Source organism: Hydrogenophaga sp., assembly GCF_041913525.1.
Classification (GTDB): domain Bacteria; phylum Pseudomonadota; class Gammaproteobacteria; order Burkholderiales; family Burkholderiaceae_C; genus Hydrogenophaga.
On the sequence record NZ_JAYSFD010000017.1, the window covers coordinates 1 to 54,087 of the forward strand.

Sequence of the window (54,087 nt, forward strand, 5' to 3'; positions counted from 1 at the left end):
TCCACAACCTTGGACTCGCTAACTCAACACTGGTACGTCTAAAGGGGGCAGGTCAAATCGGCCGTCATGTCACGAACTTCCTGTAGCTTGTCGAAGACGCAACAGCCGAGAACCTCGGTGCGTCAGGTCTTGTTGAATCGTTCGACATCGGCGTTTGGCATGGGCTTGCCTGGTTGGATGTGCTGCAGAGTGATGCCCTTGCTCTGAGCCCACTGGGCCAGCGCGCTGGCGATGAACTCTGGGCCGTTGTCTAGGCGAATCGACAGCGACGCACCGCGCACCTCCACCAGTTCGTTCAATTCCCGGATGACACGCACAGCCGGCAGGCTGGTGTCGACCTCGATGCGCAGGCCATCGCGGTTGAACTCGTCGATGACATTGAAGGTGCGGAACCTGCGCCCTGACCACAGCGCATCAGCCATGAAGTCGCAGCTCCAACCCTGGTTGGGTTGGCCTGCGGGGTGTAGGGGCTGTTTGATGCGCGCAGGCAGGCGCTTCTTGCCGCGCCGGGGTAGGTTCAGCCGCAGCTCGCAATACACGCGCCAGAGCACCGTCTTGCCCCAGGGCTGCCCTGGTGGCGGGCACTGTCGTATAGCAGCCCGAAGCCGTGGCGCGGGTTCAGTGCCATGTGGGCCTGGATGAAGGTGATGACCCCGGAGTCGTCGCGTGCAACGGGTCGGTAGCGCAGCGTGGAGCGGGCAATGCCGCTGGTCTGGCAGGCACGTCGCTCGCTCATGCCTTGCTCGGCCACGAGGGCCTGCACGACCAGCTCACGACGCTCCGGGGTTAGAGCTTTCGGTCGACGACATCCTTGAGTGCGTGATGCATGAGCGCCAGGTCGGCGTACATGCGCTTGAGCTTGGCGTTCTCGTCCTGCAGCTGGCGCAGCTGCGCCAGCTGCGAGACGGTCATGCCCGAGAACTGGCTCTTCCACTTGTAGTACGTCGGCTCGCTCACGCCGTGCCTCCTGCACGTCTCGCCGACCTTCGCACCCAACTCGACCTCCTTAAGGATGCCGACTGATCGCGCAGGCTCAGCGCACGCGCATGCCGGGCTGGGCGCCCGGCCAGGGGTTGAGCACGTAGATGCCGGGTTCGGCCTTCTCGTCGGCGTGGCTGGCGGCCAGCACCATGCCTTCGCTCACGCCGAACTTCATCTTGCGTGGCGCCAGGTTGGCCACCACCACGGTGAGCTTGCCCACCAGGTCGGCCGGCTGGTAGGCGCTGGCGATGCCGCTGAACACGTTGCGCGTGCGGCCTTCGCCCACGTCCAGCGTGAGGCGCAGCAGCTTGGTGGAGCCCTCCACCGGCTCGCAGTTCACGATCTGCGCGATGCGCAGGTCGATCTTGGCGAAGTCGTCGATGGAGATGGTCTCGGCGATGGGCTCGCCGCCGGGCACGGTCTTCTCGGGCTCGGGCGCGGCCGGGGGCTCGAACAGGGCGTCGAGCTGCTTCACGTCCACGCGCTGCATCAGGTGCTGGTAGGGCTGAATGGCGTGGCCCGCGCCCAGCAGGCGCTGCGCATCAGCGAACACCAGCGGGGCCGACTGCAGGAAACCTTCGACGCTGGCGGCCAGCGCCGGCAGCACCGGCTTGAGGTAGAGGGTGAGCAGGCGGAAGGCCTCGATGCAGGTGGTGCACACATCGTGCAGGCGCGCGTCCTGGCCTTCTTGCTTGGCCAGTTCCCAGGGCTTGTTCTGGTCGACGTAGGCATTGACCTGGTCGGCCAGGGCCATCACCTCGCGCAGGGCCTTGCCGTATTCGCGCGATTCGTACAGCGCGGCCACCGCGTCGGCCTTGGCTTGCAGGGCTTGCAGCAGGGCCTGGCCGTCGGCCGAGACGCTGCCGAGTTGGCCACCGAAGCGCTTGGCGATGAAGCCGGCGGCGCGGCTGGCGATGTTCACGAACTTGCCGATCAGGTCGCTGTTGACGCGCAGCATGAAGTCGTCGCGGTTGAAGTCCACGTCTTCGTTGCGCGCCGAGAGCTTGGCGGCCAGGTAGTAGCGCAGCCACTCGGGGTTCATGCCGAGCTGCAGGTACTTCAGCGGGTCAAGGCCGGTGCCGCGGCTCTTGCTCATCTTCTCGCCGTTGTTGATGGTGAGGAAGCCGTGCACGAACACCGCGTTGGGCACCTTGCGGCCGCTGAAGTGCAGCATGGCGGGCCAGAACAGGGTGTGGAAGGTGATGATGTCCTTGCCGATGAAGTGGTACTGCTCGGTGGCCGGGTCTGCCATGAAGGCATTGAAGTCGCGCCCGGTCTTGCCCAGGTAGTTTTTCAGCGAGGCCAGGTAGCCCACCGGAGCGTCCAGCCACACATAGAAGTACTTGCCCGGGGCGTCGGGAATCTCGATGCCGAAGTAAGGCGCGTCGCGGCTGATGTCCCAGTCGCCCATCTTGGGCTTGCCGTCCTCGCCGGGCTCGATCCACTCGGTGATCTTGTTCAGCACCTCGGGCTGCACCGCGCCGCTGTTGGTCCAGGCCTTGAGGAAATCGAGGCAGCGCGGGTCGGACAGCTTGAAGAAGAAGTGGTCGGAACTCTTGAGCACCGGCTTGGCGCCAGAGAGGGCCGAGTAGGGGTTCTTCAGTTCGGTGGGGGCGTACACCGCGCCGCACACCTCGCAGTTGTCGCCATATTGGTCTTTCGCGCCGCACTTGGGGCACTCGCCCTTGATGAAGCGGTCGGGCAGGAACATGCTCTTCTCGGGGTCGAAGAACTGCTCGATGGTGCGGGTCTCGATCAGGCCATTGGCCTTGAGGGCGAGGTAAATCTCTTGCGCCAGTTCGTGGTTCTCGGGCGCGTCGGTGCTGTGCCAGTTGTCGAAGGCGATGTGGAAGCCGTCGAGGTAGGGCTTGCGGCCAGCGGCGATGTCGGCCACGAACTGCTGCGGTGTTTTGCCGGCCTTCTCAGCGGCGATCATGATGGGGGCGCCGTGGGCGTCGTCGGCGCCGACGAAGTTCACCTCGTGGCCCTGCATGCGCTGGAACCGCACCCAGATGTCGGCCTGGATGTATTCCATGATGTGGCCAATGTGGAAATGGCCGTTGGCGTAGGGCAGGGCGGTGGTGACGAAGAGGCGGCGCTGGCTCATGGCATGTGCTTTCTTGGGCGGAACCCGCAATTTTAGGCGGGCGCAAGACCGCACAGGGTCTGCGTGAATCGCCGGGCCCGGGCAGAGTCGGTAGACTTGGCGCCCGCCCCCTGGCACCCACTACAAGCAAGACAACCCACCTCCCGGAGCCATCCCCCATGCCCGTCGATTCCCAGGCGCTGCTCAACGCGCTGCAAACCGTCCAGGACCCCAACACCGGGCGCGACTTCGTCACCACCAAGGCCCTGAAGAACCTGCAGGCGCAAGACGGCGACGTGTCGTTCGACGTGGAACTGGGCTACCCCGCCAAGAGCCAGTTGCCCGGCCTGCGCAAGGCGCTGATCGCCGCGGCCAAGTCGGTGCCGGGCGTGGAGAACGTGTCGGTCAACCTGAGCACCCGCATCATTGCGCACGCCGTGCAGCGCGGCGTGCAGCTCATGCCCAATGTGAAGAACATCATCGCCGTGGCCTCGGGCAAGGGCGGCGTGGGCAAGAGCACCACCGCCGTCAACCTGGCGCTGGCCCTGGCCGCCGAGGGCGCCAAGGTGGGTGTGCTTGACGCCGACATCTACGGCCCCAGCCAGCCCATGATGCTGGGCATCGAAGGCCGCCCCGAGAGCGCCGACGGCAAGACCATGGAGCCGCTGGAGAACTTCGGCATCCAGGTCATCTCGATCGGTTTCCTCATCGACCGCGACGAGGCCATGATCTGGCGCGGCCCCATGGCCACCCAGGCATTGGAGCAACTGCTGCGCCAGACCAACTGGAAAGACCTCGATTACCTGATCGTGGACATGCCGCCCGGCACCGGCGACATCCAGCTCACCCTGAGCCAGCGCGTGCCGCTCACGGGCGCCGTCATCGTCACCACCCCGCAAGACATCGCCCTGCTGGACGCGCGCAAGGGCATCAAGATGTTCGAGAAGGTGGGCGTGCCCATTCTGGGCATCGTGGAAAACATGGCGGTGCACGTGTGCGAGAAGTGCGGCCACGTGGAGCACATCTTCGGCGCCGACGGCGGCAAGAACATGGCCGCCGAGTACGGCATGGACTACCTGGGCGCGCTGCCGCTGAACATGAGCATTCGCGTGCAGGCCGACAGCGGCCGGCCCACCGTGGTGGCCGACCCCGAGGGCGAGATCGCTGGCCTGTACAAGGGCGTGGCCCGCCAGGTGGCCATCAAGATCGCGGCCAAGGCCAAGGATTTCTCGTCCAAGTTCCCGTCCATCAAGATCTCCAAGGACACCTGAGTCGGGGTATTCCCTGGCTTGGCGGGGCGCACCGCGGGGTCAAGGCCCAGCGGTGCTGCACCCCGGGGGGTGATGGCGTACAGTCTCGCCCTCGTATGTCCGACACCCATACCCCCACCCCATCGACACGCCCCGCCCTGGAGGTGGACGTGGTCATGCGCCGCGAGCCGGTGGACGGCCCCATGGCCCGCTGGCAGCCCTGGCGCTGGGTGCTGGCCGACGTGCTGCTGCACGCCACGCCCGACGAAACCAACCTGCTGGACGCCGATACCGAACACGAGCCGCAGGCCGTGGAGCCGGTGAACGCCGCCGGGGCCGACCCGCGCGCCAGCCACTGGCTGTTCCCGCGCCACCGGGTGGAGCTGTTCCGCGATGACGCCGAGGGCTATTACCTCAACCTCAGCAGCCCCAACCCTTGCTTCTGGGTGTTCTGGCGCGCCGACGACGAGCGCCTGCTCGATGGCGAGCCCATGGCCGTGCCCCAGATCGTGACCCTGAGCTACCACGACGCCGGCCGCTGGCTTGACGCGCAAGAGCGCGTGGACCAGGTGCCCGCGCCCGACGAGGTGGTGGACTGGCTGCGCGCCTTCGTGGACACCACCTACGTGCCCGAGCCCAAGAAGCGCAAGCGCCCCGAGAGCTTCAAACCCCTGACCGACCGCTTCGGCAACCCGGTGCGCATCAGCACCGACAAGCGCCGCGGCCCGCCACCCGGAGCCTGACCATGGCCCAGGACAACGAGAGCTTCTTCTCGCGCTGGTCGCGCCGCAAGGCGCAAGACCGGGTGGGCCAGCCGGTGGCGGCTGAGCCGGTGACACCAGCGCCGGTCGAGCCGCCGCCCAAGCCGGTGGCCGCAGCGCCCGTGGCACCGGCCCCCGCGCCAGCGGCCGAGCCTGCCCCGGCCCCCGCGCCCACGCTGGACGACGTGGCCCAGCTCACGCCCCAGGCCGACTTTTCGCCCTTCGTGGCCAAGACCGTGCCCAGCGAGGTGCGCAACGCCGCGGTGAAAAAGCTGTTCGCCGACCCGCACTTCAACGTGATGGACGGCCTGGACATCTACATCGACGACTACACCAAGCCCAGCCCGCTCTCCCAACTGGAGCTGGCCAAGATGGTGGGCGCCCAGTTCCTGAAGCTGGTGGACGAGCCCCAGGAAAAAGCCGCCGCCACCGAAGCGAACCCCGACACCCAGGCACAGACGGCCACCGAAGCCGCCGCCGAACCTGCCCCGGCCAGCGACCCGGTCGCCGCCGACACCGACCTGCCCGCGCAGGCCACCGAACCGCCCCAGCCCCTGCCCCACGATGACCACGCTGATCTGCAACTGCAACCAGACCATGCCCCTGAACGCGAAAGCCCTGGGGGACGCGCTGGATGAAGACCTGACCCTGCACACCACGCTGTGCCGGCGCGACGCACCGGCCTTCCAGCGCGCCACCCGCAGCAGCGACGAGCTGGTGGTGGCCTGCACGCAAGAAAGCCGCTTGTTCACCGAGCTCTCGCAAGAGACCGAAGGCGCCGTGTCGCTGGACGTGCGGCCCATCCGCTTCGTGAACATCCGCGAAACCGGCGGCTGGGGCCGCGAGGCCAAACAGGCCACGCCCAAGATGGCCGCGCTGCTGGCCGCCGCGCGCCTGCCCGACCCCGAGCCGGTGCCCACCGTCACCTACAAGAGCGAAGGCCGCCTGCTTATCATTGGCCCGCTGGAGCGCGCCGAGGCCATGGCCGCCCTGGTGAGCGACGCGCTTGACGTGACATTGCTGGCCACCGGCGGCAGCGGCCAGCAGGCGCGCCAGTACCCGGTGATCGCCGGCGAGCTGCAAAGCCTGCGCGGCTGGCTGGGCGCTTTTGACGTGGTGGTGAGCAGCCGCAACCCGATCGACCTTGACCTGTGCACCCGCTGCAACGCCTGCGTGGCCGCCTGCCCCGAAGGCGCCATCGGCCTGGACTACCAGATCGACCTCTCGCGCTGCCAGTCGCACCGCGCCTGCGTGAAGGCCTGCGAGGCCGTGGGCGCCATCAACTTCCAGCGCGACGCGCAAGAGCGCGAAGAGAAATTCGACCTTGTGCTTGACCTGCGCGCCGCGCCCGGCTTCACCCAGCACGCGCTGCCCCAGGGCTATGTGCACCTGCCGCCCGCGGCCGACGCCTTGGCCCAGGTGCGCGCGGTCACGCAGTTGCGCGACCTGGTGGGCGAGTTCGAGAAGCCCAAGTTCTTCACCTACAAACAAAAGCTCTGCGCTCACGGCCGCAACCAGACCGTGGGTTGCAGCGCGTGCGTGGACGTGTGCTCCGCCTCGGCCATCAGCAGCGACCTCAAGCGCCAGCAGATCGTGGTGAACCCCAACCTCTGCGTGGGTTGCGGCACCTGCACCACCGTGTGCCCCACCGGCGCCATCAGCTACGCCTACCCCCGCGCCAGCGAGCAGGGCGTGAAGCTGCGCACCCTGCTGGCCACCTACGCCAAGGCCGGTGGCAAAGACGCTGCGCTGCTGCTGCACAGCCAGCAGGCCGGCGCCGAGCTGGTGAACGACCTGGGCCGCCTGGCCCAGCTCGACAAGACCGTGCGCGGCGTGCCCGCCCGCGTGATCCCGCTGCCGCTGTGGCACACCGCGTCCACTGGCATCGACCTGTGGCTCACCGCCTTTGCCTACGGCGCCTCGCAGGTGTGGGTGCTCATGACCGGCGAAGAAGCGCCGCAGTACTTTGATGCCCTGCGTGAGCAGATGGCCGTGGCCGAGTCCATCGTGCAGGCCCTGGGCTACAGCGGCCAGCACTTCAAACTCATCGAAGTGCGCGACGCGCGCGACCTGGCCGCGCTCGACGCCGAGCTGGCCGAGGCCCCGGCCCAAGGCGTCACCAAGGCCGCCAGCTTCGCCGTGCAGCCCGAGAAACGCGCCACGCTCGACCTGGCGATTGACCACCTGCTGCACGACAGCGCTACCCGCGCCAACCGCACGAGCGATGCCGCCATTGCGCTGCCCGCGGCCTCGCCCTTCGGCACCCTCAACATCAACCGCGACGCTTGCACCTTGTGCCTGAGTTGCGTCAGCGCCTGCCCGGCCAGCGCCCTGCAAGACAACGCCGAGCGCCCGCAACTGCGCTTCATTGAGAAGAACTGCGTTCAGTGCGGCCTGTGCGCCACCACCTGCCCCGAAAACGCCATTGAGCTGCAGCCGCGCCTGCTGCTCACCGAGCAGCGCCGCCAGCCGCGCGTGATCAACGAGGCCGAGCCCTACCGCTGCATCCGCTGCCAGAAGCCCTTCGGCACGCTCAAGGGCATCGAGGCCATGCTGGGCAAGCTGACGGGCCACAGCATGTTCCAGGGCCAGGCCCTGGAGCGCTTGAAGATGTGCGGCGATTGCCGCGTGGTGGACCTGTACACCAACCCGAACGAAACAAAAATCTCCGACCTCTGAGCCGACCATGCAAGAACGCATCCCCGTCTCCTCCGCCCTCGACGAAGAAACCGCCCGCGCCGAGGTGTATGGGCTGCTGGCCGCCATGTACTACGCGCCGCCCAGCCCTGAGCTGATGGGCCAGCTTCGCGTGGCCGTGACCGAGGCCCCCGCCGCCGGGGGTTTTCTGGAAGAGCCCTGGCGCCTGGTGGTGGGTGCGGCCCGCGACCTGAGCGACGCCGACGTGGCCGACGAGTACGACGCGCTCTTCGGCGGCGTGGGCAAGCCCGAGGTGTTTCTGTTCGGCTCGCACTACCTCAGCGGCTTTCTGAATGAGAAGCCACTGGCCCAGTTGCGCGGCGACCTGGCCGCGCTGGGCCTGGCCCGCGACGAGGCCATGCCCGAGACCGAAGACCACGTGGCCTATGTGTGCGAGGTGATGCGCTACCTGATCGCCGGTGACGACGTGGAAGTGGCCAACCTCACGCAGCAGCAAAAGTTCTTCAGCGCCCACGTGCAGCCCTGGGTGACCCAGATGTGCGACGCCATCGAAGCCCACCCCAAGGCCCGCTTCTACGCCGCCCTGGCCGGCTTCACCCGCGCCTTCGTCAGCGTGGAGGCTCAGGGCTTCGACATGCTGGCCTGAGGGCCAGGGCAGACGGGGCTACGCGAGATCCGAAAGCCCCACCAGCGATCGTCGGCCCCAGGTGTGCAGCGGTTGAGCCCGCGCGGGCTGTATCCGCGCCTCTCGTATGGCTTATTCGGGGAGGTGGCAGACCGCCTCGATGTTGTTGCCCTCAGGGTCAATGACGAACGCCCCGTAATAGTTCGCGTGGTAGTCCGGCCGAAGCCCGGGGGGGCCGTTGTCTTGTCCGCCAGCGGCAATCGCCGCGCGGTAGAAGGCGTCCACTTGTGCACGGGTTTGGGCTTTCCAGGCGAGGTGGCAGCCCGAGGTGGCAGCCGGGCCGCCGTAGGGTGAGGGCCCGTCGATGAACCACACATCCGCCTTCTGGCCGTCGGGTTCGGCGGCGTCTGGGTAGGCCAGCCCCAGGATGTTCGACCCGTACTGGCCTTCGAAACAGATGGAATAGCCCAAGGGAGCGAGGGCGGCAGAGTAAAAGGCCTTGGCGCGAGCGATGTCGGTCACGCGAAACGTCATGTGGTCAAGCATGTGGGGCTCCTGGAGCTGGATGGATGTGCGGGATTGCACATCCAAAATACTGTACATAAATACAGTTATTACTACAAGAGATTTATTCGCTGTGTTCGGCAGCACGACAGACCAACGAGCCAGAAATGCCCGTATACAAGGTCATGCAGAGCTTGCTGCCACCCCTTTTTAAGCCGCGCGCCAAGGGTAGTCGGCTGCCAGTTTGGTGGCCAGCGTCAGCATGGACGCGGCGACGATCAAGTCGAGCAGTTGCCAAGCCCTTCGATGGCGAAAGGCCGGGGCAGCTATGCGCGACCCTATCGCCAGAAACACGAACCACGTGAATGAGGCGGCCATGGCGCCGGCGGCAAAGCCAAATTTGGCTGGGCCGATCTTCAGCGCGCTCAATGAGCCGATCACCAGTACGGTGTCCAGCCAGGCATAGGGCGTGAGCAGGGAGTGGAAAAGGGCGGCTTTGATCACTTGACGATTGGTTCCGGCCGATGGCGCCGACACCTTGTCGAAAGGTGCGCCGTCGGCGCTACCTCGGATGGCCAGAAGCGCTTTGACGCCGAAGTAGGCCAAGTACGCAATGCTGAAGACCATCGTGAGCGTCATCAGCCATTGGTGCGAGGTGAGTGCCGCGCCGAGGCCCAGCACGCCCAAGGAAATCAGCAGAACATCGGCCAGCGAACAGATGGCAATCAGTTCCAAGGCGTTGTGTCCGTGCATGGTGTTGCGGATGACAAAGACGTCCTTAGGGCCAAGGGCAACCAGCAAGCCTGCGCCCAGTAGCATGCCCTCAATGAAGGACCAGACCACCATCTCTCCTCCGGCTTTTTTTGAACTGTGTCCAAGAGCTTGCTAATTGGGTGCGGCAATGGGATCAAACCAACGGTAGATTGCCGAAAGCCACATGGCTCTCATTTGCCTGATCAGCGATAGAGATGCAGTTTTTACCTAGAAGAGTTGTATAGGGTCTACTGAGGTCGGGTATTGCAAAGTACACAATTGAATTTCGGGTAAGTCGAACATTCGGCTTGCGCACCGCGTGATACATGGGTGCAATTTGTCCATCCGACAGGGTGGTCAGCAGGGACCCAGTGATAGCAAGAATCTCATCGTCTTTGAGATAGATCGGCGTCTCTTCATCATCCAAAAATAGAACCAGTCCATCGCGGTTAGGTTTGATTAGCGTTAGCAAATGACCATCCTCGTGTCGGTCTTGAAGGTACTCACGCGCGCTGTCATGGAGTTGACTCTCATACATGCAGAGTTGCAGGTACGAGTTGCTCCTTAGCATTAGTTCCTCCCTGCTATGGAAGAATGTCCAAATCTCTTTGATGAGATTTTGTGCGAGTGACCACATATGGAGCTCGGAAGCGGCGATCTCCCCAAAAAGAGGCTCATTTGCGAACGGATGCGCCTTGTACATCGCTGCGTATTTTTGCCAGTAACAAAAGCGATCGCAGAGATCGGCATTGTTTGTGTACTTGGCGTGTTCGCCGCCTTGAGGGAGAAAGCCGCTTGTGGTCTGGGGAAAGCTGAAGGCCGTGCGCTCTTCCATTGATACGCGATTGATTTTGTCAAGGCATGCCCAAGTCGATGCCAGGGCCGCCTCGTGGAGCTTGAGTATGGCGAACCCTTGGGTAATGAGCGAAATGGCTGGTGTGCGAAGTGGTTGGCCGCTCGATGCTGGTGCCTTGAGATCGTTCGGCTGATTGGCCAATACTTCCTTGTCAACTACTTTCACTTTTACTCCCTGATGTCTATATAGGAAGCATGAAGTTTAACTTAAGTATTAAAAAATAAGGGCATCGCGTTCACCGCTTGCGCGAAGAGGGCGGCAGCAGCCAGCCCGGGTACTTGCCCATCAGTTCGGCGCTCACGCTTCGCACCAGGTCCATGGCGGTCTGGGCCACGGCGCTGGGGTGGCCCAGGCGGCGGGTGACGATGCCCACCGAGCGCAAAGGGCCGTCCACGATTTCGCTGGTTTGAATGCCGGCCATGCCCAGGATGGGCATCACCCCCAGGTAGGGCAGCACCGCCACGCCCACTTCCTTCTTCACCAGGCCAGCCACCGTGGCCACCTGGTCCACCTGCATCTTGGGCCGGTACTCAATGCCGCGCTGCAGGTAGGCCGCGCTCATGTAGCGCATGGCGGTGCTGGCGTCGGTGAGGGTGATGAGGGGCAGGGCCAGCAGCTCGTCCAGCCGCATTTGCGGGCGCACCTGCTTGCGCCACTTGCCGCCGGCCAGCAGCACGAAGCGGTCGCGCAGCAGCTCTTCGTATTGCAGGTCGGGGTGCGAGGGCGCCACCGAGGCCAGCGCGAAATCGGCTTGGTGGTTCAGCAGGCGCTGCAGGCAGGCGCTGTTGGCGCAGTCGTGCAGGGTGATTTGGGGCGTGGGCGTTTGCCGCTCGAGTGCGGCGCACACGGCGGGCAGCACCACGTGCGCCAGCGAGGGCCAGGCGGCGATGGACAGTTGTGCGGCCTCGCGCTCGGCCGATGACTGAAACCGCTTCAGCCCCGCCTCGAACTCGCCCAGCACCGAGCGCGCCACCACCGCCATGCGCGCCCCCGAGGGCGTGAGGCGCACGCTGCGCGTGGTGCGCTCAAACAGCGTGAGGCCGAGTTCTTCCTCCAGCTCTTGAATGGCCTTGCTGAGCGAGGGCTGCGAGATGAAGAGCTGCTCGGCCGTCTTGCTGAAGTTGAGCGATTCCGACAAGGCCAGGAACAGCCGCAGTTGCTTGGGCGAGATATTCATTCCGTCGGCCGATAAATCAATATCAAAAAAGAATTTCAAAAATATATCAGCCGCCACCAGAATCGGCCCACCCAAGCCCGGCCGCCCACGTGGCGCCAGGGCAGACCACCCGATTCGACAAGCAAGGAAGTTTTCGTGGCCCGTATCCCTTACGCCGACTGCACCCGCGACGCCGTGCGCCCCCTGGCCGAGCGCATCATTGCCGAGCGCGGCAACCTGCTGCACCTGTACCAGATGCTCATGCACAGCGGGCCGGTGGCCGAGGGCTGGCTCACCTACCTCACGGCCATTCGCCAGAAGACCACGCTCTCTGGCGCGCTGCGCGAGCTGATCATCATGCGGGTGGCCCTGCTGAACAACGCCCCTTATGAGGCCGACCAGCACGCCCCCATCGCCCTGCGCGAGGGCATGACCCAGGCCCAGCTGGATGCCCTGAACGACTGGGCGAACAGCCCGCTGTTTGACGCGCAGCAGCGCGCCGTGCTGGCCTACACCGACGCCATGACCCGCCAGGTGCAAGTGCCTGATGCCGTGTTCGCCGAGCTGGCCGCGCTGCACTCGCACGAGCAGATCGTGGAGATCACCGCCACCGTGGCCGCCTACAACATGGTCTCGCGCTTTCTGGAGGCGCTGCAGATCCATTCGCACGACGCCCGCTGACGCTGAGGCCGAGCCGCCGCGCCATCCCCCTTTCCCCACCAGAACCAGGAGACACACCATGAAATTCAAAGCTAGCCTGATTGCTGCCCTCTTGTTGCCCCTGGCCGCCCTGGCCCAGGACGCCTGGCCCAGCCGCCCCATCACCTTCGTGGTGCCCTTCCCCCCGGGCGGCCCCACCGACCTGATGGCCCGCCTTATTGCCCAGCCCCTGTCCAAGCGCCTGAACACCACGGTGGTGGTGGACAACCGCGCCGGCGCCAGCGGCAACATCGGCACCGGCCAGGTGGTGCGCGCCAAGCCCGACGGCTACACCATCTTGCTGGCCGCCAGCGGCAACCTCTCGGCCAACCAGTACCTCTACCCCAAGCTGGGTTTTGACCCGGTGAAAGACCTGACGCCGATCGTGCAGATCTCCAAGTTCCCGCTGGTGCTGGAAGTGGCCGAGAACAGCAAGATCCGCAGCTTCAAAGACTACGTGGACGCCGCCCGCCAGCCCAACAACCGCCTCACCTTCGGCTCGGCCAGCAACGGCACGCCGCAGCACCTGGGCGCCGAGCTGTTCAAGGACATGGCCAAGGTGGACATCACCCACGTGCCTTACAAGGGCGCCGGCCCGGCCATCACCGACCTGATGGGTGGCCAGATCAGCAGCATGTTCGACATCCTGGGCAGCTCGATCCAGCACATCAAGAGCGGCAAGCTGCGCCCCCTGGCCGTGACCACCAAGAGCCGCTCGCCCATGCTGCCCGACGTGCCCTCCATCAGCGAACTGGGCTACCCCGAATTTGAGTACTACGCCTGGCACGGCATCTCCACCACCGCCGGCACGCCCAAAGCCATCGTCAACCGCCTGAACGCCGAGGTGCGCGCCATCTTTGCCGACCCCGCGTTCAAGGAGAAGTGGCTGGAGATCGGCTCTGAGGTGGTGGTGGGTACGCCTGAGCAGTTCGAGGCCCTCATCAAGACCGAGGCCCGCAAGATGGAGTCGCTCATCAAGGGGCTGAACATTCAGCTCGATTGATCGAGCATCGGTAAGAGAGCAATCGGGGCCCCTTGGGGCCCCGATTTTTTGGGTGCGCCGTTTGGCTTGACTGGCCTGCGAGACCGGCCATGCCCGGTGTCGGGCCGATCAAGTGCGAGGCTGGGCGGTCCCGGCGTGCACCGGGCCTCCTGGGTGGCCCATGGGGTGGAAAAGGATCGTGCCGCTGGTCGATTCGGTGCAGTACAGCGTCTGGCGGTCCGGCCCGCCGAAGGCCAGGTTGGTGAGGGAGGTGCCGGTCTGCGCGCGCAGCACCTGCACCGGCTCGGCCCGGTGGTTGAGCACCCACACATAGGCCAGGCCCGGGTTGGCCACCAGCAGTTGCCCGGCGCTGTCCATGGCCAGACCATCCGGCCCGCTGGGGCCGTAGGACGTGAAGAACTGCCCGGCCTTGGACACACCGCCATCGGCCAGCAGTGGCATGCGCCACACGCAGTTGCCTCGCGTGGCGGCGACGAACAGAAACTTCTCGTCCAGCGACAGCACGATGCCGTTGGGGCTGGGCACGTTGGCCAGCAGCAGGTCCAGCCGACCCGTCGGGCTGAGCCGGTAGACACGGCCCGTGGGGTCGTGCAGACCGGTCTGGCCCTGGTCGGTGAAGTACAGATTGCCTTGCGAATCGAAGGTGAGGTCGTTCAGGCCCTTGAAGCTCTCGGTGTTGCGCCGGCCCAGGTAAGGCCGCACCGCGCCGCTGCGGCTGTCCACCACCATCAGCCCGTTGCGGTAGTCGGTCACCAGCAACTCGGTAGCGTTGAGGAACTTCATGCCGTTGGGCTCGCCGTCCCACTGCGCCACCAGGTCCCATTCGCCTTTGGGGTCGATGCGGAACACGCGGCCGAACGGAATGTCTGTCACGTAGAGGTTGCCGGCGTCGTCGAACACCGGGCCTTCGAGGAACGAGTCCACCTCTCGCCCGCCCATGTTGGCCTCGCTCCACACCGTGCGTTGGCGTTGGCGGAAGCGCGCGGGCAGGGTGCTGAAGACGTCGAGCGTGCGGACTTCGGGTGGTTGGAGCAGGAACATGGCAGGCCTCAGAAAGCGTAGAGCTTGGCGGGGTTGTCGACCAGTATGCGCTGGCGGATGGCGGCGGTGGGCGCCCAATCGTCCAGCAGGTTCAGCAGCGCCGCGTCGTCGGGTTTCTCGTTGGCCTTCTTGGTCGGGTGTGGCCAGTCGCTGCCCCAGAGCATGCGCTCGGGGGCCAGGCCGATCAGGGCACGCGCGACCACGCCCACGTCCGACAGATCGGGCTGTTTGCTGGTGAGATAGGCGCCCGAGAGCTTGAACCAGGCCTTGTCGCTCTCCAGCAGGCGCGCGTAGAGCGCGAACGCCGGGTGCTTGAGGCCTTGCGGTTGTGGCAGTTGGCCCATGTGGTCGAACACCACCGGGCAGGCCAGGCGCTGCAAGGTGTCGGCCGCCGCCAGCAGGCGGTCGGCGTTGCCGTTGACTTGCAGGTGCCAGCCCAGCGGGGCGATGCGGCGGGACAGCGGCTCCATCATGTCGGCGGTGACACCGACCAGGAAGCTCAGGTTGAAGCGGAGGCCGCGCACACCCGCGGCGTGCAGGTCGCGCAACTGGGCATCGGTCACGCTGGTGTCCACCACGGCCACGCCGCGCGCGCCCGTGCCAAATGCCTTGAGCGCGTCAACCAGCAGGCGGTTGTCGGTGCCGTAGGTCGAGGGTTGCACCACCACGTTGCGCTGCAGGCCCAGGCGCTGCTGGAGCAGGCGGTAGTCGGCCACGCTGGCGTCGTCGGGCAATAGCGTGGCCGACGGGTGGGCCGGGTAGCGGCGGTCGTAGATGTGGTGGTGGCAGTCGCAGGCCAAGGCGGGCAGGGCAAAGCGCGGCACCTCGGTGCCGGCGGAGTGTGGCACGGTGGTGGGCTGGGGTTGCGGCGCCTGGGGCGCACGCGGGGCGGGGGCGGTGGCACAGCCGGCAAGGCCGGCCAGCGAGACGGCGCCGCCCAGGGCGGCCACGAACTGGCGGCGGACGGTGTCAATGGGCATGGGCTTCATGGTGCGTCTCCTGTTGTCTTTCTGGGGTGTGTCTTAGTCGACCTTGAGCTTGAGTTGCTGGGCGATCTGGGTCCAGACGGCGGTCTCGCGGGCCACGTCTTGCGCGAAGGGGTCGCCACACTGCACCTGGGGTTCCATGCCCAGCGAGCGCAGCTTGTCGGAGCCGGCGGCCGAGGTCGCGTAGGCGCGTGCCTCGCGTTGCAGCAGGGCCATGACCGGCTCAGGCGTGGCGGCGGGGGCCAGCAGGCCGTACCATGCGTTGGCCGCGTAGTCCTTGAAGCCGGCCTCGGCAAAGGTGGGCACACCGGGCAGTTGGGCCGAGCGCTGCGGGTGGGCCAGGGCCAGCGCGGTGAGCTTGCCTGACTTGATCAGCGGCAGCACCGAGCCGAGCGTGGCGAACGAGGCATCGACCTGACCGGCCATCACATCGGCCACGGCGGGGGCGGCGCCCTTGTAGGGCACATGGGTCAGTTTCACGGCGGCTTGTCGGGCGAACAGTTCACTGGCGAAGTGCACCGAACTGCCCATGCCCGGCGTGGCGTAGGTGATGCCCAGTGGCGCTGCCCTGGCGCGTTCGACGAACTCGCCAAGGCTCTTGACTGGCAGCGACGGGCCGACCACCAGCACCGTGGGCGCACTGGCGATGCGGCACACCGGCTTGAACGAGCGCACCGCGTCGAACTTGATGCGCTCGCTGTACAGGGCCGGGATCATGGTGTGGTTGGTCGCGGCCATCAGCAAGGTGTGGCCGTCGCTGGCGTTGGCCACGGCTTCTGCCGCGATGATGGTGTTGGCCCCGGGCCTGTTGTCCACCACCATCGCTTGCCCCAGGCCCTTGCCGGCTTGCTCGGCGAAGCCGCGGGCCACCACGTCGGTGGGGCCGCCGGCGGCAAAGCCCACCACCAGGCGCACCGGTTTGGCGGGCCAGGCGGGTGTCTGGGCCCAGGTGCTGCTCAGCGGGGTGATCAGAAATGTCAGGCCGAGTGCGGCCAGGGCACGGGCGTGCCCAAGGTGTTGTTGCATGCTGGTCTCCGAGGGGTGGCAATGGGGCGCGATGGCGCGGCCCCTGCGGTGCTTATTGCTTTTCGAAGGCGGTGTTGGCGGCAACCCTGCCCCAGGCGTCGGTGCTGTCCTTGAGCATCCGGCCGAAGGCTTCCGAACCGATCTGGCGCGCCTCGGCACCCATGCCTTCGGCGAAGGTCTTCATGTCGGCGCTGGCCATGGCGGTGGCGACTTCCTTCTGCAGACGGGCCAGCACGTCCGCCGGTGTGCCCTTGGGCGCCCACAGGCCGGTCCAGTTCACCACCCCGGGCCACTTGACGCCGGCCTCGGTAAAGGTGGGCACGTCGGGCAGGGCGGGCAGGCGCTTGTCGCCACTGACGGCCAGCAGGCGCATCTTGCCGCCCTTGACGTTGCCCATGAGGCCAGTGGTGGAGGCGATCTGCATGTCGATGGTGTTCGACAGGATGGCGGTCGTGGCCTCTCCTGCCCCCTTGAACGGGATGTGCATGAAGTTCACCCCCGTGGCGATGCCCAGGGCCTCGGTCGCGAAGTGCGGCGTGGTGCCCGGCCCGCCAGTGCCGTAGCTCACCTTGTTGGCTTCGCGTTTGGCTTCAACCAGCAGGTCGTTCAGGGTCTTGAAACGGGACTGCGCGTTCACCGCCAGGCCCATGGGCGCGAACACGAACGCGCTCACGGGGACCAGATCGGCCTGCGGGTCGAAGGGCAGCTTTTTGAAGATATGGGGCAGCAGCGAATGGGTGGTGTCGTTGGCCAACAGGGTGTAGCCGTCGGGCTCGGCCTTGGCTGCCAGGCTGGCGCCGATGGTGCCGGTCGCGCCCGGTTTGTTTTCTACGTAGAAGCTCTGGCCGGTCTGTTCGGTCAGCTTCTGCGCCATCTTGCGGGTGACCACGTCCACCGCGCCGCCAGGGCCATAGGGCACGATGATGCGAACCGCCTTGGCGGGCCACGCGGGCTGGGCCTGGGCCAGGGGAGCCAGGGCGGCCATGGCCAGTGCGGCGCTGAAGGCCAGGAGGGAGCGGCGGGTGTTATTGGGGTTCATGGTTGTCTCCAAGGGTGATTGAAACCGGAATCGGTGGGCACCGTCAGACGGTGGCGATCGGGGTGGCTGGTGAGCCCACCGCCCCCGGCAGGCGCAGCGGCGGCGCCGTGAGCAGAAAGCGGCTGCGTCCGTGTTGGCGCAGCCAGCGCGCGAGTTCGGTGAGGTACCAAAGCTCGCCCAGGTGGATGCCGTTCTTGAACAGGCAGTGTTCGTGCAGCGGCAGGCGGGGCTGACGCAGCGGCTGACCGGCTTGTGAGGTGCTGGCGAGCTTGGGCACCACCAGCTCCACCGCCGGGTTATCGGCCAGCAGGCAGGCCAGGCGGCTGTCGGTGATCCAGTTGAGCAAACGCGCATCGTGTCCGTCGAGACCGCTGCCAGTGGCGTGCAGCCGCGCCACGTCGGGTTGGCGGTTCATGGACAGCAGGGTGTCGGCAAAGCCGGTGTGCAGGCAGACCATGTCGCCGGGCTCGACCACCACGCCGTCGGCGTCAAGCACGCGCATGAGCGCGTCGTAGCCCACGGCCTGCCGCTGGCGGCCGATGTGGTGTTCCAGGTCGATCATCACGCCGCGCCCCTGCACGCCGTGGGCGGCCAGGCCCGCGATGTCCAGCGCGCCGGCCTGTGGCCCGGGGTAGCGCGCCCAGGGCGCAGTGGCCTGCGGGTCTTCCTGCGCGGGGCGGATGGCGTCGCCCGCGCGGTGGCCGTTGTAGAACACCGCCTCGGCCACGCCGTCGCCGTCGGCATCGAAATGGCTGCCGACATGGGCCAGGCTGTCCCACTGCGTGGAGTACTGCAGGCTCATCAGCACCACGTCATCGTTGATGACGTCGGTCAGGTCCGGGTCTTCGCCCTGGTACGACCAGCAGAACCCCTGCTGCCCGGCGCTCTTGCCGTCGCGCAGCACGCTGTAGCGGCGCGGCGGCATGCGCCGTGGGTTGAGGGCCTGGCCGCCCGGTACGTCCAGGGGCAGTGACAGGCAGAAGGTCTGGCCGGTTTGGACCTCGGCCACGCCTTGCAGCACCTTGGCCGCGTTCACCAGGTTCATGCGACCAAGCTGGTCGTCGGCACCAAACTCACCCCAGTGGCTGCCTGGGGGAGACTGTTGCCAGCGTGGTGTGCTCATGGTGGTCTGCGGGCTGAGGCTCAGGCCGTGGCGGTGGCCGTGCGCAGCACCGCCAATGTGTTCTGCACCGCCGCCACGCCCATGTTCACATAGGCATCGCTGGTCACGCCACCAATGTGCGGGCTGAGGATGAAGCCCGGCTGGCCGTGGAAGATGTGCGGCACGGTCATGGGCTCGACGGCGAAGCTGTCCAGCCCCGCCATGCGCACCTGGCCCGACTGCACCGCGGCCAGCAGCGCGGGCTCGTCGATCAGGCCGCCGCGCGCCGTGTTCACCACGATCACGCCCGGCTTGCAGCGCGCCAGGGTTTGCGCGTTGAGCAGGCCCTTGTTCTCGGGCGTCAGCGGGCAGTGCAGCGAGATGGCGTCGGCGTCGCGCCAGATCGTCTCCAGGTCCACCGCCGTCACGTACCCGGGCAGGTTCTTGGCGAACGGGTCAAAGCCGATCACCCGCATGCCCATGGCGTCGGCCATCTTGGCAAAACGCAGGCCGATGGCGCCCAGGCCCACCAGGCCCACGGTGCGGCCGCCCAGCTCCAGGCTCTTGTGCGTGGCCTTGTCCCAGTGGCCGTCGTGCATGCGCTGGTTCAGCTGCACCACGGACTTGGCGCAGGCCAGCAGCAGGGCCAGGGCCTGTTCGGCCACGGCGGCGGCGTTGGCGCCCACGGCGGCCGTGACCGCGATGCCGCGTTCGGCGGCGGCCGCCTTGTCGATGGTGTCGGTGCCGCTGCCGTGTTTGGAGATCACGCGCAGCGCAGGTGCCGCGTCCATGGCCTCGGCGTTCACGCCGCTGTAGCGCACGATGATGGCCACAGGGTTGTGCTGGCGCGCCAGCGCCACCACGTCGGCCTGCGTCGGCGCCTTTCCGGCAAAGACCACCTCATGGTCTGAGAGCAGGGCCAGGGCCTGTGGCGCCAGGTCGGCGGCGGTGATCAGGATGACGGGCTTGTGGCTCACAAGGTTTCCCCTTCCTTCAGCACACCGGCCGCGACCAGCGAGGCCGTCAGCCACGCAGCCGAGGTGTTGCCCTGCTGGATTTGCGCGATGCGCTTGGCTTCGGCTTGCACCTTGTGCTCGGCCAGCGGCAGCAGGCCGGGCAGCGCCTCGCGCTCGATCACCACCACGCCGTCGCCGTCGCCGATGACGAAGTCGCCGGGGTGCACCGTCACGCCGCCCACGCTGACCGGGTGGCCGATGCGCCCGCCGTTGTTCTTGGTCGGGCCGTTGGGGTTGGTGCCCACCGAGAAGACCGGGTAGTCCATCTCGTCGATCTCCAGGCTGTCGCGCACCGCGCCGTCCATCACCACGCCGGCCAGGCCGAGCTGGCGGCAGGCGGTCATCATGATGGTGCCCATCAGGGCCGAGGTCTGGTCGCCCTTGCCGTCGATCACCAGCACGTCGCCGGGCTTGGCCAGCGCCATGGCGGCGTGGATCATGAGGTTGTCGCCAGGGCGCACCTCGATCGTGAAGGCCGGCCCGGCCACCTTCATGCGCGGGCGCAGGGCTTGGATGCGGCCATGCAGCGCGCCGCGGCGGCCGTTGATGTCAGAGAAGATCGCCGGCTGGTACCGGGCGGCTTGTGCCACCAGGTCAGGGGCGACGCGGGGAAAGTCTTTGATGATGTCGGGCTGGGACATGTCGGGTGCTCGTTCGGTGAAGGAAATCAGTCCAGCGTGGCGCCGGAGGCTTTGACGATCGGGGCCCAGCGCGCCAGGTCGTTTTTGATCGTCGTGGCGAAGGTTTCTGGCGAGCCGCCCAGCACGTCGGCGCCCTGGTCGCTCAGCTTCTTTTTGACGTCGGGCGACTGCAGGGCCTTGTTGAACTCGGCGTTGAGCAGCGCGACGATGTCTTTCGGGGTGCCAGTCGGGGCCACGAAGCCGAACCAGGTGACGGCCTCAAAGTCTTTGACGCCCGACTCGGCGATGGTGGGCACCTGGGGCAGGTCATCCACGCGTTTGAGCGAGGTCACCGCGATCGGGCGCATCTTGCCGTTCTTGATGTAGCCGATGAGGGTGGGCACCGACGACAGGTACAGGTCCACGCGGCCGCTGACCACGTCGGTGGAAGCCTGAGCGGCGCCCTTGTAGGGCACGTGGGTGAACTCGACGCCGGCCGACTTCTGGAACAGCACGCTGGCCAGGTGCGCCACCGTGCCGTTGCCGGAGAAGGCCATGTTCAGCGAACCCGGTTTGGCCTTGGCGGCCGCTACCACCTCGCCAAGCGTCTTGAAGGGCGAGGTTTCACCCACCACCAGAACCAGCGGGGCGCTGGCCACCAACCCGATCGGTGCCAAGTCCTTCACCGAGTCGTACGGCATCTTCTTGTACAGGGTCGGGTTGATCGCCAGGTTGCTGGTCTGCCCCAGGCCGATGGTGTAGCCGTCGGCCGGGGACTTGGCGACTGCGTCGATGCCGATGTTGCCGCCGGTGCCCGGGCGGTTCTCGACGACAAAGCTCCAGCCCTTGCTGGCCTGCACTCGGCTGGTCACTTCGCGGGCGATCAGGTCGGTGCCGCCCCCGGCCGGGAAGGGAACGATGACCTTGATGGGCTTGGCAGGGTAGGCCTGGGCGAAGGCGGCGCCCGTGGCGAGCAACAGGCTGGCGGCGGCCAGGGCTTGGCGGCGGGAAAGTGGCATGTCTTGTCTCCAGATGTCGGTGGAAGTTGTCGGCCGCTGGTCAGTGCCACGGCTGGAACGGACTGTACGGAGGTGTTTCGCTCAATACAATGTGGTTTCAATAGTTGAAACCAAGGCCGTCAAATGAAACCCACCCGAAAGTCCGCCGAGGCGGTAGATGCGGCAGACAACGACACCAGCACCGGCAGCGTGACCGCCGTGGTGCGGGCACTTCGCCTGCTTGAGAGTTTTGGCATGGACGATTCACAGCTCACGCTGGCGGAGATGAGCCGACGCACCGGCATGCACAAGACCACCACGCTGCGCCTGGCCCGAACGCTGGCGGCCGAGCACTACCTGGTGCAGAAAGAAGACGGCAGCTGGCGCCTTGGCCGAGCGGCGGGCTGGCTCGGGGCCTGTTACCAGGCGGTGTTCGACGTGCACGAGATCGTGGAGCCGGTGTTGCGTGCGCTGACGGTCAAGACCGGGGAAAGCGCGTCGTTCTACGTGCGCGAAGGCCAACAGCGCCAATGCCTGGCGCGGGTGGACGGGCCGCAGACCATCCGCCACCACGTGCGCGTGGGCATCGGCCTGCCGCTTGACCTCGGCTCGCCGGGGCGGGTCATCCTGGCGTTTTCAGGTGAGCCGGGTGAGCCCTACGAGTCGATCCGACGGCGAGGCTTTCACCTCTCGATGGGCGAGCGCGAGCCCGAAGTCTCCAGCGTCTCGGCACCCGTGTTCGGCCTGAACTGGCGGCTGCTGGGCTCGGTCTGCATCTCGGGGCCCACCTCACGCCTCACGGAGGAGCGCCTGCACGAACTCGCGCAGACCGTGATGACCGCCGCCAACGAACTGTCCTACGCCATCGCCGGAACGCGGCGGACCACCGCGGCACCCGGGGGCGGCGCCACCTGGTTTCCTCGGTCGTCCGCCATGTGAAGCATTGGGGGCTGCGTCGCACGCAACACGCCGCGGCCCTTGCCCATTCGCACAGGCATTACCCTACCCCGGCCCCCACACACACCCACATTCCCCATGAGCGATTGGAAAACCCAGCAGATGATCAAGGCCTCGGGCTGGCCAGAGACCCCCGACGCCTTGGCCATTGGCGCCAACTTCAACCAAGCCACGCCCAGCGGCCTGGTCCCCTTTCACTGGGCCTGCGAGCACGGCAAAACGGGCCTTGTCCGACACATGATCGCCCACGGCGCCAACGTGGCCGACGTCTCGGCCGACGGCAAGAGCATGCTGGAGTTGGCCTTGAACGCCCGTGACTTCCAGTCACTGATGCTGTTGATCGATCAGCTCAAAGCCACCGGTGCGCCGCCACCCGGCGAGCCAATGAAAGCGCGCCTGACCCAGGCCTTCAGTGGCGGCCACCCCGACGCACACAACCGCCTGCTGCAAACCTTGCGCGATTGGGAGCGAATCGCGCGAAAGAACAGGGGCTGAGGGCACGCACATCGGGACATGCCTTGGTCGGCTTCGATCTGGTGACGGCGATGGACCGGGGCCGGCTGCGGTTACGGGGTTGTAAGAGGTGAGGGACTGGTATGGGGACCGGGCGGAAACAACGGCGTATTGCCATGAGGCCGGGTTTTTAGTCAGGCAGGCGACGACTTCAGGCTGTGAGCGGTCCCATGGTTTGCCACTGATCAAAAGCTGCTCTCGACCCAATGCGAACATCCCGAGGAAATAAAAGCGGACGCTCAACATAGAAATGATCGGCGGACCATGGCCACGCGATAGCGTTCCGCGAGACCTTCCGTTTCGACTGCCGAGTTAGGCATCGTGCGCGCCATCTTCCTTCGCCGCCGGGACCTCGATCTTTCGCGACCTCTGTGCGATGCCGGCAACGAGTGCGTTGAAGCCGATGATCAATTGTCCCAGGCTGTGATTATGAAAGGTGATTGGCTTGGAATAGTCATTTCGCGGAGCGTAGATCGCAAGCACCGTCGGGAAATCCGCGCCCCAAGCGCGCGTCTCAGCTAGCAAGTAGCTATGCTTGTACGAATTTGATAGTTCCACGAGAACATCCGCAAATTCCTCGTTCGGATGGATGTAATCAGCGACAAGTGCAGCGCCGAACGGAGTCGGCTTCCCGGATCGGAACAGTGCTCCATAGCTGTCAACCTCGATTCGCCGCGTCCTCACGACTTCCTCTTCCTTCAAGCGACAGTAGAGCGACATGACGAGGTCATCAAGCACTCGTCGCATTGACAGGAGCATGGATTCAACCGTAAAAAAGTATTCGTGCAGTTGCTGAGATTGATAAGCGACAGTCGCTGCGTTGACTAATGACGCAATGTGCCGAAGGCGGTTCTCGACCTCAACGGCAACGAGCATGCCGTTGATTAGTCCCGGGATTCTCGGAGGCTGGGGAAGTCGAAAAGCACTGTGCTGCTCCACCACGTACGGCGGCTTCGAATCGACCCCTGAATAGAATGTGCGTTCTGTCACGGTGCTCATTTGCGATTTCTAAGAATTCGAAGCAAACCGTCGCCATATGTGATCGGCGTTTGACGGTGAAATTCGGCAGATTCTAGGAATGCCGCCCACCAACGCCCATCCCCCAAATGGGGGGAATGTCCGTTTTCGGGATATGGCGGCCGACGACCGCTCCTGGATGGTCGCAGTCAGCCTGCGGACTTGGGCCGATGACACCTTTCGTTGCAAACCATCCACCCCCTCACCCCACCCCCGGCCGTCCATCCCCCGTCCCCACCGCCGCCGGCGCTTGCGCCTCCGTCAGCAGCGTCACCGTGAACACCGCCCCCGTGCCATCGCCCCGGTTGCCCGCGGCGATCTGGGCGCCGTAGCGTTCCAGCAGGCCCTGGCTGATCCACAGGCCCAGGCCGTTGCCGTCGTTTTTGGTGGTGAAGAAGGGGCGGAAGAGGCGGGCGAGGGCTTGGTCGCTGAGGCCGGTGCCGGTGTCGAGTACGCGCAGCTCGGCGCCTTGGGGGGTGTCTTGGGTTTGCAGGCAGAGTTCGCCGCCTTCGGGCATGGCCTGAATGGCGTTGATGAGCAGGTTGATGATGACTTGCTGCAGCTCTTGCCGGTTGATGCCCACGCGGTGGGTGGCGGCCAGTTCGCGTTTCACGGTGATGCGGGTCTGGCTGAGCAGGTGGCCCACCAGCACGAGGCTGTCGTCCACGGTGCGGTTGAGGTCCAGCGTTTCCACGTAGCCGGCGTATTCGGTGGGGCGGGCGTATTGCAGCAACTGGGTCACGATCAGGCGCATGCGCTCCACTTGCTGGTCAAGCAGGCGCAGCTCGTCGCGCACGGGCTCGGCGTTGGGGCCCAGGTCTTCGCGGATGAGGTCAAGGTTGCCCTGCATCACCGCAATGGGGTTGTTGATTTCGTGGGCGATGCTGGCGGTGAGCTGGCCGATGGCGGCGAGCTTTTCGCTTTTCACCAGTTGCTGCTGGGCCTGGCGCAAGGCGGCGTTGCTGGCTTCGAGTTCGCGGGTGCGCTCGGCCACTTTCAGGTCAAGCTGGTCGGCCCAGCGGCGCAGGGCGGCGGTTTTTTCGTCGATCACGTCGAGCAGGTGGTCGAGGTGGCCGGCCAGGGCGCCCAGTTCGTTGCGCGCGGGCAGGGTGCCCACGCGGGCCTGGGTGTCGCCTTCTTCCACGGCTTGCATGGTGCGGTTCATGCGGGCCACGGGCTCGAAGATGGCGCGCGCGAAGCGCAGCGAGAACCAGGCCGAGGCCACCATGGCCAGCGAGAAGATCAGGCCGATGGCGCCCAGCACGGCGTAGCGCACCAGCCGAAAGGGCGCTTCGGTGAAGCCCACGTAGAGCATGCCGATGCGCTGGCCGGCGGCGTCCACCAGGGGTTCGTAGGCGGACACGTACCAGTCGTTCACCACGAAGGCGCGGTCCAGCCACACGCGGCCTTCGTTGAGCACGCGCTCGCGCACGGTTTGCGACACGCGGGTGCCAATGGCGCGCTCGTCTTGAAAGAGGCGCACGTTGGTGGTGATGCGCACGTCGTCCAGAAAGAGGGTGGCCGTGCCCTGGCTGCCGAAGGGCAGGGCGTCGTCGGGGTAGACGATGCGGTTGATGTGGTCGATGAAATCGAGGTTCTGGTTCAGCAGCAGGCCGCCGCTGAGCAGGGCCACGGTGTGGCCTTGGGCGTCTTTCACGGGCAGGGTGGCCAGGGCCACCAGGGCGCGCTCTTCGGTGCTGCGCTCGGTGGGCGTGGCGTTGAGCGTGGGCACCAGGGGAATGTGCAGGCGCGACATGAGGTGCGGCGCCAGGGCCTGCAGCGCCTCGGCCGGCAGCACCAGCAACTGGGCGCGGGCGCGCTGGTGCGGGCTTTGCACGGTGTTGGCCAGGGCCGCGGGCATGGGCGGCATGGGGGTTTGCAGGGCTTGCGCGCTCAGGCCGGCGGGCAGGGCGCGGGCCAGGGGGCGGCCTTGCAGGTCGTGCAGGGTGAGAAAGTCAAGCGAGAGGCGGGCGCTGGCGTCGGACAGCGTGGCGTTGAGGCCTTGCCCACGGCGCATGGCGGCCACCAGGTCTTGTGAGCCGGCCACGCCTTGCGTGCCCGAGCCCACTTCGCTGATCACCTGTTCAAAGTAGCCCTGGGCCACCGCCAGGTCTGAGCGCACCTTGGTAATGAGCAGTCGGTCGTAGGCCACGTTGGTCCACGCAGCCAGGGCCACCACCAGCAGCGGAAAGGCCACCAGCAGCGGCAGCAGCGCCATCACCAGCAGTTGCCGGCGCACCGACGCGCCGATCCAGCGGGATGGAGTGAGCCGCATCAAGCCAGCTCTCCGGTGCGCAGGGCTTTGTTCAGGAACCCGGCGGAACCGGCTTGGCCGGGCCGCACCGGGTTGCCCCCTTGAGGGGGACGCGCGAAGCGCGGCGGGGGTGTTTTCAAGAGACGCTCCACTCGGCCACGCGGCGCTCCAGCGTGCGGCGCGACACGCCCAGCAGGTGCGCGGCGCGGGTCTTGTCGCCCTGCACCGAGTCCAGCACCGAGAGGATGTGCAGTTTCTCCAGCGTTTGCAGGTCGGTCACGCCCTGGGCGGCGCCGCTGGGCGGGGCAGGGTAGAGGGCCGACACATTGAGCGAGCCCAGAATCAGCGAGCGCTCAATCAGGTTGCGCAGCTCGCGCACATTGCCTGGCCAGTGGTACTGGCGCAGGAAGTCCATTTCCTGTTCGCTGATCTGCAGTGGCTCGGTGCCCAGCGAGGGCGCGAGTTGCGCCATGAAGTGGGCCACCAGGGCGGGGATGTCGTCTTTGTGCTCGCGCAGGGGCGGCAGGGCCATGTCCACCACCTGCAGGCGAAAGAACAGGTCTTGCCGGAAGCGGCCGGCGGCCACCTCGTGGCTGAGCTGGCGGTTGGTGGCGGCCACGATGCGCAGGTTCAGCGGCACCAGCTGTTCGCTGCCCACGGGGCGGATCTTCAGGTCTTCAATGGCGCGCAGCAGCGTGGCCTGAATGGCCAGGGGCAGCTCGGCGATTTCGTCCAGAAACAGGGTGCCGCCTTGCGCGTAATGAAACAGGCCGTCGCGCGCGCGGCTGGCGCCGGCAAAGGCGCCCTTGGCGTGGCCGAACAGCTCGCTCTCGATCAGCTCGGGCGACACGGCGGCGCAGTTCACCGGCACAAAAGGGCCGGCCGCGCGCGGCCCCAGCGCGTGCAGGGCGCGGGCCACCAGTTCTTTGCCGGTGCCCGATTCGCCTTGCAGCAGCACGGTGCTGTCCACCGCCGCCACGCGCGGCAATGCGTCGCGCAGCGCGCGCATGGCGGGCGATTCGCCCACCAGCCGGGGCGCTTGCGGGCCGCTGCCGCTGGTGGCGCGGCGCAGCACGAAGTTCTCGCGGCGCAGGCGCGAGCGCTCGTAGCACTGCTTCACCGCGTTCAATATTTGCGGCACGCGAAAGGGCTTGAGGATGAAGTCAGACGCGCCCGCCCGCAGCGCCTCAATGGCGGTGTCCAGGTCAGCGAAGGCGGTGATGAGGATCACCTCGCCGGTAAAGCCCTGTTCGCGCAGTTCCTTGAGCCACACCACGCCGCTCTTGCCGGGCAGGGAGATGTCCAGAATGACCAGGTCCACGTGGTGGCCCTTGAGCCATTGCTCGCCCTCTTCGGCGCTGCCGGCGCTCATCACGAAGTGGCAGCGCGGGGCCAGGGTCTTGACCAGGAAATGCAGCATGCCTGGCTCGTCGTCCACCACCAGGATCGACCAGCCAGGCCAGCCCTCGACGGGTTTATCGGGAGAAAAAGAGGGGGGTCGAGGGGTGTCCACGCGGCGGGATTCTACGGAGGTGCCCCAATGAATCACTCGGATATTGGCGCATTCCCCACCGTGTCACAGGGCGTTGCCAGGCGTGTGGCGTGCGACAAATTGTCGCGAAGGGCTGCGTCAAGTTGGCGGTGGTGTGCGCGAGGGCAGGCTTTGGGGTGCGGGATATCCCGCGCTGCGGTCGCGTGGTCCTGCCATTGCGCCGCACTTTCGGGGCGGGTCTTGCACGCTTTGGTATGCCTGTTTGCGCAGGGGTGATGGTTGGCATGGATCTGGCTAAGCGCGCGCCGGGAAAGGCGTGTTTCAACCCGCTGGTTTCTCTCTGAAAACGGGGGCAGGGAAAGCACCCGTGTGGGGTCGGTTGCAGGGGGGGGATAGGGCGGTTAGATTCCCCACTTATGCAAAAGGGCCGCATGTGCAAATGCGCGCTCTCGTTCAACCCTGGAGACATGCATGAACAAGTCCCCTCGCCCCACCGAAGACGGCCGCGGCGGCCTGAGCCGCCGCACCCTGTTTGCCGGGGCTTCCACCGTTGGTGTGTTGGCCGCTGCGGCTGCCGTGGTGTCGCGTGCGCCCGTTGAGGCCGAGCCCGTGGCGCAGCCCAAGGCCCCGCCCGCCAAAGGCGGTGGTTACACGCTGAGCGAACACGTCAAGCGCTACTACCAGACCACCCGCGTCTGAGCGCCAGGCACCCCGTCCGATCCCCACGAAATGTCCCCGCTGCCCGCAACGGCCCCCGGCTGGAACCGCGCAGCGCCACAGGAGGCATCACCATGTTGCTGACCAAGAAAAACACCGCCCACGCCAGCCACGCGTCAAGCGCCCGGCCCGCCTTCGTGCACCAGTTGCAGCGCGGCCTCTCCGCCGCCCTGCCCACCATGGACCGCCGCGCCTTCCTGCGCCGCTCGGGTCTGGGCGTGGGCGTGGGCCTGGCCGCCACCCAGCTCACGCTGGTGAAGAAGGCCAAGGCCGCCGAAGGCAAGTCGATTGACGGCACCGGCAAGATTGAAGTCAAGCGCACCGTCTGCACGCACTGCTCGGTGGGCTGCGCCACCGACGCCATCGTCGAGAACGGCGTGTGGGTGCGCCAGGAGGCGGTGTTCGATTCGCCCATCAACCTGGGCGCGCACTGCGCCAAGGGCGCCTCGCTGCGCGAGCACGGCCACGGCGAGTACCGCCTGCGTTACCCGATGAAGCTGGTCAACGGCAAGTACCAGCGCATCAGCTGGGACCAGGCCTACGACGAGATCGTGGCCAAGATGAAAGAGCTGCGCGAGGCCAGCGGCCCCGACTCGGTGTACTTCATCGGCTCGTCCAAGCACAACAACGAACAGGCCTACCTGCTGCGCAAGTTCGTGAGCTTCTGGGGCACCAACAACTGCGACCACCAGGCGCGCATCTGCCACTCCACCACCGTGGCTGGCGTGGCGAACACCTGGGGTTATGGCGCCATGACCAACTCGTACAACGACATGCAGAACAGCAAGGTCGCTCTGTACATCGGCTCCAACGCCGCCGAGGCGCACCCTGTGTCGATGCTGCACATGCTGCACGCCAAGGAAACCGGCTGCAAGATGATCGTGGTCGACCCGCGCTTCACCCGCACCGCGGCCAAGGCCGACGAGTACGTGCGCATCCGCTCGGGCACCGACATCCCCTTCCTGTTCGGCCTGCTGTACCACATCTTCAAGAACGGCTGGGAAGACAAGCAGTACATCAATGACCGCGTCTACGGCATGGAAGACGTCAAGAAGGACGTGCTGGCCAAGTGGACGCCGGACAAGGTGGAAGAAGCCTGCGGCGTGAAGGAAGCGCAGATGGCCAAGGTGGCCAAGATGCTGGCCGACAGCCGCCCCGGCACCATCGTGTGGTGCATGGGCCAGACCCAGCACACCATCGGCAACGCCATGGTGCGTGCCTCGTGCATCCTGCAACTGGCCCTGGGCAACGTGGGCAAGAGCGGCGGCGGCACCAACATCTTCCGTGGCCACGACAACGTGCAGGGCGCCACCGACGTGGGCCCCAACCCCGACTCGCTGCCCGGCTACTACGGCCTGGCCGCCGGCGCCTGGAAGCACTTCGCCGCCACCTGGGGCGTGGACTACGACTGGATCAAGTCGCAGTACGCCGAGGGCACGATGGAGAAGCCCGGCATCACCGTGTCTCGCTGGATCGACGGTGTGCTGGAGAACAACGAGCTCATCGACCAGGGCCCGAACCTGCGCGGCGTCTTCTACTGGGGCCACGCCCCCAACTCGCAGACCCGTGGCCTTGAGATGAAAAAGGCCATGGACAAGCTGGACCTGCTGGTGGTGGTGGACCCGTACCCCTCGGCCACCGCGGCCATGGCGGCCATGCCCTCGAAGGACGTGAACCCCAACCGCGCGGTGTACCTGCTGCCGGCGGCCACCCAGTTCGAGACCAGCGGTTCGTGCACCGCTTCCAACCGCTCGCTGCAGTGGCGTGAGCAGGTGATCGAGCCCCTGTGGGAGAGCCGCACCGACCACATGATCATGTACCAGTTCGCCCAGAAGCTCGGCTTTGCCGAACAGCTGTGCAAGAACTACAAGATGGTCAAGGGCAAGGGCGGCATGGAAGAGCCCGAGATCGAGTCCATCCTGCGCGAGATCAACAAGTGCGTCTGGACCATTGGCTACACCGGCCAGAGCCCTGAGCGCCTGAAGGCCCACATGCGCAACATGCACGCCTTTGACGTGAAGACGCTCAAGTGCAAGGGCAAGGTGGTGGACAAGGAAACCGGCTACGACATGTCCGGCGACTACTTCGGCCTGCCTTGGCCCTGCTACGGCTCGCCCGAGATCAAGCACCCGGGCTCGCCCAACCTGTACGACACCTCCAAGCACGTGATGGACGGCGGCGGCAACTTCCGCGCCAACTTCGGCGTGGAGCGTGGCGGCGTGAGCCTGCTGGCCGAAGACGGCTCGCACTCGGTGGGTGCCGAGATCACCACCGGCTACCCCGAGTTCGACCACGTGCTGCTGAAGAAGCTGGGCTGGTGGGGCGACTTGTCCGAGGCCGAGCAGAAGGCCGCCGAGGGCAAAAACTGGAAGACCGACCCCACGGGCGCCATCATCCGCGTGGCCATGGCCCACGGCTGCCACCCGTTTGGCAACGCCAAGGCCCGTGCCGTGGTGTGGAACTTCCCCGACGCCATTCCGCAGCACCGCGAGCCCATCTACGGCACGCGCCCCGACCTGGTGGCCAAGTACCCCAGCCACGACGACCAGAAGAACCGCTGGCGCCTGCCCATCCTCTACAAGTCGCTGCAGGCGAAGAACGTCGAGGAAAAGCTGCACGAGAAATTCCCGTTCATCATGACCTCGGGCCGACTGGTCGAGTACGAGGGCGGTGGCGAGGAAACCCGCTCCAACCCCTGGCTGGCCGAGCTTCAGCAAGAGATGTTCGTGGAGATCAACCCCAAGGCCGCTGCCGAGCGCAACATCCGCAACGGTGACCGCGTGTGGGTGAGCTCACCCACCGGTGCACGCTTGAACGTGCAGGCGCTGGTGACCGAGCGCGTGGGGCCTGACACGGTGTTCCTGCCCTTCCACTTCTCGGGTCGCTGGCAGGGCGAGGACATGAAGCCTTACTACCCTGATGGCGCGATGCCGCTGGTGCGTGGCGAGGCGGTCAACACGGCCACCACCTATGGCTACGACATCGTGACGATGATGCAGGAAACCAAGACCACCATCTGCAATATCGAGAAGGCGTAAGCCCAGGAGAACCACATGGCACGAATGAAATTCATCTGCGACGCCGAGCGTTGCATCGAGTGCAACGGCTGCGTCACCGCCTGCAAGAACGAACACGAAGTTCCCTGGGGCGTGAACCGCCGCCGCGTGATCACGCTCAACGACGGCGTGCCCGGCGAGAAGTCCATCTCGGTGGCCTGCATGCACTGCAGCGACGCGCCTTGCATGGCCGTCTGCCCGGTGCAGTGCTTCTACCGCACCGAAGAAGGCGTGGTGCTGCACGACAAGGACGTGTGCATCGGCTGCGGCTACTGCTCGTACGCCTGCCCCTTCGGCGCGCCACAGTTCCCTTCGCAAGGCACCTTCGGTGTGCGCGGCAAGATGGACAAGTGCACCTTCTGCGCCGGTGGCCCGGAAGAGCACGGCAGCCAAGCCGAGTTCGAGAAGTACGGTCGCAACCGCCTGGCCGAGGGCAAGCTGCCGGCCTGCGCCGAGATGTGCTCGACCAAGGCCCTGCTCGCTGGTGACGGCGACGTGGTGGCCGACATCTTCCGCTCCCGCGTGATCGCACGCGGCAAGGGCGCCGAAGTCTGGGGCTGGGGCACCGCCTACGGCACCGCACAAGGAGGCAAGTCGTGATGCAGCGTTTCACCTTCATCTGCGCGGCCGCGGCCGCTTCGCTGGCCCTGGTGGCCTGTGGCGACAAGCCGCAAGAGCTCAAGGCCACTGGCGTCAAGCAAGACCGCGCCGCCTACACCGGCGTGGGCAAGAGCCAGTACGCCAATGGCGGCTGGACCGTGGGCGACAAGAACAGCTGGGAACAGCAGCTCAAGGCCCGTGCCCAGTACGGTCAGAACGAGTACCAGCGCGTCGCCGCGCCCAAGTGAGGAGGCTTCCCATGAAGGCCATGTTTCATCTTGGGCGATCAGGCCGGGCCTGGCTCGCGGCAGCGTTGCTGTCGGTGAGCGCGGGCTGGGCCATCGCCCAGTCGGCCCCGGCGCCGCAGCCCGCCCCGGCGGCAGCGGCACCGGCCACTGGCGGCATCAAGGGCGCCAACATCTTCGAGATTGCGCCCGACGCCGACAAAGACCCCAACTACGCCCAGCAGACCAACGGAGAGCGCCGCCAGGTGCAACCCGGCAACAACGCGCCCATGTGGCGCTCGGTGGGCGGCGGCGTCACGGGCTACAGCAGCCTGCCGTACCCCGAGGCTGGCAACCTGATCCAGCCCACCGTGCAGTACCCGGGTTCGCGCCTGACCACGGCCGGCGAGGCCTGGCGCCAGGTCCGCAACAACTGGATCCTGCCCTACGGTGGTTCGCTGCTGCTGATCGTGGCCGTGGCCATTGGCCTGTTCTACTTCGGCAAGGGCACGCTCAAGCTGCACGGCCCCGAAACGGGTCGGCTGATCGAGCGCTTCACTTATGTGGAACGCGCGGCGCACTGGGTGAACGCCATTGCCTTCGTGGCGCTGGCGGTGTCGGGCATCGTGATGGCGTTCGGGCAGTTCTTCCTGCTGCCCATCATCGGCAGCACGCTGTTTGGCTGGCTGACCTACGCGCTGAAGAACGTGCACAACTTCGTGGGCCCGCTGTTCGCGGTGTCGCTGGTGGTGGTGATCCTCACCTTCGTGAAGGACAACCTGCCGAGCAAGCACGACATCACCTGGCTGCTCAAGGGCGGTGGCCTGCTGGGCGGGCATGAAGTGCCGTCGCACCGCTTCAACGCGGGCGAGAAGGTGCTGTTCTGGGGCGGTGTGTTCCTGTTCGGCTTGGTCGTGGTGGGCTCTGGTGTCTTCCTCGACAAGATCGTGCCGGCGGTGGAATACACCCGCGCCAACATGCAGGTGGCCCACATGATCCACGCCACGGCGGCGGTGGTGATGATGGCCATGTTCATGGGCCACATCTACATGGGCACCATCGGCATGAGCGGCGCCTACAGCGCCATGAAGACCGGCTACGTGGACGAGACCTGGGCCAAGGAACACCACGAGCTCTGGTACGACGACATCAAGGCCGGCAAGATCCCGGCCCAGCGCACCGCCACGGCGGCCGCCGAGGCTGCCCAGCCCGCCAAGGCCTGATTTGTAAGAGGTTCACATGAAACGCACCGTTCTCATCCTGTCCCTGCTGGTGTCGGGCGCGGCCATGGCCAAGCTGCCCGCGCCGGTGCTCACCGACGAGGCCAAGGCCAAGGCGGCCGAGGCCGCCGCCAAGACCGCCCACGACAACAAGGTGGCGGCCTACCAGTTGTGCAAGTCGATGGACAAGGCCGCGGCCAACCACTTCAAGTACGCGGCGGCCCGTGGCAAGAGTGCGCAGGCCTCGGCCAACGCGCCGGCCTGCACCGACCCGGGCCCGTTCGTCTACACGCCTGCTGCCGCGGCGCCGGCCGCCGCACCGGCGCCTGCTGCCCCGGCCGCAGCGCCCGCCAAGAAGGGCTGAGGTTCGCCTCGCTCTCGCAAAAAAGGCCCGCTGGGCCTTTTTTGTTGCGCGCGCTGATCTGCGCCCTTTCCCTTTTCCCTTTGCGTTCTTTTGTGCCCAGGCACACTCGCGCCATGAACTTGTCTGACCTCACGCCCGCTGCCCAGCCCCTGCGCCCCTTGCTGTCTCAGGCCAGCGCGCCGCTCACGCGCGAGGTGCCGGTGGTCAACGAGTTCGGCGTGGCCAGCACCGTGGCCATTCCGGCCGAGCGCGACCTCACCGTGTACGTGGACAAGCGCGAGCTGGTCACGCTCATGACGTTGGGCGCCCACCCCGAGTGGCTGGTGCTGGGCTATTTGCTGAACCAGCGCCTGATCGGTTCGATTGAAGAGGTGGCCTCGGTGCAGGTGGACTGGGACGTGGGCGCCGCCGCCGTCACCACCCGCGCGGGCATCGAGCGCATCGAAGAGCGCACCGCCACGCGCGTGGTCACCACCGGCTGCGGGCAGGGCAGCGTGTTCGGCCACCTGATGGACGAGATCGACCGCATCGCGCTGCCCGATGGCGTGCTGCGCCAGTCGCAGCTCTATGCCATCGTCAACGCCATTCGCCTGACCGAGAGCACCTACAAATCGGCCGGCTCGGTGCACGCCTGTGCGCTGTTCCGGGGTGAGCAGTTGCAGCTCTTCGTGGAAGACGTGGGCCGCCACAACGCGGTGGACACCATCGCCGGCTGGCTGGCCTTGAATGACTCGCCCGCCGCGCCCGTGCCGGATGGCGGCATCGACAAGGTGTTCTACACCACGGGCCGGCTCACCAGCGAGATGGTGATCAAGTCGGCCCAGATGGGCGTGCCGGTGGTGGTTTCGCGCAGCGGCATCACCCAGATGGGGCTGGAAGTGGCCCAGCGCGTGGGCCTGTGCGCCATTGGCCGGGCCACCAACAAGCACTTTCTTTGCTACGCCAACCCGCAGCGCCTGCTGCTGGACGCGGTGCCCAGCCACGCCACCGGGGCCGGCGCCCGGGTCGAATCGACCTAAACTCGGGCCACCTGGCCCGCCCACACCTGGCGACGGGCCCAACCCCATTTGCCGAGAGCCCCATGAGCCGAGAAGTCCACGTCATTTCCCACCCCCTGGTGCAGCACAAGCTCACGCTGATGCGCCGCAAGGAAACCAGCACCAAGAGCTTTCGTGAGCTGGTGCACGAGGTGAGCGCGCTGCTCGCCTACGAGCTCACCCGCGACATGCCGATGCAGCTCATCGACATCGAGACCCCGCTGGAGCAGATGAAGTCGCCCGTGATCGACGGCAAGAAGATCGTGCTGGCCTCCATCCTGCGCGCCGGCAACGGCTTCCTGGACGGCATGCTGCAGATCATTCCCGGCGCGCGCGTGGGCCACATCGGCCTGTACCGCGACCCGGCCACGCTGCAGGCGGTGGAGTACTACTTCAAGATGCCGCAGGACATGCACGAGCGCGACGTGATCGTGCTTGACCCCATGCTGGCCACCGGCAACTCGGCCGTGGCCGCGGTGGACCGCCTGAAGCAGACCAACCCGCGCTCGATTCGCTTTGTGTGCCTGGTCACCTGCCCGCAGGGCATCAAGACCTTCCACGACGCCCACCCCGACGTGCCCATCTACACCCCGGCGGTGGACCGCGGCCTGAACGAGCACGGCTACATCGTGCCCGGCCTGGGCGACGCGGGTGACCGGATCTTCGGCACCAAGTGAACCCGCGGGCGGCTTGCCGCTCCAAGCCTGCCATGACCTCACCTGCCGCCTTGCCCATTCGCTTCTGGACCCTGGGCTGGTCCTCCCTCTGGCGCGACTGGCGCGCCGGTGAGTTGCGCCTGTTGGTGCTGGCCGTCACCCTGGCGGTGGCGGCGCTCACGGCGGTGGGCTTTTTTGCCGACCGCCTGCAGGGCGGCCTGGCGCGTGACGCCCGCGCGCTGATCGGTGGCGATGCGGTGGTGCGCAGCGACAACCCCACGCCCGCGGCCTTTGCCGACAAGGCCCGCGAACTGGGCCTGCAGATCGCCCAGAACGAGACCTTCCCCACCATGGGCCGCGCGCCCGACGATGCCGGTGGCGCCAGCCGGCTGGTGGCCCTGAAGGCGGTGAGCCCCGGTTACCCCTTGCGCGGCACGCTGCGCACCGCGCCCGCGCCTGACCAGCCCGAGGCCACCACGTCTGACATTCCGGCCCCGGGCACCGCCTGGGTGGACGCGGCCCTGCTGGGCGCGCTTGACCTGAAGGTGGGCCAGCCGCTGCTGCTGGGCGACACCGCCTTCACCATCGCCCGCGTGCTGGTGGCCGAGCCCGACCGGGGCGCCGGCTTCATGAGCTTTGCCCCGCGCGTGATGATCCACCGCGACGACCTGGCCGCCACCGGCCTGGTGCAGCCCGCCAGCCGCATCAACTATCGCCTGGCGGTGGCCGGCGACGACGCCCGCGTGGCCCAGTTCAACGCCTGGGCCCGTGCCGAGATTGACCGGCACGAGGTGCGCGGCGTGCGCCTGGAATCGCTGGAAAGCGGCCAGCCCGAGATGGAGCGCACCCTGGGGCGCGCCGAAAAATTCCTGAACCTGGTGGCCCTGCTGGCGGCTCTGCTGTGCGCGGTGGCGGTGGCGATCGCGGCGCGCGGCTTCGCCCAGCGCCACCTGGACGACTGCGCCATGCTGCGCGTGCTGGGCCTGTCGCAAGGCACCATGGCCCGCGCCTACACGCTGGAATTCGCGCTGGTGGGCCTGTTCGCCAGCGCCCTGGGCGTGGCCCTGGGCTGGGCGGTGCACCACGTGTTCGTGCTGCTGCTGGCCGGTCTGGTGGAAAGCAACCTGCCCGCGCCCAGCCTGGCGCCGGTGCTGCTGGGCCTGGGCATGGGCCTGACGCTGATGATGGCCTTTGGCCTGCCGCCCGTGCTGCAACTGGCCAAGGTGCCGCCGCTGCGCGTGATCCGCCGCGACGTGGGCCAGCTCAAGCCCGCCACCCTGGGCGTGCTGGGCCTGGGCATCGCCGGCTTTGCCGCGCTGCTGCTGGCCGCCAGCCGCGACCTGGTGCTGGGCGGCATCGCGGTGGGCGGCTTCGCCGGCGCGGTGCTGCTGTTCGCGGTGGCCAGCTACGCCGCCGTGCGCCTGCTGCGCGCCAGCGTCAACGAGACCACCGCGCCGCGCGCCCTGGTGATGGCCACGCGCCAGTTCAGCGCCCGCCCGGTGTTCGCGGTGGTGCAGATCAGCTCGCTGGCCGTGGGCCTGCTGGCCCTTGTGCTGCTGGTGCTGCTGCGCACCGACCTCATTTCCAGTTGGCGCAGCGCCACGCCGCCCGATGCGCCCAACCGCTTCGTCATCAACATCCAGCCCGACCAGGCCGAGGCCTTCCAGCAGAGCCTGCGCCAGGCTGGCGTGAAAGACTTTGACTGGTACCCCATGATCCGTGGGCGGCTGGTGGCCATCAACGGCCGCGAGGTTTCGCCCGAGCAGTTCGAGGCCGAGCGCGCGCAGCGCCTGGTGGAGCGCGAGTTCAACCTGTCCAGCACGGTGCAGCCGCCCGACCACAACCCCATCGTGCAAGGCCGCTGGACGCCGGAAGAAGCCGACGGCCTGAGCGTGGAAAAAGGCCTGGCCGAAGAGCTGGGCCTGGCGCTGGGCGATCGGCTGTCGTTCGACATCGCCGGGCAGGTGCTGGAGCGGCGCATCACCAGCGTGCGCGAGGTGGACTGGGCCTCGCTCAAGGTGAACTTCTTCGTGCTGTTCCCGGTGGCCCAGGTGCCCGACGCGCCGGTGACCTACATCACCTCGTTCCGCGCGCCCGACACCGCTGGTTTTGACAACGCCCTGGTGCGCCAATTCCCCAACGTGACCAACGTGGACATGAGCCAGACCATCGCCCAGGTGCAGCGCGTGTTGGGCCAGGTGATCGGTGCGGTGGAGTTCTTGTTTGTCTTCACCCTGGCCGCCGGTCTGGTGGTGCTGCTGGCGGCCGTCACGGCCACGCGCACCGAGCGCGAGCGCGAATTCGCCATCTTGCGCGCGGTGGGCGCGGGCTCGGGTCTGCTGAAGCAGGTGCAGCGCATCGAGCTGCTGGGCGTGGGCCTGCTGGCCGGCGCGCTGGCCTCGGTGGTGGCGGTGGCCGTGGGCTGGGCCCTGGCGAAATACGCCTTCCAGTTCAGTTGGACGGCCTCGCCCTGGGTGCCGCTGGCCGGCGCACTGGGCGGCGCGGTGCTGGCCCTGATGGCCGGTTGGTGGGGCCTGCGCAGCGTGTTGCGCACCCCGGTGGTGGAAACCCTTCGCAAGGCAGCGACATGACAGACCCGGTGAAGCCGGCAACCCCCTTTGAATGGATCGGTGGCGAGGCGCAGGTGCGCGCCCTGGTGGACCGCTTCTATGACCTGATGGACCTGGAGCCCGGCTACCGCGAACTGCGCGCCGCCCACGGCAACACGCTGGAGAGCGCGCGCGACAAACTGTTCTGGTTTCTCTGCGGCTGGCTGGGCGGGCCCGACCACTACATCAGCCGCTTCGGCCACCCGCGCCTGCGCATGCGCCACATGCCGTTTGCCATCGGCATTCAAGAGCGCGACCAGTGGCTGGCCTGCATGGACCAGGCCATGGGCGACGTGGGCATTGACCCCGAACTTCGCCAGCGCCTGAACCAGAGCTTTTTCCAGACCGCCGACTGGATGCGCAACACACCAGCCTGATCAGGCCGGCCGCCCACGCCACAGGTGCAGGCCGTCCAGCCCCAGGTGGTGCAGCGTCTCGCGCAGCACCAGCAGGCGCGCGGCGGCTTCCCGGCCAGGCGGCAGGTCGCGCCAGGCGCTGGCATCGCCCAGGGCGCCACTGGCCAGGCGCTGAAACGCCGCTTCCACCGCGGCGGTGGGCACGGTGGTGAAGCCGGCGGTGTCGTTCGAGCCTGCCAGGCCGGTGCTGGCCAGCCAGCGCGCATCGCCGCTTAACAGCACCGCCCCGGCCGGCCAGTGCGGCAGCGCCGCCATGAGGGCGTCTTCCACGAAGTCGATGCCGCGCTCCAGCTCCACCGCCGTGGGCCGATCGCCTGCGAAGAAGCGAGCACCCACGGCCGCGTCGCCCAGCGGCAGCGGGGCCAGCGCCTCGCCATCGGGCGCCCGGCGCCAGTTCAGCGTGGTGGCTCCCAGTTCAAGCCACACGGGCGTGGCCGTGGGCCAATGCCGCAGAGCCGCGTGGTGGGCGTCCATCACGCCGCTCCGGTGAGGTGCTGGCGCACCGCCTCCACCACACGGGCGTCGATGCCGTGGCCCAGGCCAGGCAGCCGGTCCAGCGTGGCGTGCCCGCCCAGGGCCTGCCACTGCTGCAGGGCCGATGCGCTCAGGCCCACCGGCATCACCCCGTCGCTCTCGCCGTGCACCAGGTGCAGCACGGTGGCCGGGTCGGCGCGACGGGGCGCTTGCGCGAAACGGCCGGCGATGGCGACCACTCGGCCCGCCAAGCCGGGGGCGCCCTGGGTCGCTTCCAGCGCCATGATGGCGCCTTGCGAGAAGCCCAGCAGCGCTGTGCGCGCCGCGTCCACCCCGGCCTTGGCCTGCCAGCGCTGCACCGTGGCCACGAAGCCCGGCATGGCGGCCGCGACGCGGGCGGGCCGGTTGGCCTCGTCCACGCCGCGCACCGAAAACCACTGCCAGCCCGCGCCCAGGTCGCAGGGCTCGGGCGAGCGCACGCTCACCACCCAATGCCGGGGCAGGTGGCGCGCCAGCACCTGGCCCAGGGGGGCCAGGTCTTCGGCCGAACTGCCCACGCCATGGAACAGCAGAAGCAGCCCTTCGGCAGGCCCTTCAGGGGCCTGCACGATCAGGTCGCCCGGCCGTTGCGTGAGCGGTGCCATCGGGGTGCTGCTCTCGCTGGCCATCAGCGCGACCCTTCGTCGCCGGCAATCGCCGCGTCCACCGAGGCGCTGCCGCCACCGCTGATCAGCAGCGAGACCGATGCCGCCAGCAGGGCCAGGGCGAATTCGTAGCCGTTGTTGCTCATGAACAGGCCGTGGCTGATGTGCACCGTGAAGATGGCCACCAGCATGGCCACGCTCAGGGCCAGTGCGGCCGGGCGCACCAGCAGGCCCACGATCAGGGCCAGGCCGCCGAAGAACTCGGCGCCGCCAGCCAGCAAGACCATCAGCACGCCGGGCGCCAGGCCGATCGATTCCATCCATTGCGCCGTGCCGGTGAGGCCGTAGCCGCCGAACCAGCCGAACAGCTTTTGCGCACCGTGCGCGGCGAAGATGATGCCCACCGGAAGGCGCAAGGCCAGTGGGGCCCAGCCGGCGCGGGTGGACATGACGCGGGAGATCAGGGATTGGCTCATGGAAGTGCTCCTTGGGAGGTTGTCGATGCGTCAACTGTATTGTTCAAAATTGAATTGATAAATTACATTCCCGATAACTGACTGTCCCGAAAAGAGAAACAGATGGACCGATTCGAGGAAATGCGGGTGTTCGCCGCCGTGGTCGATGCGGGCAGCTTCGTGCGCGCGGCCGATGCGCTGGACCTCTCCAAAACCGCCGTGTCGCGCCATGTGTCCGAGCTGGAGTCGCGCCTGGGGGTGCGCCTGCTTCACCGCACCACGCGCAAGCTCTCGCTCACGGCCGAGGGGCAGGTCTTCCATGCGCGCTGCAAGGCGCTGCTGGGCGCGGTGGAGGCGGCCGAGGCCGAGATCACGGCCGGCTCGGTGCAGCCCAGCGGTGTGTTGCGCCTGAACGTGCCGGTGACCTTCGGCCTGATGCACCTGGCACCGCTGTGGCCCGACTTCATGCAGCGTTACCCGCAGGTCACGCTGGACGTGAGCCTGGCCGACCGGTTGGTGGACCTGGTGGAAGAGGGGTTTGACCTGGCCGTGCGCATCGCGCAACTGAGCAGTTCCACCCTGGTGAGCCGGCAGTTGGCCACCACGCGCATGGTGCTGTGCGCCTCACCCGAGTACCTGCGCCGCCACGGGCAGCCGCAGCGCCCGGCCGATCTGGCCCAGCACCGTGTGCTGGCCTACAGCCTGTTCCACCAGGGCGAGCACTGGGCCTTTGACGGGCCACAAGGGCGAGAGGTGGTGAAGGTGAACCCGATCTTGCGCACCAACAGCGGCGACACCTGCGTGGCCGCTGCGCTGGCGCACCAGGGCGTGGTCCTGCAGCCCAGCTTTCTGGTGGGAGAACCGCTTCGCCAAGGCGATCTGGTGGAGGTGCTGCCGGGGCATCGCTCGGGCGAAATGGGCATTTACGCGGTCTACCCCAGCCGCCAGCACCTGCCGCCCAAGGTGCGCGCCATGGTGGACTTTCTGGTGGAGGCCTTTCGCACCACCGCCTGGCCCGCCTGAACTGGCCCGATGGAGCGTTATGCCGGGCGCAGCAGCACCACCAGCGCGCCCGCGCCTCCTTCGGCCGGGCGGGCCTGCACAAAGGCCATCACCTCGTTTTTCTGCACCAGCCAGCGCAGCACGCGGCTTTTAAGCACGGGCGTGCGGCCTGGCGAGCCCAGGCCCTTGCCGTGCACCACGCGCACGCAGCGCAGACCCAGCTGGTGGGTCTCGCGGATGAATCGCCCCAGCGCCTCGCGCGCCTCGTCAGTGCGCAGGCCGTGCAGGTCAATCTGGCGCTGGATGCTCCAGCGGCCCTCGCGCAGCTTGCGCACAACGTCCGGCCCCAGGCCAGGGCGGCGGTAGCTGAGCATTTCGTCGGTGTGCAGCAGGGTTTCGATGTCGAACTCGTCCGACAGGGCCTCGCGCATCACCAGGGCCTCATCGCGCTCGCGCTGCAGCGGGCGCGGGGCCACGCCGCGCGGGGCATGCTCCACCCTGCCGTGCGAGCGCAGGCGCTGCACCGGCCCCACCGCCAGCTCGAACAGGCGTTTTTCGCGATCGCGGCGCAGGGCCTCCAGCCGCTCGGCCTCGCGCGCCGCCGCTTCAAGGGCGGCCCGCTCGGCCAGCGCCTGTTTGACGGCCTTGAGGTCGGCAAGCGATTGCACTTTCATGGCCGGCATTGTCGGGGCTGTGGCGCGGCGCTGCCGCGCGGCCTCAGAGCAACCCCAGCTCGGCCATCGAGGTGACTTGGTGGCGGGTGACGATGAAGTGGTCCAGCACGCGCACGTCGATCAGTTGCAGGGCCGAGCGCAGGGCGCGCGTGACCATTTCGTCGGCCGACGAGGGCGTGGCCGCGCCGCTGGGGTGGTTGTGGGCCAGCACCACGGCGGCGGCGTGGTGGTGCAGGGCGCGCAGCACCACCTCGCGCGGGTAGACGCTGGTCTGGGTGAGGGTGCCGCGAAACAGCTCTTCCAGCGCGATCAACTGGTGCTGGTTGTTGAGGTAGAGCACGGTGAACACCTCGTGCGGGAGCGAGCCGATCTGCAGCTTCAGCAGGTCTCGCACCGCCTGGGGGCTGTCCAGCGTGGTGCCTTCGCGCAGCTCTTGCGTGAGGGCGCGGCGGGCCAGCTCCATCACGGCGGCCATCTCCGCCCGCTTGGCCGGCCCTAGGCCCTTGATGGACGCCAGCGCCTTGGGGCCCGCGTTGAGCAGGCCTGAGAGGCCGCCTCCCCGGTCGAGCACCTCTTGTGCCAGCTGCAGCACGTGCTTGCCGCTGACCCCCGTGCGCAGCAGCAAGGCCAGCAGTTCCACGTCGCTCAGGGCCGCCGGGCCGCGCTCCAGCAGCTTTTCGCGCGGGCGTGTGGAATGGGGCAGGCTTTTCAGCCCTCGATTCGCCAGGCCTTCCATCGTTTCTCCTCCCAGGGTGGGCCTGCTTTTTACAATACGGGTTTTGTCGGTACGCCCCCTACCATGCCCCAAGTCCAAGACGGCTCCTTTCTCACCCTCCACTACCGCATGAGCGATGCGCAGGGCCAGGTCATCATCGACACCTTTCCGGGCGCGCCCGCCACGCTGAGCCTGGGCACCGGTGAGCTGTCGCCCGCCATCGAGCAGCGCCTGCTGGGCCTGGAGGAGGGCACGCACACCGTGATCGAGCTGGCCGCGGGCGAGGCCTTCGGCGAGCGCCAGCCCGACATGGTGCAGTGGGTGGCGCGCAAGCTGCTCAATGAGCTGGGCGACCCGATGGAGCAGTACGCCGTGGGCGATGTGGTGCAGTTCCCCACGCCCGACGGCCTGGGCTCTTATGCCGGCGCCGTGCGCGAGGTGCGCGCCGATGGCGCCGTGCTGTTTGACTTCAACCACCCGCTCGCCGGCCAGCCCGTGCGCTTTGAGGTGCAGTTGATCGGGGTTCTTTGACATGACGGCTGAAACCAGAAAGACGAGCGCCGCCGGGCCGCCCCAAGGCGCGAGCGACCCCTCGGGGGGCAGCGAACCACGCGAAGCGGGGAGCGTGGGGGCGCAGATTGTCTTGGCCGAGCCGCGTGGTTTCTGCGCCGGCGTTGACCGGGCCATCGAAATCGTCGAGCGCGCGCTGGCCAAGTTCGGCCGGCCCATCTACGTGCGCCATGAAATCGTGCACAACACCTACGTGGTGAACGACCTCAAGGAAAAGGGCGCGATCTTCATCGAGGAACTCGACGAAGTGCCCGCCGGCGCCACCCTGGTGTTTTCGGCCCACGGCGTGAGCAAGGCCGTGCAGGACGAAGCCGCCCGGCGCGGGTTCCAGATTTTTGACGCCACCTGCCCCCTGGTCACCAAGGTGCACGTGGAGGTGGCCAAGCTGCACCGCGAGGGCTATGAGTTCCTCATGATCGGCCACAAGGGCCACCCCGAGGTGGAAGGCACCATGGGCCAGCTCGACAGCGGCATTCACCTGGTGGAAGACGTGGTCGACGTGGCGCGCGTGCAGCCCGCCCAGACCGAGAAGCTGGCCGTGGTCACGCAGACCACCCTGTCGGTGGACGACGCGGCCGAGATTCTGGCGGCCGTGAAGGCGCGTTTCCCCAGCGTGCGCGAGCCCAAGCAGCAAGACATTTGTTACGCCACGCAGAACCGGCAAGACGCGGTGAAGCTCTTGAGCCCGCAGGTGGACGTGGTGATCGTGGTGGGCAGCCCCACCAGCTCCAACAGCAACCGCCTGCGCGAGGTGGCCATCAAGCTGGGCACGCCGAGTTTCATGGTGGACAGCGCCGACGAGTTGCAGCCCGAGTGGTTCGAGGGCAAGGCCCGCGTGGGCCTGACGGCCGGTGCATCCGCCCCCGAGATCCTGGTGCGCCAGGTGATCGAGCGCATCAAGGCCTTCGGGGCCATTTCGGTGCGTTCCATGGAAGGCCTGAGCGAGACCATCAAGTTCCCGCTGCCCAAGGGCCTGAAGATCGACGGCGACCAGACCGCGCCCCTGCAGCACCTGCGCTGACCCTTTACTTTCATTTCATCCCATGCTCGACATCGTTCAACTGCGCAAAGACCTCGACACCGTGGTCGCGCGCCTGACCACCCGCAAGAACCCGCAGCCTTACCTCGACGTGGCGGCCTATCAGGCACTGGAGGCCGAGCGCAAGGCGCTGCAGACCCGCACCGAAGAGCTGCAAAGCCAGCGCAACAGCCTGTCCAAGCAGATCGGCATGCTCAAGGGCAAGGGCCAGCACGCCGAGGCCGACGCCGTGATGGCCCAGGTGGGCGCGATCAAGGCCGAGCTGGACGCCGGTGCTGCGCGCCTGGACGTGATCCAGACCGAGCTGCAGGCCCTGCTGCTGGCCGTGCCCAACCTGCCGCACGAGAGCGTGCCGGTGGGGGCCGACGAATCGGGCAACGTGGAGCTGCGCCGCTGGGGCACGCCGCGCGCCTTCGATTTCCCGGTGCGCGACCACGTGGACATCGGCGAAAAGCTGGGCCTGGATTTCGAGACCGGCGCCAAGCTCTCGGGCTCGCGCTTCACCTTCATGCGCGGCCCCATCGCCCGCCTGCACCGGGCGCTGGCCCAGTTCATGCTGGACGTGCAGACGCAAGAGCACGGCTACACCGAGTGCTACACGCCCTACATCGTCAACGCCGACACGCTGCGCGGCACCGGCCAGTTGCCCAAGTTCGAGGGCGATCTGTTCGCCGCCAAGAAGGGTGGGCAAGAGGGCGAGGACGAGCAGGCGCTGTACCTGATTCCCACCAGCGAGGTCACGCTCACCAACGTCGTGCGCGACACGGTGCTGAGCGAGGCCGAGCTGCCCATCAAGCTCACCGCCCACACGCCGTGCTTCCGCTCGGAGGCCGGCAGCGCTGGGCGCGACACGCGCGGCATGATCCGCCAGCACCAGTTCGACAAGGTGGAGATGGTGCAGATCGTGCACCCCGAGAAAAGCTATGAGGCGCTGGAGGACATGACCCGCCACGCCGAGGCCATCTTGCAGCGCCTGGAGCTGCCCTACCGCGTGATCGCGCTGTGCACCGGCGACATGGGCTTTGGCGCGGCCAAGACGCACGACCTGGAGGTGTGGGTGCCGGCGCAGGGCACCTACCGCGAGATCAGCTCGGTCTCCAACTGCGAGGCTTTCCAGGCCCGCCGCCTGCAGGCCCGCTTCAAGACGGCACAGGGCAAGAACGAGCTGGTTCACACCCTCAATGGCTCGGGCCTGGCCGTGGGCCGTGCCCTGGTGGCGGTGCTGGAGAACCACCAGAACGCCGACGGCAGCATCACCGTGCCGGCCGCCCTGCGGCCTTACCTGGGCGGCCTGGAGCGCTTGCAGGCGGCCTGAGGGCGCTGCCTCAGCCCATCGGGGCCTGGCCCAGGGGCCAGCCCAGATTGGCCAGCGCGGGCAGCAGGGCCTGGAGCTTGACCGGGCCTTCGATCACGTGATTCGCGCCCGCGTCGCGCCAGGCATCGGCGCCTTTGCCCGTTCGGGTCAGGGCGACCAACGGGGTGGGCGCCGTGGCCCGTTCGCGATCGGTCTGTCGCACCCGCTGGGCCAGTTCGGTGCCGTTCAGGCCAGGAAGCGAGTCGCTGACCAGCACCAAGGCCCATTGACCATCGCCCGCCAGCGACAGGGCTTGCGTGCCGTCGGTGACGTGGACGATGTCCCGGTCGTTCAGGCCCAGCAGCAAGCGCAGCAGGTCGAGGTAGTCGGCCTGGGTGTCGGCCACCAGCATGCGCCGGTGAAGGGACGCGGCCTCGACCTCGGGCAGGGGCAGCCACACGCGCATGGTGGTGCCTTGGCCCAAGGTGCTTTGCACCTCGATGCGGCCTTGCATCATGTCCACTAGTTGCTTGCAGATGTGGGTGCCCAGGCCCGAACCGCCGTAAGCGCGGGTGGCGCTGCCGTCGCCCTGGCTGAAGGCCTCGAACAAGTGCGGCAGAAACGCGTCGGACATGCCGATGCCCGTGTCGTCCACCTCGATCCAGACGCCGCCGTCTCCCGGCCGGGCGCTGAGCCTGACGCCACCGTGCGAGGTGAACTTCACCGCGTTGCCCAGCAGGTGGCCCAGTGCCTGTCGCAGGCGAAAGGCATCGCCCCGTACCCAGCGCGGCAGGTCCGGGTCGAGGCTCAGGGTCATGCTCAGGCCCTGTGCATCACACAGCAGCTCATGCGAGACCGCCAGTGTCCGCAGCAACTCGTGCAGGTCAAAGGGCTCTGGCTCGATCTGCACAGCACCTCGGTCAAGGCGAGTGGCCTGCAAGATGTCATCGAGCAGCTTGAGCAGGTGCCGCGCCGATTGCTCCACCATGTCGAGCTGTTCGCGTTGGCTCTCTGACAGTGGGGTGCTCTGCAGCAATTGCGTGAACCCGAGCACCCCATTGAGCGGGGTGCGAAGTTCGTGGCTCATGTTGGCCAGGAACTGTTCCCGGATGGCGGCGGTGCGCTCGGCCTGCTTCTGCGCCAGCCGGGTTTGTTGCAGGGCGTGGCGGTCGGAGATGTCCTGGGCGATCTTGGTGGAACCGATCACCTGGCCGTTTTCGTCCCGCAGTGGCGACAGGCTGATTGACAGGTGCACCGGGCGCCCATCGCTTCGCAGTCGCACGGCCTCGAAGGTGGGCACATCGCGTCCCTGGGAAATTTCGGCAATGAGCCGCGCTTCTTCATCAACGCTCCCGGGCGGAAACAGCCGGGTGATGGGTTGGCCGATCATTTCCCGTCTCAGGTATCCGAAGATGCGCTCTGCGCCGCTGTTCCATGACGTGATGGTGCCGTCCAGGGACTTGGTGACGATCGCGTCGTTGGAGTTGGCGATGATTCGCTGGGCAACGCGCAGCCGCTGCCTCGCCTCGCGCAGGCGAAGCCACAGCAACAGACAGCCGCTGCTCAGGCCTGTGGCCAGCAGCCAGCCGGCCTGGTGCCAGGCCACGGCGAGGAGAGGGGGAAAGCTGTTCATGACAGGCTAGGGGCGTGCGAGGCACCGGCGCCGCGCACCACCTTGGCATTTCGGCCATCCCGCCCGAAAACTTGACAACCGAAGGTCGGAAACCCGCCGCCACCGTCGGCCCGTGCCCTGCCGTGCCGGCCCGCCGCCTGGGGGGTCAGCGGGTCAGCCAGTGCTCCGCCGTGGCGACGCCCTGGCTCACCACCTTCCACCACTGCATGAAGGAATCGCAGCGCTTGGCCACCTCGGGGAACAGATCGGCGGGCGCCAGGCACTCGGCCCAATCTGAGAGCCAGGCCGCCAGGTGAGGCTCGGCCACCGTGCGCACGCGCCTGGCGCCTCGAAGCGCCTGACCCAGCTGCTGGGCGTCGGCGTGCCAGCGCAGCGCGCCGAGTTCGCCCATGCGCTGCCCCACCCAGTGCCAGCGGTGCGCGTTCCAGGGCCAGGCCTGGTGGAAATCGGTCACGGCGATGCCGACCACCACCGTCTCGGGTGAAAGGTCGGTGGGCAGTGCGCCCAGTGCCCAGGGGTGCACCAGCCACACGTCGCGCCCGGCCACGGCCGCGCCATCGGGCGATGCCCAGGCTGGCTGGTCTGGTGGGGCGGCCAGCAGCGCGGGTTCTTCGGCCGCCTCGGTGCTTGCCCCGGCGGCGGCCTGGGGGGGCGTGCCGAGGGATCGCGCGCCAGTTGGTCAAGCGCTTCATAGGTGGTGTCGATCACCGTGCCGGGGCTGTGCCAGGGCGCGGGCGCGAACTTGGCCACGTTCTCGGCGTTGAAGAGATAGGGCTTGTGGCTGCCCGTGCCGGCCACCCATTGCCAGCTCAGGTGGTTGCTGGCGAGGTCACCGTCGAGCAGGTGGCCGTAAAGCCAGTCTGCCCCGGCGCGCCAATGCACCTTGCGCACATGCACCACGTAGCTGGCCAGCCACATGCGCGCGTGGTTGTGCAGCCAGCCGGTGGCGTACAGCTCGCGCACGGCCTGGTCGATGGCGGGCACGCCCGTGCGCCCTTGGCGGATGTCGGCCGGCAGCTCACGGGCGTAGGCCTCGTCGGGCAAAGGGCCCGGGTGCAGCGATTGCAGGATGCCATCGCCCCGGTGCTGCCACACGTGGCGGAAATAGGCCCGCCATCCCAGCTCGAACACCAGCTTGTGCTGCGCGGGCAGCGTGTGCCCAGCCACCATGCCTTGCAGCACCTCGCGCAGACCGACCAGGCCATGGGTGAGGTAGGGCGAGAGGCGGGTCACGGCGCCATCCAGGGCGTTGCGGGTGCGCGCGTAGTCGGAAGGGCGGATGGCGCCAATGCGGCGCAGGGCATCGGCGCGGGTGGGGGGAAAGTGGTCGAGCGGGGGCATGGGCTTGGTAGGCTTGTATGCCGGCCTCAGCCCAGGCCCAGCAGCTTGGCGAGGTTTCGCTCGTCGTCGGGCGTGCCCAGCATCAGGTGTTCTTCCAGTTCGCGCAGGTGCTGGTCCATGAGTTGCACCGCGCCTTCGGCGTCGCCGCGGGCGATGCAGTCCACGATGCGTTCGTGCTCGTCGTGTTCGCAGGATGCGTTGCCCGGTGGCTGGTGCACGGCCACGATGAGCGAGCAGCGCGAGACGATTTCTTGCAGGTAGCGCTGCAGGATGGGGTTGCCCGAGAGTTCGGCCAGGCGCAGGTGGTAGGCGCTGGCCAGGCGCGCCCAGGCGGGCTGGTCGAAGCGGTGCATGGCCTCGTGTTCGGCGCGCAATTGCTCGCGCAGGCCCTTGAGGTCGCGGGCGGTGGCGCGCTCGGCCACCAGGCGCACGATGGCGGCTTCCAGCGCGCGCCGCGCCTCGAAGATCTGGCGCGTTTCTTCGCGCGTGGGCACCGCCACGATGGCGCCCCGGTTGGGACGCAGTTGCACGATGTGGTCGTGCGCGAGCTTCTGCAGCACCTTGCGCACCACCGAGCGGCTCACGCCGAACAGCTCACACAGCGGCGCCTCGGGCAGCTTGGTGCCGGGCTTGAGGCGCTGGCCCATCACGCTGTCGAACACCGCGCGGTAAAGGCGGGTTTCGACGTCGGCGCTGTCGTCGGCCGAGGGGCTGTTCACCGGCGGCGCGGCGCTGGACCGGCGCTGGGGCGGCGTGGCGCGGGCGGGGCGTTTGGCGCGGGTGGTGGGGCGGGGGTCAGGCGATTTGGGCATGCAGGCGGCGGGCGAGTCCGATCAGGGCCAGGTCGCTGCCGGCGGGGCCCAGCAACGACAAGCCCAAAGTATCGCCGCCCGCCGTGCGCACCGGCAGGCTCACCTGCGGCAGACCGCTGAGGCCGGCGATGCAGGTGATGGCCATGGTGCGCAGGCGGATGGCGTCCACGCTGGCGGGGTCGGCGTCGCGAAGGGGCGCCAGGCTGGCGGCCGAGGGCAGCAGCAGCAGGCCGTTGTCGCCCAGCAGGCCGCGCACGTGCTCGCTGATGCGGGCCTGGGCGGCGCGCGCGGCGGCGGCGGCCTCGGCCGTGACCTGGCTGGCGGCCTGCCAGCGCGCGGCGATGGCGGGGGCGAAGACGGGCTGGGCCTGGTTGATCCATGGGCCGTGCACCTGCCAGCCCTCGAAGGCGCCAGCGGTGGCGTAGGTCTGGCGCCAGGCGCCCAGGCCTTCGTCGCCGGCAATGGTCAGGTCTTGCGGGGGGGCACCGAGCAGGGCAGCCAAGGCGTCGCGTGCGCGCGCCAGGGGCTCGGCGAACAGCGCATCGGCCAGGGCCCAGGCGTCCAGCGGTAGCAGCAGCCGGGTGGCGCGCCAGCGGCTGGCGGGCAGCAGCACCTGGCCCACGCGCTCGAACACCGCGCCATCGCTGGCCAGCCAGGTGGGGGTGTCGAAGCGTGGGTGCAGGGGCACCAGGCCCTCGCCGCTGAGCAGGCCGTGGGTGGTGCGCAGGCCCCACAGGCCGCAGTAGCTGGCGGGCACGCGGGTGGAGCCGCCGGTGTCGGTGCCCAGGGCAAAGTCCACCAGGCCAGCGGCCACGGCCGCCGCCGAGCCGCTGGACGAGCCGCCGGTGACGCGACCGGGGTAGCGGCTGTTCAGGGGCGTGCCGTAGTGGGCGTTGTCGCCGTGCAGGCTGTAGGCCAGTTCGTCGGTGATGACCTTGCCCATGAGGGTGGCGCCCGCTTGCAGCAACTGGGCCACCACCGGGCTGTGCGCGGTGGGCACGGGGTGGGTGGCCAGCCAGGTGGGGTTGCCGGCGCCGGTGGGGTGGCCGGCCACGTCGAACAGGTCTTTGGCGGCGAAGCGCAGGCCGGCCAGCGGCCCGCCGGGCTGGCCGGCCAGGGTGAAGCGGCCGTGCGGCACCCAGGCGCCAACGGTGTCGGTGATGGGGAAAGGTGGGGGAAAGGGCAGGGGGGCGTTCATGCGGTGATCTCGGGGCGTTGGGTGGCGAGTTGGTCCATGTGCTGGCAGATGGCGCCGGGGGTGGTGAACCACACCTCGCCGCTGTCGCGCGCGGCCACCAGGTGCTGCAGCGCGCGGCGCAGGTGGCGCAGGCGGTAGGGCTGGCCCACCAGGTAGGGGTGCAGGGCGATGCCCATCACCAGGGGCTGCTGGCGCGACTGTTCCCGCATCTCGTCAAAGTGGTCCACGATCATTTGCGCGAAGTCTTTGCCGTCGAGCTGTCGGCCCACGATCATGGGAATGTCGTTGAGCTCTTGCGGGTAGGGAATGGCCCACAGGCCCTGGCCGTCGCGGGTGGACAGGCGGGTGGGCTGGTCGTCGTGGCACCAGTTCAGGGTGTAGCGGTAGCCGGTTTCGGTCAGCAGGTCGGGCGTGAGTCGGCTCTCGCTGATCCAGGGCGAGAGCCAGCCCTTGGGCTCGCGGCCGCTGTGCTGGCGCACGCGATCGCGGCAGAGTTGCAGCAGCTCGCGCTCGCTGGCCTCGTCGAGCACGCCCTGGCGCTCGGCGTTGCTGTGGCCGTGGCCCACGATTTCGTCGCCCCGGGCCACGCAGGCGGCCACGAGTTCGGGGCAGTGGTCGTAGAGGGCGGTGTTCACCAGCGCGGCCGAGGGCAGGCCGAGTTGGTCGAACAGCTCAACGCAGCGCCAGGCGCCCACGCGGTTGCCGTACTCGCGCCAGGCGTGGTTGAGCACGTCGGGCTGGGGCGAGGCGGGGCCGATCATGGCGCCCAGGCCTTCACCAAAGGCAAAGTGCTCCAGGTTGAGCGCCAGGTAGACGGCCAGCCGCGCGCCATTGGGCCACTCGTAGTGAGGCCGGCGGGTGATGGGGCGGTAGGCAAAGCGCCCGTGGTCGGGCAGCAGGCCGGTGTAGAGCGCGGGCATGGGCTTGTCCTTACAGGGTGGCGAGGCCGGCGCGCGCCAGCAGCCACTCGGCGCTGTCGTTCCACACGTCCATCTGGGTGATCTGGCCGTGGCGCACCACGTAGCGGTCGACGTAGCGGTTGCCCTCGAAGGGCGTGCCATCGGGCCACTCGCCGTAGAGGGTGCCCAGGCTGTAGACCACGGTGTGCTCGGGGGTGCCGCCGGCCACGGTTTCGGTGGCGTCGATGCGCTTCTTCACCCAGCGGTAGCGCGTGGCGTTGAAGGCGGCGCACTCGGCTGGTGCGCTCATGGCGCGCCCGCCGGTGAAGCGGATGCGCAGGTCAGGCGCCACGTAGCGGCTGGCCGCGGCGGGGTCGGGAATCATGAGCAGGCGCAGGTAGTCGTCCACGATCTGGGCGGGGCTCATGTGGGGGCTCGACATGGTGATTTCCTTCTTGGGTTCCCCGCTTTGGTGCCCGATGCACCAGGCGGGCACGCCCTGGGCGTGTGTTTGGTGTGTTCGCAAAAGACATGCCAAATTGTCAACAATCTTAATATCTGTGTGTTGCCAATAAAGTGGCCATCGTGGCGACACTGGCACGCCACTTGCAAGGCAGAACGGGAGCGCGGGCCCACCCGCCCCTTTTCCCAACTCAGGAGTTCTGCCATGACCCGTTCCCCGTTTTCTCTCGGCCGTCGCCACCTCTTGGCCGCTGGCCTGGCCCTGGCCGCTGCCACCCCCGCGCTGGCCAACGAACCCATCAAGATCGGCCTGGTCACCGCGCTGTCGGGGCAGTCGGCCCTGGCCGGCGAGGCCATCACGCGCGGCATGCAAGTGGCCATTGACGAGATCAACGCCAAGGGCGGCCTGCTGGGCGGGCGCAAGCTGGAGCTGGTGCGCCGCGACGACGAGGCCAACCCCGCCAAGGGCGTGGTGGCCGCGCGCGAGCTGGTCTACCGCGAAAAGGTCGCCGTGGTCTTCGGCGGCCTGGACACGCCGGTGTCCATGGCCATCGTGCCGTTGATGAACCAGGAAAAGGTGCCTTTCATGGGGCCGTGGGCCGCGGGCACCGGCATCACCCAGAACGGCGCCAAGCCGAACTTTGCGTTCCGCGTGTCGGCCGTGGACGAGATCGTGGACGTGGGCATGCTGGCCTACGCCCAGAAGACCTTCAAGACCGCCAAGCCCGGCCTGATCCTGGTGAACAACCCCTGGGGCGAGAGCAACGAGAAGGGCCTGAAGGCGGCCATGGCGGCCAAGGGCGTCACCCCGGCCGGCGTGGAAAAGTTCGAGGCCAACGACGTGGACATGGTGCCCCAGCTCTCGCGCCTGAAGGCCGCGGGCGCCGACACGCTGTTCATGGTGGGCAACGTCGGCCCCTCGGCCCAGGTGGTGAAGTCGCTGGAGCGCATGGGCTGGAAGGTGCCCATCGTGTCGCACTGGGGCCCGGCCGGTGGCCGCTTCACCGAGCTGGCCGGCGCCATGGCCAAAGACGTGCACTTCGTGCAGACCTACAGCTTCTTCGGCAAGCAGTCGCCGGTGGGTGAGCGCGTGATCAAGGCCATGGTGGCCAAGTACCCCAACGTGAAGGGCCCGGGCGACATCTCCCCGGCCGTGGGCGTGGCCAACGCCTATGACGCCATGCACCTCACCGCGCTGGCCATTCAGGCCGCCGGTTCCACCAAGGGCGATGACATCCGCCAGGGCTTCTACAAGATCGACAAGTTCGAGGGTCTCATCAAGACCTACACCAAGCCCTTCACGCCCGAGGTGCACGACGCCGTGCAGGCCAACGACTACGTGTGGGCGCAGTTCGTCGACAACCGCATCGTGCCCGTGGGCCTGAACTGAAGCCCTGAGGCCCTGTGGCCTGCACCCCTGCGCCAGCCCGGGCCTTGCGGCCCCGGGGCTGGCCGACTTTTCCCTTGAAGAGGACGAACCATGTTGGTGTTATCCGCGCTGGTCAGCGGCCTTGGCCTGGGCAGCATGTACGGGCTGATGGCCCTGGGCTTTTACGTGACCTATGCCGTCAGCGGCACGGTCAACTTCGCCCAGGGCAGCTCCATGATGCTCGGCGCCGTGCTCACCTACACCTTCGCCCAGACCCTGGGCTGGCCCGGCTACGCGGCCGTGCTGCTGGCCCTGGCCCTGTGCGCCTGCTACGGCCTGCTGGTGGAGTGGCTGGCGGTGCGCCCCTTTGTGAACCGCGGCTCTGATGCCTGGCTCATGGCCACGGTGGCGCTGGGCATCGTGCTGGACAACCTGGTGATGGCCACCTACGGCAAAGAGCCGCGCAGCCTGCCGTCGCCGCTGGCGCAGGCGCCGCTGGAAGTGGGCGGGCTTGGCCTGGGGGTGTACCCGCTGCAGCTCGTCATTCCGGTGGTGGGCCTGGTGCTGGCGGCGCTGCTGCACTACCTGTCGCGCCGCACGCGCTGGGGCACGGCCATGCTGGCCGTGGTGCAGAACCGCGCCGCCGCGCGCCTGATGGGCATTCCCATCCGGCGTGCCGTGGGCCTGGCGTTTGCGCTCTCGGCCCTGTTCGCGGGCATCGCGGGCGTGCTGATCGCGCCGCTGATGAACGTGCACTCCGACATGGGCACGCTGTTTGGCCTGAAGGCCTTTGCCGTGGCCATTCTGGGCGGCATCACCAGCGCCTGGGGCGTGATGATCGCCGGCCTCATTTTTGGTCTGGTGGAGGCCACCATCACCGCCACGCTGGGCTCGGGCTACACCCAGATCGTGACCTTCGCGCTGGTGATCGCGGCGCTGGCCTGGCGGCCCAACGGTCTCTTCGGCCGCGCGGAGGTGAAAAAGGTATGAGCCCCTTGACTGTTTCTCATCGCCCCGCCGCTGTGCTGGGCCTGGGCACCCCGCTGCAGATCGGGGCCATGGTGGCCGTGCTGGCGCTGGGCGCCATCCTGGCCCTCACGCTCAATGGCTATTGGGTGTTCGTGCTGGCCAACGTGGCCCTGCTGGCCCTGGTGGGCGCGGGCCTGAACGTGCTGATCGGGCTGACCGGCCAGATGTCGTTTGGCCACGTGGGC

At 67.5% G+C, this 54,087-nt stretch carries 57 protein-coding genes (1 of these 57 only partly in view); 26 read left to right on the forward strand and 31 right to left on the reverse strand.

The annotated features are described in order from the left end of the window. Positions 1-122: 122 nt before the first annotated feature. From ACE3RQ_RS16700 to metG, 4 genes are read right to left on the reverse strand one after another with little or no spacing between them, the layout of a single operon-like run. Positions 123-551 carry a DDE-type integrase/transposase/recombinase gene (locus tag ACE3RQ_RS16700; protein ID WP_374523200.1) on the reverse strand — a complete coding sequence of 143 codons (429 nt, stop codon included), beginning with the start codon at positions 549-551 and terminating at the stop codon, positions 123-125. Further along, positions 518-736, reverse strand: a complete 219-nt coding sequence (locus ACE3RQ_RS16705) for a hypothetical protein (RefSeq protein WP_374523201.1) — start codon at positions 734-736, stop codon at positions 518-520. The genes ACE3RQ_RS16700 and ACE3RQ_RS16705 overlap by 34 nt, the downstream gene beginning before the upstream one ends. Positions 737-786: 50 nt before the next feature. Beyond that, on the reverse strand, positions 787-1,014 hold the full coding sequence (locus ACE3RQ_RS16710; RefSeq protein WP_374523270.1) for a transposase: 228 nt from the start codon (positions 1,012-1,014) through the stop codon (positions 787-789). Between the two features lie 19 nt (positions 1,015-1,033). Continuing rightward, on the reverse strand, positions 1,034-3,088 hold the full coding sequence (gene metG, locus ACE3RQ_RS16715) for a methionine--tRNA ligase (RefSeq protein WP_374523203.1): 2,055 nt from the start codon (positions 3,086-3,088) through the stop codon (positions 1,034-1,036). A 158-nt stretch (positions 3,089-3,246) separates the two neighbouring features. Here metG and apbC point away from each other — a divergent pair, with 158 nt between their 5' ends. The 5 genes from apbC (at position 3,247) to ACE3RQ_RS16740 (ending at position 8,382) form a co-directional block, all read left to right on the forward strand. Next, positions 3,247-4,338 carry an iron-sulfur cluster carrier protein ApbC gene (gene apbC, locus ACE3RQ_RS16720; protein ID WP_374523204.1) on the forward strand — a complete coding sequence of 364 codons (1,092 nt, stop codon included), beginning with the start codon at positions 3,247-3,249 and terminating at the stop codon, positions 4,336-4,338. Between the two features lie 95 nt (positions 4,339-4,433). Beyond that, entirely contained in the window at positions 4,434-5,060 is a 627-nt protein-coding gene (locus ACE3RQ_RS16725) for a DUF3305 domain-containing protein (protein WP_374523205.1), read from the forward strand. A gap of 2 nt (positions 5,061-5,062) precedes the next feature. Beyond that, positions 5,063-5,716 (forward strand): DUF3306 domain-containing protein, encoded by a 654-nt coding sequence (locus ACE3RQ_RS16730; RefSeq protein ID WP_374523206.1) that lies wholly within the window; start codon positions 5,063-5,065, stop codon positions 5,714-5,716. Next, positions 5,676-7,757, forward strand: coding sequence for a 4Fe-4S binding protein (locus ACE3RQ_RS16735; RefSeq protein ID WP_374523271.1), 2,082 nt, complete (start codon positions 5,676-5,678; stop codon positions 7,755-7,757). The genes ACE3RQ_RS16730 and ACE3RQ_RS16735 overlap by 41 nt, the downstream gene beginning before the upstream one ends. 7 nt (positions 7,758-7,764) lie before the next feature. After that, positions 7,765-8,382 (forward strand): molecular chaperone, encoded by a 618-nt coding sequence (locus tag ACE3RQ_RS16740; protein ID WP_374523207.1) that lies wholly within the window; start codon positions 7,765-7,767, stop codon positions 8,380-8,382. A 111-nt stretch (positions 8,383-8,493) separates the two neighbouring features. Here ACE3RQ_RS16740 and ACE3RQ_RS16745 read toward each other — a convergent pair whose 3' ends face one another. From ACE3RQ_RS16745 to ACE3RQ_RS16760, 4 genes are all read right to left on the reverse strand, one after another. After that, complete coding sequence (locus tag ACE3RQ_RS16745; protein WP_374523208.1) at positions 8,494-8,907, reverse strand: VOC family protein; 414 nt, start codon at positions 8,905-8,907, stop codon at positions 8,494-8,496. Between the two features lie 168 nt (positions 8,908-9,075). Continuing rightward, on the reverse strand, positions 9,076-9,711 hold the full coding sequence (locus ACE3RQ_RS16750; RefSeq protein WP_374523209.1) for a LysE/ArgO family amino acid transporter: 636 nt from the start codon (positions 9,709-9,711) through the stop codon (positions 9,076-9,078). A 61-nt stretch (positions 9,712-9,772) separates the two neighbouring features. After that, on the reverse strand, positions 9,773-10,639 hold the full coding sequence (locus ACE3RQ_RS16755) for a hypothetical protein (protein ID WP_374523210.1): 867 nt from the start codon (positions 10,637-10,639) through the stop codon (positions 9,773-9,775). A gap of 70 nt (positions 10,640-10,709) precedes the next feature. After that, positions 10,710-11,651 (reverse strand): LysR substrate-binding domain-containing protein, encoded by a 942-nt coding sequence (locus ACE3RQ_RS16760; RefSeq protein ID WP_374523211.1) that lies wholly within the window; start codon positions 11,649-11,651, stop codon positions 10,710-10,712. 135 nt (positions 11,652-11,786) lie between these two features. Between ACE3RQ_RS16760 and ACE3RQ_RS16765 the strand changes: the two genes are divergently transcribed. Further along, positions 11,787-12,311, forward strand: a complete 525-nt coding sequence (locus ACE3RQ_RS16765; RefSeq protein WP_374523212.1) for a carboxymuconolactone decarboxylase family protein — start codon at positions 11,787-11,789, stop codon at positions 12,309-12,311. Between the two features lie 58 nt (positions 12,312-12,369). Further along, positions 12,370-13,332: a Bug family tripartite tricarboxylate transporter substrate binding protein gene (locus tag ACE3RQ_RS16770; protein WP_374523213.1), complete on the forward strand. Its 963-nt coding sequence runs from the start codon at positions 12,370-12,372 to the stop codon at positions 13,330-13,332. 108 nt (positions 13,333-13,440) lie between these two features. Here ACE3RQ_RS16770 and ACE3RQ_RS16775 read toward each other — a convergent pair whose 3' ends face one another. From ACE3RQ_RS16775 to ACE3RQ_RS16810, 8 genes are read right to left on the reverse strand one after another with little or no spacing between them, the layout of a single operon-like run. Beyond that, a complete protein-coding gene (locus ACE3RQ_RS16775) occupies positions 13,441-14,373 on the reverse strand; it encodes an SMP-30/gluconolactonase/LRE family protein (RefSeq protein WP_374523214.1) in 933 nt (310 codons plus the stop codon). Between the two features lie 8 nt (positions 14,374-14,381). Beyond that, positions 14,382-15,362: an amidohydrolase family protein gene (locus tag ACE3RQ_RS16780; RefSeq protein ID WP_374523215.1), complete on the reverse strand. Its 981-nt coding sequence runs from the start codon at positions 15,360-15,362 to the stop codon at positions 14,382-14,384. A 33-nt stretch (positions 15,363-15,395) separates the two neighbouring features. Beyond that, positions 15,396-16,385 carry a Bug family tripartite tricarboxylate transporter substrate binding protein gene (locus tag ACE3RQ_RS16785; protein WP_374523216.1) on the reverse strand — a complete coding sequence of 330 codons (990 nt, stop codon included), beginning with the start codon at positions 16,383-16,385 and terminating at the stop codon, positions 15,396-15,398. Positions 16,386-16,437: 52 nt separating this feature from the next. Next, complete coding sequence (locus ACE3RQ_RS16790) at positions 16,438-17,424, reverse strand: Bug family tripartite tricarboxylate transporter substrate binding protein (protein ID WP_374523217.1); 987 nt, start codon at positions 17,422-17,424, stop codon at positions 16,438-16,440. Positions 17,425-17,467: 43 nt separating this feature from the next. Beyond that, positions 17,468-18,547, reverse strand: coding sequence for a cyclase family protein (locus tag ACE3RQ_RS16795; RefSeq protein WP_374523218.1), 1,080 nt, complete (start codon positions 18,545-18,547; stop codon positions 17,468-17,470). Positions 18,548-18,567: 20 nt separating this feature from the next. Further along, positions 18,568-19,503, reverse strand: coding sequence for an NAD(P)-dependent oxidoreductase (locus ACE3RQ_RS16800; protein WP_374523219.1), 936 nt, complete (start codon positions 19,501-19,503; stop codon positions 18,568-18,570). Next, on the reverse strand, positions 19,500-20,183 hold the full coding sequence (locus ACE3RQ_RS16805; protein WP_374523220.1) for an RraA family protein: 684 nt from the start codon (positions 20,181-20,183) through the stop codon (positions 19,500-19,502). Before ACE3RQ_RS16805 ends, ACE3RQ_RS16800 begins: the two co-directional genes overlap by 4 nt. A gap of 26 nt (positions 20,184-20,209) precedes the next feature. Beyond that, positions 20,210-21,181 (reverse strand): Bug family tripartite tricarboxylate transporter substrate binding protein, encoded by a 972-nt coding sequence (locus ACE3RQ_RS16810; protein ID WP_374523221.1) that lies wholly within the window; start codon positions 21,179-21,181, stop codon positions 20,210-20,212. A 123-nt stretch (positions 21,182-21,304) separates the two neighbouring features. Between ACE3RQ_RS16810 and ACE3RQ_RS16815 the strand changes: the two genes are divergently transcribed. Then, the gene (locus ACE3RQ_RS16815) at positions 21,305-22,099 is read left to right on the forward strand and encodes an IclR family transcriptional regulator (protein WP_374523222.1); all 795 of its coding nucleotides are present in this window, start codon (positions 21,305-21,307) and stop codon (positions 22,097-22,099) included. A 96-nt stretch (positions 22,100-22,195) separates the two neighbouring features. Continuing rightward, the gene (locus ACE3RQ_RS16820; protein WP_374523223.1) at positions 22,196-22,612 is read left to right on the forward strand and encodes a hypothetical protein; all 417 of its coding nucleotides are present in this window, start codon (positions 22,196-22,198) and stop codon (positions 22,610-22,612) included. A gap of 330 nt (positions 22,613-22,942) precedes the next feature. Here ACE3RQ_RS16820 and ACE3RQ_RS16825 read toward each other — a convergent pair whose 3' ends face one another. The 3 genes from ACE3RQ_RS16825 to ACE3RQ_RS16835 all read right to left on the reverse strand — a co-directional run bounded on the left by ACE3RQ_RS16825 (position 22,943) and on the right by ACE3RQ_RS16835 (position 27,414). Then, a complete protein-coding gene (locus ACE3RQ_RS16825; RefSeq protein WP_374523224.1) occupies positions 22,943-23,629 on the reverse strand; it encodes a hypothetical protein in 687 nt (228 codons plus the stop codon). Between the two features lie 220 nt (positions 23,630-23,849). Then, on the reverse strand, positions 23,850-25,922 hold the full coding sequence (locus ACE3RQ_RS16830) for a cache domain-containing protein (RefSeq protein ID WP_374523225.1): 2,073 nt from the start codon (positions 25,920-25,922) through the stop codon (positions 23,850-23,852). A 115-nt stretch (positions 25,923-26,037) separates the two neighbouring features. Next, positions 26,038-27,414 carry a sigma-54-dependent transcriptional regulator gene (locus tag ACE3RQ_RS16835; RefSeq protein ID WP_374523226.1) on the reverse strand — a complete coding sequence of 459 codons (1,377 nt, stop codon included), beginning with the start codon at positions 27,412-27,414 and terminating at the stop codon, positions 26,038-26,040. Positions 27,415-27,864: 450 nt separating this feature from the next. On the opposite strand from ACE3RQ_RS16835, the gene ACE3RQ_RS16840 reads away from it, so the two are divergent. From ACE3RQ_RS16840 to ACE3RQ_RS16885, 10 genes are all read left to right on the forward strand, one after another. Further along, a complete protein-coding gene (locus ACE3RQ_RS16840) occupies positions 27,865-28,092 on the forward strand; it encodes a formate dehydrogenase (protein WP_374523227.1) in 228 nt (75 codons plus the stop codon). Positions 28,093-28,184: 92 nt separating this feature from the next. Beyond that, positions 28,185-31,148 carry a formate dehydrogenase subunit alpha gene (locus ACE3RQ_RS16845; protein ID WP_374523228.1) on the forward strand — a complete coding sequence of 988 codons (2,964 nt, stop codon included), beginning with the start codon at positions 28,185-28,187 and terminating at the stop codon, positions 31,146-31,148. A gap of 15 nt (positions 31,149-31,163) precedes the next feature. Then, complete coding sequence (gene fdh3B, locus ACE3RQ_RS16850; RefSeq protein ID WP_374523229.1) at positions 31,164-31,766, forward strand: formate dehydrogenase FDH3 subunit beta; 603 nt, start codon at positions 31,164-31,166, stop codon at positions 31,764-31,766. Further along, entirely contained in the window at positions 31,766-32,014 is a 249-nt protein-coding gene (locus tag ACE3RQ_RS16855; RefSeq protein ID WP_374523230.1) for a hypothetical protein, read from the forward strand. The genes fdh3B and ACE3RQ_RS16855 overlap by 1 nt, the downstream gene beginning before the upstream one ends. A gap of 11 nt (positions 32,015-32,025) precedes the next feature. After that, positions 32,026-33,213: a formate dehydrogenase subunit gamma gene (locus tag ACE3RQ_RS16860; RefSeq protein ID WP_374523231.1), complete on the forward strand. Its 1,188-nt coding sequence runs from the start codon at positions 32,026-32,028 to the stop codon at positions 33,211-33,213. Positions 33,214-33,229: 16 nt separating this feature from the next. Continuing rightward, positions 33,230-33,574, forward strand: coding sequence for a hypothetical protein (locus tag ACE3RQ_RS16865; protein WP_374523232.1), 345 nt, complete (start codon positions 33,230-33,232; stop codon positions 33,572-33,574). A gap of 113 nt (positions 33,575-33,687) precedes the next feature. Beyond that, on the forward strand, positions 33,688-34,593 hold the full coding sequence (locus ACE3RQ_RS16870) for a formate dehydrogenase accessory sulfurtransferase FdhD (protein ID WP_374523233.1): 906 nt from the start codon (positions 33,688-33,690) through the stop codon (positions 34,591-34,593). Between the two features lie 62 nt (positions 34,594-34,655). Beyond that, entirely contained in the window at positions 34,656-35,288 is a 633-nt protein-coding gene (gene upp, locus ACE3RQ_RS16875) for a uracil phosphoribosyltransferase (protein ID WP_374523234.1), read from the forward strand. A 32-nt stretch (positions 35,289-35,320) separates the two neighbouring features. Further along, complete coding sequence (locus ACE3RQ_RS16880; protein ID WP_374523235.1) at positions 35,321-37,858, forward strand: ABC transporter permease; 2,538 nt, start codon at positions 35,321-35,323, stop codon at positions 37,856-37,858. After that, positions 37,855-38,253, forward strand: a complete 399-nt coding sequence (locus ACE3RQ_RS16885; RefSeq protein WP_374523236.1) for a group II truncated hemoglobin — start codon at positions 37,855-37,857, stop codon at positions 38,251-38,253. The genes ACE3RQ_RS16880 and ACE3RQ_RS16885 overlap by 4 nt, the downstream gene beginning before the upstream one ends. On the opposite strand, the gene ACE3RQ_RS16890 is transcribed toward ACE3RQ_RS16885, so the two are convergent. The 3 genes from ACE3RQ_RS16890 to ACE3RQ_RS16900 are packed head-to-tail and all read right to left on the reverse strand — an operon-like array spanning position 38,254 to position 39,886. Next, complete coding sequence (locus ACE3RQ_RS16890; RefSeq protein ID WP_374523237.1) at positions 38,254-38,766, reverse strand: hypothetical protein; 513 nt, start codon at positions 38,764-38,766, stop codon at positions 38,254-38,256. It lies immediately after the preceding gene. Continuing rightward, the gene (gene ypfH, locus ACE3RQ_RS16895) at positions 38,766-39,434 is read right to left on the reverse strand and encodes an esterase (RefSeq protein WP_374523238.1); all 669 of its coding nucleotides are present in this window, start codon (positions 39,432-39,434) and stop codon (positions 38,766-38,768) included. The genes ACE3RQ_RS16890 and ypfH overlap by 1 nt, the downstream gene beginning before the upstream one ends. Next, on the reverse strand, positions 39,434-39,886 hold the full coding sequence (locus ACE3RQ_RS16900) for a DoxX family protein (protein WP_374523239.1): 453 nt from the start codon (positions 39,884-39,886) through the stop codon (positions 39,434-39,436). The genes ypfH and ACE3RQ_RS16900 overlap by 1 nt, the downstream gene beginning before the upstream one ends. A gap of 102 nt (positions 39,887-39,988) precedes the next feature. On the opposite strand from ACE3RQ_RS16900, the gene ACE3RQ_RS16905 reads away from it, so the two are divergent. Continuing rightward, complete coding sequence (locus ACE3RQ_RS16905) at positions 39,989-40,888, forward strand: LysR family transcriptional regulator (RefSeq protein ID WP_374523240.1); 900 nt, start codon at positions 39,989-39,991, stop codon at positions 40,886-40,888. Between the two features lie 17 nt (positions 40,889-40,905). On the opposite strand, the gene ACE3RQ_RS16910 is transcribed toward ACE3RQ_RS16905, so the two are convergent. Both ACE3RQ_RS16910 and radC read right to left on the reverse strand, forming a co-directional pair. Beyond that, positions 40,906-41,550 carry a Smr/MutS family protein gene (locus ACE3RQ_RS16910; RefSeq protein WP_374523241.1) on the reverse strand — a complete coding sequence of 215 codons (645 nt, stop codon included), beginning with the start codon at positions 41,548-41,550 and terminating at the stop codon, positions 40,906-40,908. A gap of 34 nt (positions 41,551-41,584) precedes the next feature. Further along, complete coding sequence (gene radC / locus ACE3RQ_RS16915) at positions 41,585-42,277, reverse strand: DNA repair protein RadC (protein ID WP_374523242.1); 693 nt, start codon at positions 42,275-42,277, stop codon at positions 41,585-41,587. 63 nt (positions 42,278-42,340) lie between these two features. On the opposite strand from radC, the gene ACE3RQ_RS16920 reads away from it, so the two are divergent. From ACE3RQ_RS16920 to serS, 3 genes are all read left to right on the forward strand, one after another. Further along, the gene (locus ACE3RQ_RS16920; protein ID WP_374523243.1) at positions 42,341-42,787 is read left to right on the forward strand and encodes a peptidylprolyl isomerase; all 447 of its coding nucleotides are present in this window, start codon (positions 42,341-42,343) and stop codon (positions 42,785-42,787) included. A gap of 106 nt (positions 42,788-42,893) precedes the next feature. After that, the gene (gene ispH / locus ACE3RQ_RS16925) at positions 42,894-43,847 is read left to right on the forward strand and encodes a 4-hydroxy-3-methylbut-2-enyl diphosphate reductase (RefSeq protein WP_374523272.1); all 954 of its coding nucleotides are present in this window, start codon (positions 42,894-42,896) and stop codon (positions 43,845-43,847) included. Between the two features lie 22 nt (positions 43,848-43,869). Then, positions 43,870-45,180 (forward strand): serine--tRNA ligase, encoded by a 1,311-nt coding sequence (gene serS / locus ACE3RQ_RS16930; RefSeq protein WP_374523244.1) that lies wholly within the window; start codon positions 43,870-43,872, stop codon positions 45,178-45,180. 10 nt (positions 45,181-45,190) lie between these two features. Here serS and ACE3RQ_RS16935 read toward each other — a convergent pair whose 3' ends face one another. The 7 genes from ACE3RQ_RS16935 to ACE3RQ_RS16965 all read right to left on the reverse strand — a co-directional run bounded on the left by ACE3RQ_RS16935 (position 45,191) and on the right by ACE3RQ_RS16965 (position 51,484). After that, complete coding sequence (locus ACE3RQ_RS16935) at positions 45,191-46,792, reverse strand: hybrid sensor histidine kinase/response regulator (protein ID WP_374523245.1); 1,602 nt, start codon at positions 46,790-46,792, stop codon at positions 45,191-45,193. A 145-nt stretch (positions 46,793-46,937) separates the two neighbouring features. Then, entirely contained in the window at positions 46,938-47,261 is a 324-nt protein-coding gene (locus ACE3RQ_RS16940; RefSeq protein ID WP_374523246.1) for a hypothetical protein, read from the reverse strand. Continuing rightward, positions 47,243-48,133 (reverse strand): FAD-binding domain-containing protein, encoded by an 891-nt coding sequence (locus ACE3RQ_RS16945; protein WP_374523247.1) that lies wholly within the window; start codon positions 48,131-48,133, stop codon positions 47,243-47,245. Before ACE3RQ_RS16945 ends, ACE3RQ_RS16940 begins: the two co-directional genes overlap by 19 nt. 26 nt (positions 48,134-48,159) lie before the next feature. Continuing rightward, entirely contained in the window at positions 48,160-48,945 is a 786-nt protein-coding gene (locus ACE3RQ_RS16950; protein WP_374523248.1) for a GntR family transcriptional regulator, read from the reverse strand. Continuing rightward, positions 48,929-50,143: an amidase gene (locus ACE3RQ_RS16955; RefSeq protein ID WP_374523249.1), complete on the reverse strand. Its 1,215-nt coding sequence runs from the start codon at positions 50,141-50,143 to the stop codon at positions 48,929-48,931. Before ACE3RQ_RS16955 ends, ACE3RQ_RS16950 begins: the two co-directional genes overlap by 17 nt. Continuing rightward, the gene (locus ACE3RQ_RS16960) at positions 50,140-51,063 is read right to left on the reverse strand and encodes a polysaccharide deacetylase family protein (RefSeq protein WP_374523250.1); all 924 of its coding nucleotides are present in this window, start codon (positions 51,061-51,063) and stop codon (positions 50,140-50,142) included. The genes ACE3RQ_RS16955 and ACE3RQ_RS16960 overlap by 4 nt, the downstream gene beginning before the upstream one ends. Before the next feature lie 10 nt (positions 51,064-51,073). After that, positions 51,074-51,484 (reverse strand): nuclear transport factor 2 family protein, encoded by a 411-nt coding sequence (locus ACE3RQ_RS16965; protein ID WP_142085616.1) that lies wholly within the window; start codon positions 51,482-51,484, stop codon positions 51,074-51,076. Positions 51,485-51,709: 225 nt separating this feature from the next. Between ACE3RQ_RS16965 and ACE3RQ_RS16970 the strand changes: the two genes are divergently transcribed. From ACE3RQ_RS16970 to ACE3RQ_RS16980, 3 genes are all read left to right on the forward strand, one after another. After that, entirely contained in the window at positions 51,710-52,894 is a 1,185-nt protein-coding gene (locus tag ACE3RQ_RS16970) for an ABC transporter substrate-binding protein (RefSeq protein ID WP_374523251.1), read from the forward strand. A gap of 90 nt (positions 52,895-52,984) precedes the next feature. Beyond that, the gene (locus ACE3RQ_RS16975) at positions 52,985-53,863 is read left to right on the forward strand and encodes a branched-chain amino acid ABC transporter permease (RefSeq protein ID WP_142085612.1); all 879 of its coding nucleotides are present in this window, start codon (positions 52,985-52,987) and stop codon (positions 53,861-53,863) included. Next, a protein-coding gene (locus ACE3RQ_RS16980; protein ID WP_374523252.1) for an ATP-binding cassette domain-containing protein crosses the window boundary here: on the forward strand, positions 53,860-54,087 show its beginning. The gene runs 2,340 nt beyond the window's last position; 228 of the gene's 2,568 nt are visible here — the first part of the coding sequence; the start codon lies at positions 53,860-53,862; its stop codon lies beyond the right edge, outside the window. Before ACE3RQ_RS16975 ends, ACE3RQ_RS16980 begins: the two co-directional genes overlap by 4 nt.

Bases quoted from the DNA above. Each gene is read 5' to 3' on its own strand.
- ACE3RQ_RS16840 (WP_374523227.1), top strand. From the start codon at position 27,865: ATGAACAAGTCCCCTCGCCCCACCGAAGACGGCCGCGGCGGCCTGAGC.
- ACE3RQ_RS16810 (WP_374523221.1), bottom strand. From the start codon at position 21,181: ATGCCACTTTCCCGCCGCCAAGCCCTGGCCGCCGCCAGCCTGTTGCTC.
- ACE3RQ_RS16855 (WP_374523230.1), top strand. From the start codon at position 31,766: ATGCAGCGTTTCACCTTCATCTGCGCGGCCGCGGCCGCTTCGCTGGCC.
- serS (WP_374523244.1), top strand. From the start codon at position 43,870: ATGCTCGACATCGTTCAACTGCGCAAAGACCTCGACACCGTGGTCGCG.
- ACE3RQ_RS16820 (WP_374523223.1), top strand. From the start codon at position 22,196: ATGAGCGATTGGAAAACCCAGCAGATGATCAAGGCCTCGGGCTGGCCA.
- ACE3RQ_RS16745 (WP_374523208.1), bottom strand. From the start codon at position 8,907: ATGCTTGACCACATGACGTTTCGCGTGACCGACATCGCTCGCGCCAAG.
- ACE3RQ_RS16750 (WP_374523209.1), bottom strand. From the start codon at position 9,711: ATGGTGGTCTGGTCCTTCATTGAGGGCATGCTACTGGGCGCAGGCTTG.
- metG (WP_374523203.1), bottom strand. From the start codon at position 3,088: ATGAGCCAGCGCCGCCTCTTCGTCACCACCGCCCTGCCCTACGCCAAC.
- ACE3RQ_RS16880 (WP_374523235.1), top strand. From the start codon at position 35,321: ATGACCTCACCTGCCGCCTTGCCCATTCGCTTCTGGACCCTGGGCTGG.
- ACE3RQ_RS16825 (WP_374523224.1), bottom strand. From the start codon at position 23,629: ATGAGCACCGTGACAGAACGCACATTCTATTCAGGGGTCGATTCGAAG.
- ACE3RQ_RS16965 (WP_142085616.1), bottom strand. From the start codon at position 51,484: ATGTCGAGCCCCCACATGAGCCCCGCCCAGATCGTGGACGACTACCTG.
- ACE3RQ_RS16885 (WP_374523236.1), top strand. From the start codon at position 37,855: ATGACAGACCCGGTGAAGCCGGCAACCCCCTTTGAATGGATCGGTGGC.
- ACE3RQ_RS16775 (WP_374523214.1), bottom strand. From the start codon at position 14,373: ATGTTCCTGCTCCAACCACCCGAAGTCCGCACGCTCGACGTCTTCAGC.
- ACE3RQ_RS16935 (WP_374523245.1), bottom strand. From the start codon at position 46,792: ATGAACAGCTTTCCCCCTCTCCTCGCCGTGGCCTGGCACCAGGCCGGC.
- ACE3RQ_RS16910 (WP_374523241.1), bottom strand. From the start codon at position 41,550: ATGCCGGCCATGAAAGTGCAATCGCTTGCCGACCTCAAGGCCGTCAAA.
- ACE3RQ_RS16955 (WP_374523249.1), bottom strand. From the start codon at position 50,143: ATGAACGCCCCCCTGCCCTTTCCCCCACCTTTCCCCATCACCGACACC.
- ACE3RQ_RS16870 (WP_374523233.1), top strand. From the start codon at position 33,688: ATGAACTTGTCTGACCTCACGCCCGCTGCCCAGCCCCTGCGCCCCTTG.
- ypfH (WP_374523238.1), bottom strand. From the start codon at position 39,434: ATGGCCAGCGAGAGCAGCACCCCGATGGCACCGCTCACGCAACGGCCG.
- ACE3RQ_RS16890 (WP_374523237.1), bottom strand. From the start codon at position 38,766: ATGGACGCCCACCACGCGGCTCTGCGGCATTGGCCCACGGCCACGCCC.
- radC (WP_374523242.1), bottom strand. From the start codon at position 42,277: ATGGAAGGCCTGGCGAATCGAGGGCTGAAAAGCCTGCCCCATTCCACA.
- ACE3RQ_RS16740 (WP_374523207.1), top strand. From the start codon at position 7,765: ATGCAAGAACGCATCCCCGTCTCCTCCGCCCTCGACGAAGAAACCGCC.
- apbC (WP_374523204.1), top strand. From the start codon at position 3,247: ATGCCCGTCGATTCCCAGGCGCTGCTCAACGCGCTGCAAACCGTCCAG.
- ACE3RQ_RS16960 (WP_374523250.1), bottom strand. From the start codon at position 51,063: ATGCCCGCGCTCTACACCGGCCTGCTGCCCGACCACGGGCGCTTTGCC.
- ACE3RQ_RS16900 (WP_374523239.1), bottom strand. From the start codon at position 39,886: ATGAGCCAATCCCTGATCTCCCGCGTCATGTCCACCCGCGCCGGCTGG.
- ACE3RQ_RS16865 (WP_374523232.1), top strand. From the start codon at position 33,230: ATGAAACGCACCGTTCTCATCCTGTCCCTGCTGGTGTCGGGCGCGGCC.
- ACE3RQ_RS16815 (WP_374523222.1), top strand. From the start codon at position 21,305: ATGAAACCCACCCGAAAGTCCGCCGAGGCGGTAGATGCGGCAGACAAC.
- ACE3RQ_RS16790 (WP_374523217.1), bottom strand. From the start codon at position 17,424: ATGAACCCCAATAACACCCGCCGCTCCCTCCTGGCCTTCAGCGCCGCA.
- ACE3RQ_RS16845 (WP_374523228.1), top strand. From the start codon at position 28,185: ATGTTGCTGACCAAGAAAAACACCGCCCACGCCAGCCACGCGTCAAGC.
- fdh3B (WP_374523229.1), top strand. From the start codon at position 31,164: ATGGCACGAATGAAATTCATCTGCGACGCCGAGCGTTGCATCGAGTGC.
- ACE3RQ_RS16735 (WP_374523271.1), top strand. From the start codon at position 5,676: ATGCCCCTGAACGCGAAAGCCCTGGGGGACGCGCTGGATGAAGACCTG.
- ACE3RQ_RS16905 (WP_374523240.1), top strand. From the start codon at position 39,989: ATGGACCGATTCGAGGAAATGCGGGTGTTCGCCGCCGTGGTCGATGCG.
- ACE3RQ_RS16760 (WP_374523211.1), bottom strand. From the start codon at position 11,651: ATGAATATCTCGCCCAAGCAACTGCGGCTGTTCCTGGCCTTGTCGGAA.
- ACE3RQ_RS16725 (WP_374523205.1), top strand. From the start codon at position 4,434: ATGTCCGACACCCATACCCCCACCCCATCGACACGCCCCGCCCTGGAG.
- ACE3RQ_RS16830 (WP_374523225.1), bottom strand. From the start codon at position 25,922: ATGCGGCTCACTCCATCCCGCTGGATCGGCGCGTCGGTGCGCCGGCAA.
- ACE3RQ_RS16785 (WP_374523216.1), bottom strand. From the start codon at position 16,385: ATGCAACAACACCTTGGGCACGCCCGTGCCCTGGCCGCACTCGGCCTG.
- ACE3RQ_RS16730 (WP_374523206.1), top strand. From the start codon at position 5,063: ATGGCCCAGGACAACGAGAGCTTCTTCTCGCGCTGGTCGCGCCGCAAG.
- ACE3RQ_RS16770 (WP_374523213.1), top strand. From the start codon at position 12,370: ATGAAATTCAAAGCTAGCCTGATTGCTGCCCTCTTGTTGCCCCTGGCC.
- ACE3RQ_RS16860 (WP_374523231.1), top strand. From the start codon at position 32,026: ATGAAGGCCATGTTTCATCTTGGGCGATCAGGCCGGGCCTGGCTCGCG.
- ACE3RQ_RS16795 (WP_374523218.1), bottom strand. From the start codon at position 18,547: ATGAGCACACCACGCTGGCAACAGTCTCCCCCAGGCAGCCACTGGGGT.
- ACE3RQ_RS16805 (WP_374523220.1), bottom strand. From the start codon at position 20,183: ATGTCCCAGCCCGACATCATCAAAGACTTTCCCCGCGTCGCCCCTGAC.
- ACE3RQ_RS16950 (WP_374523248.1), bottom strand. From the start codon at position 48,945: ATGCCCAAATCGCCTGACCCCCGCCCCACCACCCGCGCCAAACGCCCC.
- ACE3RQ_RS16920 (WP_374523243.1), top strand. From the start codon at position 42,341: ATGCCCCAAGTCCAAGACGGCTCCTTTCTCACCCTCCACTACCGCATG.
- upp (WP_374523234.1), top strand. From the start codon at position 34,656: ATGAGCCGAGAAGTCCACGTCATTTCCCACCCCCTGGTGCAGCACAAG.
- ACE3RQ_RS16705 (WP_374523201.1), bottom strand. From the start codon at position 736: ATGAGCGAGCGACGTGCCTGCCAGACCAGCGGCATTGCCCGCTCCACG.
- ACE3RQ_RS16780 (WP_374523215.1), bottom strand. From the start codon at position 15,362: ATGAAGCCCATGCCCATTGACACCGTCCGCCGCCAGTTCGTGGCCGCC.
- ACE3RQ_RS16975 (WP_142085612.1), top strand. From the start codon at position 52,985: ATGTTGGTGTTATCCGCGCTGGTCAGCGGCCTTGGCCTGGGCAGCATG.
- ACE3RQ_RS16945 (WP_374523247.1), bottom strand. From the start codon at position 48,133: ATGCCCCCGCTCGACCACTTTCCCCCCACCCGCGCCGATGCCCTGCGC.
- ACE3RQ_RS16970 (WP_374523251.1), top strand. From the start codon at position 51,710: ATGACCCGTTCCCCGTTTTCTCTCGGCCGTCGCCACCTCTTGGCCGCT.